Here is a 57,671-nt window from a genome sequence, read left to right as displayed (position 1 = left end):
ACGATCGCATCCCGAATATACCGCTAAGGGTTTCCCCGATACAACCTTAAACGCCACGGCTTCATGACGGAATCGACCCAGCCAAGTGTGTTTTGTGCCATAATCATTGGCATCAGCCGGATCAACTTCTACCATCCACCCATATTTATTCCCAGCTAAACCAAAAACATTACCTCGTCCATCGACAAAGTAATCGTTAATAATAAACGGAAGCGCGGCGGGGTCAAAGGACGTCCCATCGGCGTAAACGGGTTCTGGCACTTGGTCTTGAAAATTTTCCTCTGCACTGAATACCGTTCCCCAAGGCGTGGTTCCGCCAGCACAATTTTGGCATGTACCAATAATGCGATCGCCTAAGCCATCACTATACCCTTGTGCTTGAGTCTTGCGGAAAACCGCGACAGCAGGACCGGTGGCTTTAAGATAGCGATCGTCTGCTAATCCAGAGATTCCGGTAATCCGTCGATCTGCCGCAGAATTCGTCCGCATCCAGGTTCCATCGGCTGTTCGACGCAGTGAAATCACACCTAATCCCTGATCAATCAAGCCAGCTTGGGAAATCTGGCGAATTTTCGCTTTTAGCGGATCAGAATCGGGTAAAGCAAAGGCATTAACCTTACCATCACTCTTCGCCGCCACCGCTTTAACCTCCTCAAATGGTAATGATTCACCGATGACCTGAGAATAGGTTTGCATCCAGGTGCCACCGCTAATATATTCAAAATTAATGGTCAGGTATCCTTCATTTTGACCTGTTTCTATAAACGATAAATAATCATTGTTATAGCCAAAGCGAGAATCCCCCACCGGATCTCCCCAAGCGCCAATCACATCGTAGGTAAAGCCTTCTGGCAGTACCAAGTCATCCACCACTTCATAGCGGCTGTAGGCTTCGATTTGTTTCGTTGATGCTACGCGATCGGTTTCTAACGGTAAGGGACTCTTGACGGGTGTAAAACTCAGATTATCTGTATTTGGGTTAACTTGGGTTAATGAACCAGAACCCTTCTGAGCCGGAGTACTACAAGAACCCAGTGCTACCGTTCCGGCACTAGCTCCCAGAAATAGCAGAAAATGACGACGTTTGAGAGCCATAGCTCACCCTTCCCCCTTTCAGATTTTGGTTTGGTTAGAGGAATATCTTAGATGCGATGCAAGGATATCCTAAAGTGTGCAGGTTAGAAAATGGTAAGGTTAAGGTAATCTTTGGGTTAAGCTGCTTCTAGTAATGATGAATAAGGGTGGGTTTTGTTGTTCAGGTATTGGTGAGGCTGGGTGGGTTTTGTTGTTCAGGTATTGGTGAGGCTGGGTGGGTTTTGTTGTTCAGGTATTGGTGGGGTAGGGCGGGTTTTGTTGTTCAGGTATTGGTGGGGTAGGGCGGGTTTTGTTGTTCCGTTATTGGTAAAAAGCTAGCGTTAGTTCCTAAACCCGCCCCTACAGTTCCTAAACCCGCCCCTACAGTTCCTAAACCCGCCCCTACAGTTCCTAAACCCGCCCCTACAGTTCCTAAACCTGTCCCTAAAATTTTCTGCCTTCTGCCTTCTGCCTTCTGCCTTCTGCCTTCTGCTCTAGGAACGATGACCTGTAACAATATAGGTTACTCGTTGACCGATGTTGGTCGCATGATCAGCCATACGTTCGATATGACGAATCGCCAAGACCAAGAGGACAATTGGCTCAACTACGCCTGGAATATCTCGCTGAAAGGCTAACGTTTGATATAGCTTGTCGTAAGCATTATCGACTTTATCATCTAATACTTTAACCGCTTGTCCAGCCGTCGCATCTAAGTCCGCTAATGAAGCTAAACTCGACGCTAGCATCGCTTGAGCATGGTGGGACATTTCTTCAATTTGGGGCATACACGGATGAGGTGGGTAAGCGAATAATTTGACTGAAATTTCCGTTAAATCTTCAGCATAATCACCAATCCGTTCCAAATCTCGGATTAACTGCATCAATGCACTCACCAGACGTAGATCTTGTGCCACTGGCGATTGAAGTGTGAGCAGAGAGGCACACTCTATTTCTATATGGCGGTAGTAGCGATCAATTCGTTTCTCAACGGAGGTAATTTCCTGGATTGCCTCCAGATTTTGGTAAAATAAAGCTTGATGACCAAGGCGGAATGAATTTTCCACCAATGCACCCATCCGCAGTACATCCTGCTCTAAGCGGTTAAGGGCGCGTTTAAAGTGATTGCGATCGCAATGGCGGTTTGTAGAAGATAGACTCACCTCATTTGCCCGACGAATTCAATTATATCTGTCTACTTCTATTGATAGCAGATTAAGGTTAAATTGTAGTAAACTATTCGGCGGAGATATTAGCTGTTCAGTTATTTCTGCCTTCTTGCACTAGTGGGAAAAGTCTTGAGTGTTGACCCTTGGCTGCGCTCAAGGAAACCTGGTTTTGAGTTAACTTCCTTGTCTTCCTTGCACCTGTGATCCCTAAGCAGGGCGGGTTTAGTCAAGTTATTGGCTTCTTGGCTAACGTTATCGGTAAAACCCGCCCCTACAAATTGGCTCCTCCGCCCCTCCCTGTACTCCCTATCTCCCTCAAGCTAATTGAAACTCCCTTGTCTCCCCTTCTACCATCTCGTACACCTCACCCTGGAAACCAATGCAGACAGGTTGGGACCAGCCGCGATCAAACGAAACGGTTATCTTTTCATCCGTAAACCGCAGTGATAGCCAGTGTCCTCGATAGCGCAATCGCAGGCGTGTATCGGATAGTTCCTGGGGTAGAGACGGATTAAACCACAATACCTGATCGCGAATGTCCAACCCGGTATAACACCGTTGCATCAAATCCACCGTTCCCGCCATCGCCCCTAAGTGGATACCTTCAGGCGTTGTACCTCCCTGAATGTCATCAATATCGCTATGGAGAGCCTCTTTAAAGAATTTCCATGCTTTTTCTCGGTCAGATCGGGATAATACCCAGGAATGCACCATCCGGCTGAGCGTGGAACCGTGGGAGGTTCGCTGCATATAATAGTCGATATTGCGGGGGATAGTTTCAGCATCGAAGGGGTAGCCCATATATTCAAATAGATCCTGCAACGTCTCCGACGAGAACAGATAGAACAACATCAGTACATCCGCCTGCTTGCTGGCTTTGTAGCAGTTCGCATCCTCGTCTTCCGCCTCTAAGATTCGATCAAGGCGCTGGATGTCCCCGTATTTTTCCCGATAACCTTCCCAGTCAAACTCCTTGAGATTCTCATACCCCTCAAACTGGCTAATTATTCCTTCCTCGTGGAACGGCACAAACATCTTACGACTAATCTCTTCCCAGCGAACCAGTTCTTCGTCCCCGATGCCCAGAACCTCGGTCAACTCTTCGCGGCGCTTTTCGTCGAGTAAGCCTAACACGCCACTGGCACAACGTAGTACCCATGCCGCCATCACGTTGGTATAAGCGTTATTATTTAATCCTGGCGTATCGGTATCGGGATAATGGGTGTGGAATTCATCCGGACCCATAACGCTACGGATCTCATAGCGATCGCGCTCTGCATTATAGATCGTAATACTTGCCCAGAAACGAGCCAGTTCCAGCAAGAGTTCTGCGCCGTAATACGAGAGAAATTCTAGGTCATTCGTCGCTTGGTAGTACCGCCAAACGTTATACGCAATTGCCGCATTGACGTGACGCTGAAAATTGGAGTTATCCGGAATCCAACGTCCAGAACGAGGATTCAGGTGCAATTCCTGGCTTTCCTCGCGTCCATCACTACCACTTTGCCAGGGAAACATTGCGCCCTTGTACCCGGCTGTACAGGCTAAATGCCGCGCTTCGGTTAGGCGGCGGTAACGGTACATGAGCAGAGAACGGGTCAATTCCGGTAGGCGCAGATTCAGGAAGGGAAAAATAAATAACTCATCCCAGAGGATATGTCCGCGATAGGCTTCTCCATGCCATCCCCGTGACGGTACGCCTACATCCCGATCAATGGTATTGGGTGAGGTGGATTGCAGCAGATGGAAGATATGTAACCGTAAAATAAACTGGGTGTCCACATCGCCGTTTTCCAGGTTAATATCGGCAATGCTCCAGAGATGACGCCATTTCCGCTGGTGCGATCGCAATAAATCAGCAAAGTTTGACGCTCGGCGCACAGTCTTCCTGGCTTCTAGTCCAGGTTCGCTGATGGCAAAGTCCCTTGATGTATAAATCACGACAATCTTCTCAATCCGCAGTTCCTTCTGTTGCTGACAGGGTACAACTAAGTGCTGGGCAATCCGTCCATTCTCATCCCGACGTTCTCGCTGAGTCGGCACCACCACATCGCCCTCGAAGACTTGGGTTCGCGCCGCTTGAGTCATGCGGATATGAGATTGATTGGTGCAAACACTTAGAAAAATCGCGTCTTCACCCTCATAACCCATCTCTAGGATGTCTAAATGCTTACTATTAAGCTGTCGATAACGCTCAACATTCTGATTGGATACAGTCCCATCGAGTGCCGAACGAATCTCGATTTCTCCTGACCAATTATGGGCAATTAGCCGCCACTCAATCGCCGCTAAATGGGGGTTTTCTTGATGCACAATCCGGCGGCTGGTGAGGGTAAATTCGCGCTCGTTGGCGTCACGGAACCGCACTTGTCGTTCCAGCACGCCACACTGTACGTCTAAGCGATAGGAAAACTCCAATACGTCAACGGCATCAATATCAAACCAGTCACCATCTTTGGGGCGAAAGTTCAGGGGAAGCCAATTGGGAAAATTAACCAGATCTTCGCTTTCCAGGACACGACCCGCTATATTGGTTTCCAGCCGATTATACCCCCCAGCTAAGTAAGTGCCGGGATAATGGGAACCTCCGGCATTCACCTCCTCAAAAGCGCCGCGTGTGGCAATGTAGCCATTTCCCAAGGTACAAAGCGCTTCTCGTAATCCCTGTTGTTCGGGTTTCCAGTTGGGGTAGATTAGTTGCCAATCGTGCGTTTGTCGTTCAGCCACGATGCTAATTCCTTTGGTTGAGTGTCTTCAATAATGCTTGAAAAAACTGCTTCACCTCGTCAGGGTTTTGCAGATAATAATCAGCCTGGGTTGGTTCGTCTGGCATACCCACACGAATGCCAATCCCGCGATCGCGCAATGCTTGGAAGGCGTCTTCATCGGTGGTATCGTCGCCTAAATACATCGGCATCACATCTGGGGTGTTGATGTCAAGTTTATCTAGCAACCAACAGATAGCCCGCCCTTTATCCCAGGGTACGTCTGGCTGTAGTTCAAATATCTTTTTGCCACTGCTTTGGCGTAGCTGTGGATGGCGGTGAACCACCTGATCAACAATGGCTTGAATCGGTTCTATATCTGACTCAGCCACTTCTCGGTAATGAAGGGCGATCGCAAACCGTTTCCGTTCCACCTTTGCCCCAGCAATGGGTTTAAGTTGTTCCCGTAGCTGGTTTTCCGCCTCATCTAATTCCGGGAGGCTAGCTTGGGCTTGCTGTTGCTGCATTTGGATACCACCGCCTGCTACATCAAAACCATGGCTACCTGCATAGTAGAGTTTTTCGATACCTACCATATTCTGCACATCCGCCAAATCCCGCCCACTAATTACCGCCACAATTACCTGATCCGATAACTGTAGGAGTAGCGATCGCATGTCCTGAGACAGGGTGGCGGCTTCAGGACGTTGTACAATCGGCGTCAGCGTCCCATCATAATCGGTAAATAAGGCTAATTGGCGATCGCGCAGCCGAGTTTCAATTGAGTTAATTTGTTCTAGGGCTGAGGGTAGGGATTGAGCGGTTTTCTCTGGCGTTACCGAGATATCGCGTAAATCGCGAACCACGACATCCGCACCATGTTGGCGTAAAGCGTCACCACCGCTATCGCGTACCACACCCACGACTAAACCAAAATGTCCCGCCTTTGCTGCTTTCACACCAGATATCGCATCTTCGACTGCGATCGCATTTTCCGGTTCCACAGCAAGTTCACGGGCGGCTTGTAAAAAGATATCGGGTGCAGGTTTACCGTTGAGGTTCAGTTGTGCAGAATCAACGCCATCAACTTTTGTATCGAACAGATGCATTAACCCCGCCTTATCCAAAATCGCTTTACAGTTGCGACTGGAAGAGACAACCGCCGTTTTCACGCCCTGCTTTCGCCAGTGATGAATCTGCTCTACTGTATCAGAATAGGTTTCCACACCTTCCTTTTGCATGACATCCAGAAAAAGCTGATTTTTGCGATTACCCAGCCCACAGATGGTTTCCTGATCACTGGAATCATCAGGATTTCCTTGGGGTAATTCAATCCCACGGGAGGCTAAGAAGCTTTTTACCCCGTCATAACGCGGCTTCCCATCCACGTACTCGTGGTAATCCGCATCAATATCAAAGGGCGTATAATCATCTCCCTGGCGTTGGGAACGTTGGTGCAGATAATCATCAAACATCTGCTTCCAAGCTTTAGCGTGTAAACGCGCCGTCTGGGTAATGACGCCATCGAGATCTAAAATGACCGCTTTATACTGGTTTTCGCTCATAACTTAGCTGATAGTCGTTCACCACTTGGCGCGATACCTCCGAAATAGTTTCGGATGATTGCACGACCAAAAGATCAAGGAGTAATCCTTATCTGTTGGTTAGTGTACTGGTGATTAAATGGTATCGCCTCAGTCTTTAGAGGAATTTGCGCTGTCGGGACGTATTACCATGAGTTGACACAAAAATCTTGTATCTTGGTTCAGATTTTACCCTAATCGCCAACAGGTCAAAAATCTTACTGGCTTCTCTGTTTAGATCTTTGTTAACCAAGCGTTATATCTTTCTTAAACATTGTGCGATCGCGTCACCCAATGTAGGGCAAAAGGCAGAAGGTTAATAGCCGCCCTGTCCTCACCTGTTGGTATCAGAACCTAATTTCTGAGGATTAAACGGGTTGACAAAAAAACAGTTTCTATGATTCAATAAGCAGTATAATCGGAATAGGTGTGCGCCTATAGACTCTGATTAATTCAATTGTCTGCCTTCCCTGGCAAAAATTCCGAACGGTATCCCTTCATCCGCCAAATAATACTATCCGAATAGCCCACAGCATCTGGATAATCTAAACAGATTCAATCCGAATAACCTTTAACAGTAAGCCACTCATGGAAATTCAGATCGCCCTACCCGATGATGTCGCGCATTCGTTAGAACTTAAATGGGGTAGCTTGGAACGCAGGCTACTAGAAATGATTGTCATTGCCGCCTATCGTGAGGGTTCGATTAGTGTCGGTAAAGTGCGAGAATTACTGGGAATGTCTACCCGCTTGGAGGTTGATACATTCCTCAAAGCCAAAGGTGTCGAGTTACACTATAATGAAGCGGACTTGGAAGCGGATCGGCAAACCCATAAACAATTACGCCAAGAAGTAAATTAGTCATTAGTTATTAGTCATTAGTCATTCGTACTCTCTTGCAGCGCTATCAATCGGAAAACTTGTAGGGGCGGGTTTAGCCAAAATATTGAGGGGAAATCCGATAACTTCTATACAAAACCCGCCCTTTTCCAGAATTTCGGTAGGTTTCTTTACTGTGAGAGAAACCGCTTGCCATTGGTGTTGATTTAAGCTTGTGATTACGCGATTAACGTTGAAATCCCCCTAAATCCCCCTTTGAAAGGGGGACTTTGAGTAATTGATTCATTGAAAGGGAGACTTTGATTGATGTTTTATTGTCCCCTGAAATGACTGAGCTTAATTTCTGGTTCACTCCTGACAAAAGTTAAAATGTCTTATTTCTCCCCGTACAAAGAATACAATTTCTGGTTCTCAAAGCAGGCAATTTCTTGTTCCCCCCTTTCAAAGGGGGGCTAGGGGGGATACTTATTACCGTATTTGGCGACAACTCAACACCACTTCCCCACCTGTACAGGCTTGGAAACCAAGCCCCTACGCGGGACGCTTCTGGATACCGTTGCAAAAACCTACATCCGCCTCACCCGATTCAAAATGTCTCTAACCGTCTCCGCATCGGGGGATTTCACTGGGATTGCTTCCATTCCTGATACCACTTGCGAATTTGTTCGGCTAGCGCCACCATACCCCCAGCAATGCCGACAATCGTGGCAATTACGGCTAGGGTTCCCTCCTTTTGAGTTTGTGCCTCATAGGATACCGACAATCCCGGAATCCCCATCAACTCAGACACAGCGGGTTCAGCAGCCTCCCCCGCGATCGCAACTTGAACGGCTGTTGTCATGTTCGTAGTAAGGGCTTTAGCCCTATTTTAATAACCATTAACTTAACCTACAACCTATTCCATCCTGGTAGGGGCGCAAGGCTTGCGCCCCAATGCCATGACGATAATCTTTTTTAAACGCAGAGTACGCAGAGGTTTCCGCAGAGGTACGCAGAGGGATTGAACGTATTAGAAAGAAGGTTAATAAAGTAAAGGGGAGAAGACAGTAGAAAACAAGAGTATGAATTACCTGTTCCCTAACCAATGACAAATGACAAATGACAAATGACAAATGACAAATGACAAATGACAAATGACAAATGACGAATAACTAATTACAAGGCAATTGAATCTGTAACCAAGCCCCGCCAGTTTCCGGATGATTCTTAGCATTCACTGTACCACCGTGAGCCTGAACAATTTGCTGAACAATTGCCAAACCCAAACCACTCCCACTACTGCGCCCCAATGTGGTTACATTCTCAGACGTAGGTTGCCGATATCGCGAAGCATCTCCTCGATAGAGTCGCTCAAATACACGAGGTAAATCATTCCCTGAAAACCCCGCACCTTCGTCAATAATATCGATTTGCATCAGTGCTTTTTCCGTTGGATCAGCCTGTGTTGAAGTGGTTACCTCAACTCGAATCAATCCTTCCGGGGGACTATGCTTAATACTGTTATCTAATAAATTCAAAAAAACTTGGATCAGTCGAGACTCATCGGCTTTAATCGGTAAAGTATCGGGTCCACGATAGGCAATATGCAAGTCTTTTTGCTCTGCCAAAGGTTCCAATCGTTGCCAAGCCGACTGAATTAAAACGTTTAGGTCGAGGGATTTATACGTAAGACTCTTGTTCGGATCTTGTTCAAGATGGCTGAGTTCTAGCCAATTTTGAATCAGGTCAATTAATCGATTAATTTCTTGCAAGAGTTGCTCAACCCAACGGCTTTCTGGCGGGTTAACTCGTCCTTGTAACGCTTCTGCAACTAAGCGAATCGATGTGAGTGGGGTTCTCAATTCGTGGGCTAAATCAGACACCCACTGATTGCGAGATTCCGATAGTTCAATTAAAGGTTGTCGATTCTCCAGAAACACGCCAACTTGCCCATTGGCAAGGGGCCAACCATACGCCCGCAACGTGAGCGATCGCACTTCGCTCATGGCTGCACCATCCATACAAGCGGGATGAAATACCCATTCCTGGCTCGTCGATTGTTGCTGTTTTCGCGTTTTCTCGATTAACTGATCCAGTTCGTAGGATCGCACCACCTCTAGCAGTAAGCGAATCTGTCCGGGTTCCCAGCGGTCAATTTGCAATAACTGACGCGCCTGCTGATTACACCAAATTAAGTGATTGTCTTCGTCTACTTGTAAATACCCGACAGGCGCAACTTGAAATAGGGATTGAATGGCGTTGAGTTGGTCTTCTAAGACAAGGCGCTGCTGATTCGCTTGGGCAATGGCTCCCCGTAGACGAGACTCTAAGGGAAACGAGTTACTGGTCGAATTGGCTGGTAGCAACTCCAAGGTTTGCTTGAGCTGCTGTTTGGTGCGGTGTTGTAACCATAAGCCAACCCCAATTCCTAGAGCTAGACCCAAGAGAAATGTCAACAGGGTCATAGGTGTGATCAATGAGACTATTGCCGAGCGATGGTTTAGTTATTGTAGCCTTTTGACAGGACGATAGCGGTACTGATTTGGGTAAGATGCGATCGCCGGTGTCGCATCCAAATAAATTAGCCAAACCGATAGCCGAAGCCACGAACGGTAATTAAGTATTCCGGTTGACTGGGGTCTTTTTCTAATTTTTCCCGCAGCCAGCGAATGTGAACATCGACAGTTTTGGTATCTCCCAGAAAATCGGCTCCCCAAACCTGATCAATTAACTGTTCACGAGACCAAACTCGACGGGGATACCCCATAAACAATTCCAACAGTCGGAATTCCTTGGGTGAGAGATTCACCTCCTCGCCACGCACCGTGACACGACATTCTTCGGGGTAGAGGGTAATGTCCCGTAACTGTAACGTCGGCGTTTGCGGTATGGAATTATAGCGGTGACGACGTAGGAGGGCGCGACACCGGGCGATTAATTCCCGCATACTAAAGGGTTTGGTCAGGTAGTCATCAGCACCGACTTCCAACCCCAAAACCCGATCCGTTTCACTCGCTTTGGCGCTGAGAATCAAGATGGGAATGGAATTCCCTTTATACCGGATCAAACGACATAGATCGAGTCCGTTCACCTGAGGCAGCATCAAGTCTAGAATCAACAGGCTAAACTGGCACTCCTCGTCATTGGCATCGCCCTCGGACAGAAGGGTTAAAGCGGTACGACCATCAGCAGCCGTCACCACGTCATAACCTTCCTCTTGTAAGGACAACATCAGCATTTCTCGGATGAGAGTCTCGTCTTCTACAACCAGAATGCGGTTGGATTGTGCCAGTTCTGGAGTAGAAGGGCTTTGCGGTAGATCGACAGAAAGCATAAATGGTAAGGAAATTGGGTATCTGAACGTCTAAGCCAAGATATACACCAAAATCATGGTGTTGCAACGATATAGAAATAGAACTCTACGTCTAGAGTGACACAAGATTCGGCTGGTGTGACTATACCTTGTGAATTTTTGCAGACTGAAAACAATTTGGGTAACTTTATTGCCGATTTCCCCATGGTGACCTACACTAAGGATAGTGTAATACATGTCATACGTAAGTATGACAGAATGAGGGGTCTTACAGAAACAAAGCAGGAGGCTGGTAACCCTAGTCCCCCTGCTTTCACTTTTTTAGAAGGGATAATGCTGCTACATTTGATGACCTGGATCGAGGTTGAGGAGTATTTGAAGCGATCGCCCGGAATTATTCTGCCGATTGGTTCAACTGAACAACATGGACCAACGGGATTAATTGGTACTGATGCGATTTGTGCTGAAGCGATCGCGCGAGGGGTGGGTGAAGCGACGAATGCGATCGTTAGTCCCACAATTAGCGTGGGGATGGCGCTGCATCATACAGGGTTTCCTGGTACGATGAGCCTGAAACCTAGTACCTTAATTCATGTCATCCAAGATTATTTAGTCAGCTTAACTCGGGCTGGATTTACCAGATTTTTCTTTATTAATGGTCACGGTGGTAACGTGGCGACGCTGAAGGCAGCGTTTTCTGAGAGTTACGCTTATCTTTGGGATCTCAACATTCCCAACAGCGATCAAGTCAGATGTCGCCTTGCTAACTGGTTTACCTGTAAATCGGTGTATCAGTTAGCCAAACAATGGTATGGTGACCAGGAAGGATCTCACGCCACACCCAGCGAAGTGGCGTTAACCCAATACCTTTATCCGGAAGCAATCAAAAACGCCCCTTTAGCGGCAAATGTTGCCTCTGGACATCCAATTTACGGGGCGACAGACTTCCGCCGTCGCTATCCTGATGGACGCATGGGGTCTAACCCCGCCTTAGCCAAACCGGAACATGGTCAACAATTCTACGAGATGGCGGTGAAGGAAATAAGTCAAGCCTATCTGGAATTTTTGCATACCGAGTAACCTTCCACACATCAAATCAATTAGAATTACGCCCGGAAACCGTAGGGGCGCATGGCGTGCGCCCGATTCAATGGTAAAATCTATCCCACCATTTTAGGTGTGCCACGCCACTACATTAAACGATTACCCCGCAATTCCTCTCAACGCTGAATCTCATATTACAGCGTGAGCCTCCTTGCGGAAAGAAGGTGACAGTCGGCTAGAGACAGGTTAAACTCGTAATTAAACCATGCCTGTTGGTCAAACCAACAATAGGGTATGGTGTTTCCTCGGTGTATTTGCTACAAGCGAGCAGATTGGGATTGGGGAGAGCGCGATCGCTCGACTCCAGCTCACGATTCAATGAGTGGGAGAGTTATTCCCCAGAGGAAGATTACGGCATGAGCGAGATCGACTTTACTGTCGCGATTTGTACCTATAACGGCGCGAATCGTTTAGCAGAGGTTCTGGATAGGTTGCGATCGCAGCAAGGCACAGAGCCTATTTCCTGGGAGATTATTGTCGTTGATAATAATAGCACGGATGATACGGCTAAGGTCGTTCAGGAGTACCAAGCGAACTGGTCTGAACCTTATCCCATTCATTATTACTTGGAACCTGAACAAGGACTAGCATTTGCTAGACGATGTGCCATCCGAGAAGCCAAGGGTACTTTAATCGGTTTTCTGGATGACGATAATTTACCCGACTCGAATTGGGTAGCACAAGCTTATCATTTTGGGCAATCTCATCCAAAAGCTGGGGCGTATGGAGGACAAATCCATGGCAAATTTGAAGTAGAACCTCCGCCAGGATTTGAGAGAATCGCCCGTTATTTTGCCTTGATTAAAGGAACGAAACCCTATTGTTATAACCAAAAGTATGCCTATACCCGCAAAAAGATGTTTCCTCCAGGAGCCGGAATCGTTATTCGCAAACAGGCTTGGATAGAAACTGTCCCTGAACGTCCCCTGCTCCCTCAAACTAATGAAGATTTAGAAATGCTGTCATACATCTGGCAAGGCGGTTGGGAACTGTGGTTCAATCCGGAAATGGAGATTGACCATTTTATTCCTAAATCCCGTTTTGATAAAGAGTATCTGCGGCGTTTTTTTCAAAATAATGGTCGGCTACGATATCAGGTGCGAATGTTAGCCTATAAACCCTGGCAAAGACCCCTAGTTGTACCGATCTATCTAGGCAATGATATCAGAAAATTTATTCTCCACTTTCTCAAATATCGTTCTGTCCTGAAAACGGATGTTGTTGCTGCTGGAGAAATGGAATTACTGCTCACGATTCTAATTCGGAATTTTTATAAATAAATCATTGGATTTGATTGACTATGAAAAATTTAAATAGAGTTGACTCTAAAGATATAGCATTAACAGGCACAGAACTCCTATGTTTTGTAATTGTCAGGAATGAATTCAAACGTTTGCCTTTTTTCTTAAACTACTATCGCGAAAAAGGAATATCTAAGTTTTTTATCGTCGATAACGACTCAGAAGATAAGACCTTAGACTATTTAATCCAGCAAGAGGATGTCTATACGTGGCATACTCAAGAATCTTTCCAGGACAATAAACTAAATTGGCTAGAATGGTTACTTAAAAATTACGGTCAAAATCACTGGTGCTTAATCGTTGATGCCGATGAAATTCTCTATTATCCCGATTGTGAAACCCGCAGCCTAAGCGATTTTTGTCGCCAAATAGAAAGGCAAGGTAAAAATGCTGTTCAAGGGATTATGTTAGACATGTATTCGCAGCAGCCTGTTCAGGAAGCCTACTATAATCCTGGAGATGACTTTTTAGAGGTCTGTCCCTATTTTGATCGACAGTATTATCATCACCAGGAAGGAACAATCAGGGATTATTATTGGGGAGGATTGCGCCAACGTATCTTTGGCAGCGACGATAAACGAGGCAAGAAGCCCTACTGTTTAACCAAGTTCCCTTTGCTTAAATATAATGATACCATGACATTCTATTCAGAACATGTCACCAAAAACATAAAAGTTTCTTCGACAACGGTGTGTTTGCTACACTTTAAATATTTTTCATTTTTTATCGATTATGTTAAATCAGAAATCCAGAGGAATCAGCATTGGCAAGGAGCAGTTGAATACCAAAAATATGCTCAACTCATTGCCGAAAACAAGCCACTAAACCTGTACGACCCAGAAATTTCTGTGCGGCTGGAAAATAGTCAGCAGTTGATCGATATGGGAATTATAAATCGGGGAGTTATTCTGGAGAAACGGTTAGGATATGTAAGCTTATTGTTAGAATTATTTTATGACACTAAAATACTGGGACGTGCATTCCTTAAAGTTTTGTCCCAAAAAATAGCCTCTCGGAGAGTTATGATGCTCAGAAAAACTTATTGAATTGAGTCAAAGGGTTGCTGAATAAGGGTTTTCCTGTTCCCTGTTCCCTGTTCCCTGTTCCCTGTTCCCTGTTCCCTGTTCCCTGTTCCCTGTTCCCTGTTCCCTGTTCCCTGTTGCCTGTTCCCTGTTGCCTGTTCCCTGTTGCCTGTTGCCTGTTGCCTGTTGCCTGTTCCCTGTTGCCTGTTCCCTGTTGCCTGTTCCCTGTTCCCTGTGACACACCGAGCGTGTTACCGAGCGAGTCGAGGTAAGTCGAGGTGTTCCCTCTTCCCTAAAAATTAGGGTTTCATCACAAATACCGAAGAGTCATCTGTATCTACCCAGATCCAAGTAAAACTGTTTTGTTATTACATAAAAAAATGCAATTAATGCATCCGGGTCTGAAAGACATTCTGCTCATTGAGCAATACATCAAGACTAAACAAATAGGGTTTTTATCCATAGAAACCCCTTTACCCCCTTGGTTCAAAAAAATTAGCCAATCAATTCCAAATTACTCCATAGGACTTCAACTTCGCCGCGAGTACCGCCACATTTCAATGGGCATTAGAGCCTTTCGGCTTAAAGATATCGATACAATTTTTATATTTGAAATCTATAACCAACATTTATTAGGAGTTCTGCCTTTACTGGCTTTAACAGGAAAACAGGTATTGATTAGCTTACATGGTAATCAACAATTTGCCATGACTAGCAAAATCAAATTCTTCGGATTGGTCTACCTAAAAAGGTATCTGCAACTTTTCAATAATTTAAAAGTCGTTTTATTTGAAATCGATGATCATGTTATCCCGGATAAATTTCGCTTACCCGCGTCATCCAAGATAATTATCCCTCATCCAATCCTTAGCGAAGTTACGCCCAACCTGAAACCCAGTGAACGCTTGCCTATAGATGCCAAAATTAAGATAGGGGTGGTGGGAATGATTCGACAGGATAAACCTATCTCAAAACTAATTGCCAGATTACAGGAATATATCAGCTCAAATTCTGATCAATGTGAACTAATTATAGGTACACCCTTTGGTCAAAAACCTGGTTATTTAGATCAACTGGGTGTAGCTCTCTACGATACTACCAAAGAAGAAAACTATATCAGTGTCTTAAAACAGATTGATATTTTGGTCATTCACTATGACAAAGATCGTTATTACTACCGCACCAGTGGTGTAATTAGTGATGCCGGATCATGTGGCTGTTATATTATTGCCTCTGATTATCCAGTTATCAATCATCAAGTGAATTTCCCTGTTCCAATTGGTGCAACATTCTCAACTTTTGACGAAATTGATTCCCTAATTGATCAAGCCATCACTCACATTCGCCAGAAGGGACAGGATAACCACTGGATTTGGCGAGAACAACGTTCCACAGAAGCGATCGCAAAACTCCTCTTCCCCCAAAACACATAACTAAGTAAGTAGGTGTGGACAATTAAAGTTAACGGTGGGGATCGTCATTCGTCATTCGTCATTCGTCCTTTGTAAGGGTTTGAGGCTTGTTAACATAACTTCATAAGGTTGAGTTTATTTCCACCAACCTACTTATACCAAGTTGCATTCAAAGATATAACTTTCCCTCCCCCTACTTCCCCTGCTTCCCCTGCTTCCCCTGCTCCCCCTGCTCCCCCTGCTCCCTCTGCTCCCCCTGCTTTTCCTATCTACTATGTTTGAAGCGCAACTCGGTATTAGGACTCCCTGCAACAGCCCCTAATTAGGTAAAAATCCCCGCTCTAACATCATCCTTAAATTGCTGTAGTCTTGTTTCTAGTTCATGGGTAAGACGCTCAACGATGAACTCATCGCTTAAAATAGGTTTGACTGTTTTGGCAATATCCATAAGTTGTCGGGCTACTCGCTGATTTGGATCACCGCCAATTTGATTAAACACGCTTAATTGCTCCTGTTTTAACCAATCTATCCAGTAATTGATTTCTGGGCGAATACGCAAGCGAGTCGAAGGAGCTTCAGGAAACACAGGATAGAAATCCCAGAGAGGCATAACATACTGAGGTTGGTATTCAATACCTAGAGACAGACACCAATCCTGCCATTTAAAGGAATTAATATTGGCACTGGTTTTGATCGGAATCCAAGGCACTCGTAGGGCATCCGCAATGATAGCACCATGCATGGCTTCAGCGAGTAATACCTCAGTTTGGCTAATTGCTGATAAAATTTTTTCAATTGACCAACGCGGATCAATATAGGCGAATCCCAGTTGTTCGCAGATAGCACTCCAGGCTGAACTTGCTGGGATAGCGTGCTTGAAATGAGGCATAAAAGCAAAGCGCTGGGTTTTAGAATGATTCGCCTGAAATAATCGCCTGACGAGTAAAGCCGCATCGGTAACGGCGACTTGTTTGGCAACACCTAGCGCTTGGGCAGACAGGGGTCCTCTGACGCAGTATATCGTCCAAGAATCATTAATTTTGGGTACAGTTCCATATCCATATCCCACACCCGTTCCGAATACAATGGTTTTCTCTGCCTTGGGTAATTTTCTGTTGAGTAACGTCCCAATTCCTACAAAAAGGGTTCGTTCGTCTTCATCCAGAATGTTGGGTATTAATTGGTTCCAGAGCCAAGGGTTGAGTTCATCGCCAAAATTGGCGTATTCATCGGATTTGTAGTAGTAGAGTTTCATCGTTATGTTTATTCAGCATTCCGCACACCCCAATAGCTAAAAGTCGTCTTCCTCTTCCTCATTGGCATCATTTGCCTCATTTGCTGAATTCTGGCGCAATCCTCCCGGTAAAGCAGCAATAATTGCATCCAGCACCCTGGAAACTGGGATCACCTCAATATCCAGATCCGGTAACACTTGACCCTTGGGAACGATCGCACGTTTAAATCCTAACTTGGCGGCTTCCTTTAACCGCAGTTCCATCTGTGACACCAGCCGCACTTGTCCCCCTAATCCCACTTCGCCAACCATCACGGTGCGGGGATCAACCATGCGATCGCGAAATGACGCCACGACTGCAATGGCAATCCCCAAATCAGCCGCCGGTTCTTCGACGCCCAACCCGCCAGCCGTAGCCACATAAGCATCTAATTTAGACAGGGGAATCCCTACCCGTTTTTCCAATACCGCCAAAATTTGCTGTAATCGACTGTAATCCACACCAGTGGTTGAGCGACGCGGCGCACCATAACTGGCTGGGGAAACCAACGCCTGTAACTCGACTAAAATCGGGCGAGTCCCCTCACAAGCCACCACCGTCGCCGTACCAGGACTCATTTCATCCCGATTGCCCAAAAATAACTCCGACGGATTCAGCACCTCCTGCAACCCCTTATCCACCATTTCAAAAATACCGATTTCGTGAGTTGCGCCAAACCGATTTTTTACCGATCGCAGCAGACGATGGGAGGCAAAGCGATCGCCCTCAAAATACAATACCGTATCCACCAAATGTTCCAGCACCCTTGGTCCTGCGATCGCACCTTCCTTAGTCACATGTCCGACAATGAATAACGTAATATTTGCCCGCTTTGCCACCTGCATCAAGGCTGAGGTACATTCCCGCACTTGCGCCACTGAACCCGGTGCCGAGGTTAACGCCGCAAAGTACAGCGTCTGGATACTGTCAATGACGGCAACTTGGGGTTTTAGGGACTCCAACTCCCGTAACACCTCCTCTAAGTCAGTCTCTGCCAACACATACAGATTTGGCTCTTGCTCCTCCGAGGTTTTACCCCCATTCGCCGTTTTCGACTTTGCCGACTTCCCTCGCTTTTTGGGCGCACCGTTATTCGTCTGCTCACTATTATTATCTGTCTCTTCCTGAATCGGAGCAGCACCAACACCCAGGCGAGAGGCTCGCAGTTTCACCTGTTGTCCCGACTCTTCCGCACAGACGTAAAGAATACGATGCTCCTGTGCCAGTTGATTTGCCACCTGTAACAGCAACGTGGATTTGCCAATCCCCGGATCACCGCCAATCAATATCAAGGAGCCAGGGACGATCCCTCCCCCCAGCACTCGATCCAGTTCACTATACCCGGAAGCAAATCGGATCTGGACATTATTGGAAATTTCTGAGAACTTGAGTGAAGACCTCGGTTGAGCGCGTCCGGAAGTAGGAGAGGGAGTAGAGGCACGGGTATTGGATTGCCAACCCCCACTCCTTAAGGTGGTCGTTGTTGACAGCATATTCTCCTCTAAGGAGTTATACGTGCCGCAGGAGGAGCATCTGCCGAACCACTGGGAGTGTTCCGCCCCACATTGATTACAAACATAGATGGATTTAGTTTTAGGCATCCTGATCTCAAGGTGCTAGGAATTTTCAATAATTAAACCAATCTTAAAAAGTCGTAAGGAAATGTCAAATAAAAGCATTATGGCTTAAAAAAGCTTCGTATAACGTTATATCTTAGAGATAAGCTACTGATAAATTAACATTTCGTTGACTGTAAATTAGGAGTCTTGAATCAATTGGAAACTCATAAGGAAAAAATTCTGGTTGTCGATGATGAAGCGAGTATCCGCCGGATCTTGGAAACTCGCCTGTCGATGATTGGCTACGATGTCGTCACCGCCGCCGACGGGGAAGAAGCCTTAGAAACCTTCCGCACGAGTGAACCCGATTTAGTGGTTTTAGATGTGATGATGCCCAAGCTGGATGGCTACGGCGTCTGTCAAGAGTTGCGAAAGGAATCGGATATCCCCATCATCATGCTAACGGCATTGGGTGATGTTGCCGACAGAATTACCGGGTTAGAGTTGGGCGCGGATGATTATGTGGTCAAGCCCTTCTCTCCCAAAGAGTTAGAAGCCCGGATTCGTTCGGTATTGCGGCGGGTGGACAAGGTGGGTGCTTCCGGGATTCCCAGTTCTGGGGTAATCCATGTCGCCAGTATCAAAATTGATACAAACAAACGACAGGTGTATAAGGGAGACGAGCGGATTCGGCTCACAGGGATGGAATTCAGTCTCCTGGAGTTATTAGTCAGTCGTTCTGGAGAACCCTTCTCTCGGTCAGAAATTTTACAAGAGGTGTGGGGATATACCCCAGAACGCCATGTTGATACCCGCGTTGTCGATGTGCATATTTCCCGACTGCGAGCCAAGCTGGAAGATGATCCCAGCAATCCAGAGTTGATTCTCACCGCACGGGGGACTGGATATTTATTTCAACGGATACTCGAAGATGGGGAGACATAAATTTTGAGTGTTGGGTTTTGAGCGGTGAAGGTTGAGTGTTGTAGCAACCGCTACAACAATTAAAACAGGCTTGCGTTCATCGAAACAATATAACGCTGTGCAAATAATGGCTAAACCTGATCAAAATTCTGTGTTGCGACAATTACCGTTTATTGTTGGGGGATTAGGCGGAACGCTATTATTAATCAATCGCTTGCTCACTCCCCAACTTACGGAATCTCAGGCGCGTTCAGACGCACTGGGGGTTATTCTGAGTGCCATATTGATTTTGACAGGTTTGCTGTGGCAGCAAGTGCAGCCGCGATCGCCAGATGCGGTAGATTTGGTTGGGGAGGAAGGCTTTGAACTGACACCAGAGTTACCGGAGGCGGTAAAAACGGAACTGGCTTGGGCGTCACATTTATTATTAACCAATACCGTGACGCGATCGCTGGTTGTGTTTTATCAGGGAAAAGTGCTACTAAGGCGGGGAGTATTGGGAAAAAACCCAGAGGTGAAACCGGGTGCTATCTTGAAGCGGGTTCTCGATCAACAAAAACCTATTTATCTGGTTGACATGAAACTGTATCCCGGACGAATCGAATTTGACTACTTACCAGAAAATACCCAAGGACTCATCTGTCAACCTCTGGGCAATCAGGGTGCTTTAATTTTAGGCGCGAATGCTCCCCGCAGTTACACTAAACAAGATGAGCGCTGGATTGAGGGGCTAGCTGATAAACTAGGAAATACGTTGAGTCAGTCAGTACAGTCGAACGTCAACGGTTAGCTTAATATCGTTAAGTTTAGATGTCTATCACTTTGCTCTACTGGATATTAATTGCCCTGATGCTCGTGGGTGTGGTGGGTGCTGTCGTCCCTGGTCTTCCCGGTTCTAGCGTAATTGTTGTGGCAATTTTAGTCTGGGGATTTGTCCAAGGGTTAAGTACGATAAGTTTGGCGTTGGGCGTTGCTGTTGGGGTATTACTCCTCAGTGTCGGCATTGATTTTTTAGCCACCTACTGGGGAGCAAAACGGGCAGGGGCGAGCAAGTGGGGGCAAATTGGTGCGATTATTGGCTTAGTCTTGGGGATTTTAGGGCTACTTCCCGCTTTACCTGTGGGAGGTCCTTTGTTAGGGATTTTAATTGGTCCACTGTTGGGAGCGTTTATCGGTGAGTTTTTATCTCGCCGTCAGTTGGAATTAGAGCTACGGTTCAAGGCGGCGTTGAAGGCGAGTGTAGGAATTGTAGTAGGTTCCCTGGTCGGGAATGTCATTCAGGGCGCATTGGCGCTGGCGACGGTTATTGTTTTTGTGGTTACCACCTCCCCCCCCTGACAGGTGTAGGTTTTTTACTTTAGGGTAGGGTCAAGACAAGGAGGACAAGGTTGACAAGAGGACAAGGGAGGAAAACCGTACAAAATATTGTTCGGTCAAGTTAACGTCTAAAAGCTGAAAAGCCTTATTTTTCGTTGAACAACTTAATAGGCAACAGTAAGGGTTTGAGAGGGATTGACAAAACTTAATACAGTACCGTTTTCTTTTGTCCGACTACTTATTCAAAACTGGCAAACTTATCCGTCACCTCAATTAACGCGCTACGAATCCCCGGTTCTGTTATCGAATGTCCAGAATCTGCAACCACAACAAACTCAGATTCTGACCAAACCTGATGCAACTCCCACGCCGATATCATCGGACAAACCACATCATATCGTCCCTGAACAATCACCCCAGGAATATGACGAATCCGATCAATATTTCGCAGTAACTGATCCTCTGATTCAAAAAAGCCTTTGTTGATAAAATAATGACACTCAATTCGGGCAAAAGCCTCGGCAAAATCACTTTCACTAAACTTTTGCATTAAGTTGGGGTCTTGCAACAGTCTACTGGTACTCGCCTCCCAAACTGACCAAGCCCGCGCAGCTACTTGACGAATTTTGGGATCAGGACTGGTTAAACGCTGATAATAGGCTGAAATAAAATCATCCCGTTCCGCCTCTGGAATCGGCTTAATGTAGTGTTCCCAAGCATCAGGAAAAATATAGCTAGCCCCCTCCTGATAAAACCAACGCAGTTCCTTTTGTCGCAGCATAAAGATTCCCCGCAGAATCAATCCTCGACAGCGTTCGGGATGGGTTTGACTGTAGGCGAGGGACAGGGTACTTCCCCAACTTCCGCCAAATACCACCCACTGTTCAATCCCCAAATGTAGGCGCAGTTTCTCAATATCGCTGACTAAATCCCAAGTGGTATTCTCTTGCAGTTCCGCATGAGGTGTACTTTTACCACTCCCGCGTTGGTCAAACACAACAATTCGCCATTGATTCGGGTTAAAATATTGGCGGTAAAAGGGTTGACTACCTCCCCCAGGTCCACCATGTAACACAACGACCGATTTACCTTCCGGATTCCCTGACTCCTCATAGGAAATCCTGTGTAGGTTACTCACCTGTAACATTTCTTGGTTATAAGGTTCGATGGGGGGATAGAGTTCGCGCATAATTTTCGATTACAGTAACAAAGGCGGTGGCACTTTTATCGCCGACGACGAATGGTGGTGCGATCGCCTATAATTCTTTCCTAGTTTTTACTATGCCAAATTCTAGGCAATTGACGACAACGATAGACGCGAAAGCGGGTTATATTTCTATCCAGGACTCTCACTCTGACACCCGAAAGGCTTACTGGCGGCGTATCCCCAAGATTCAGTGGTTGGTGATTCTCACGGTTATGGGACTGGGTTTGTTTGGCTGTAAGTCCTCTAAATCCCCTCAAAATGCCCAGAGTCCCTCACCCCCCGTATCAGAAACCCCCGCTGATTTTTCCTTTCCCCTAATTACCCCGAATGTCTCACCCCTTCCTACAGAAACACCAACAGTCTCACCCCTCCCTACGCCCACGATTTCATCTGTGCCCCCAGAGATAGTTGTCTTACCGACTCCTGAACAAGTCCCTAATACACCCTCTGTCTCCCCGGAGATACCTTCGCCCACTCCAGAGGCTTCTAAAGCTGTCCCCCCCCCGTTACCCAAACCACCAGGCGTTGATAACCGTAAGCCGACGATTACAAATTTACCCGATGGCAATTATTTTTATGGCGAATCAGCGGAGTTTGACCGTCCGGGTAGTCGGTATTTAGTGTTTGTAAAAACTGATAATGTGCTAATTGGACAGGAGTATTTTTGGCAAACTGAGCATAGTCATTGTTTTAAAGGAATAGTCAATGAAAATACAGTCAAAAATGTGAAAATTGCTTATCGCCAACCCTCTCTAGAGCCGGAAGAGGTACAATGGTCATTTGAAGATATGAAGCCGATAAAAATAAGTAATTTCCAGCCGATTAGCTGGGATAAAACTCCTGATTTTGCTAAGACTAATTTACAAGATTGCGTAAAACTTTTTAGTGTTTTTAATGAATAATGAAAAACATAAAGATAGTTGATCGCAGAAAGTTGACGGTATAGTTTTTTGTACTTCAACTTGAAGTGCCGAATGTGGGTAATACAGCATGTCGCGCTGGTCTGTTTACCAATCAAAAGGCTGAATAACGGCTAAAAGCCCTATATAATCAGTATTTCTCCCCCCTATTGCCTATTCCACACCGAGCGTGTTGCCGAGCGAAGTCGAGGCAAGTCGAGGTAAGCCGAGGTGTTGCCTATTGCCTATTGCCCAGCGCGAAGCGCTGTAGCAGTCGCCAGAGTCATCAGGATATCGGATATCAGATAAGTAGTCGGAAAAAAGAAAACGGTACTGTATTAAGTGCAAGTAAATCGCCCTCAAACCCTTACTGTTCCCTGTTCCCTGTTCCCTAATCTCAACCGTTAACTTTAATTGTGTCCACCCACTTATCAGATGAATGCCGTTTAGTGTTTCGATACCCGTGGGCGTGTCCTAACCGTTGTAGCGGTTGCGATACAAGGGGAGCGGGAGATCTAATCTATAAGAGGGTGATCTAAACCAACCTCGACCGATGACCATCATATACACATTTCGTAATATTTTGTTAACATAGTTAAAAATCATCCTTTAGACTGATCATCTTCTACAGCACCTTCTTGCCAAACGTAGATATAGCATGAACTTCTTCAATCTAACAGAGCCAATTATTCGTACCAAACAGCACGCACTCGATTATCAAGACCGTCAAGGATTGTTACGCCTGCATTGGCAACTCGGACGGAAGACACTGCTATCTGCCTTTTATACCCGTATCGACCAGGTATTCCTGTTCTGGGGTATAATTTGCGCCATGATTTTCATCACTGCTCAGTTTTTGCCGATTAGCTGGAAACTCCAAGCTGGACTGTGGTCAGGACTCACCCTAATTGGTACCGCAGCGATGGTGGTACTCACCAACTTTTGGGTAAAAGTTGAACGCCTCAATTGGCTACTTTATTTCTGGGGAGTCCTCATGATTGGTGGTGTCATTCTCACCGATCTCAGCATCTTCCTGGGTTGGGGAAACGTGTTGATTCGCCTTTGTCATCTATGGTTGGGACTGTGTGCTGTGGGTTACATCGGGACAGGAATAGGGATGCGATCGCGTGCCTTTACCCTAGCAGGTATCATTCATTTACTGGGTATTGCGCTTTTAAACTATGTCGGGGGTTGGCAGTTTCTCACCACGGGTATCGTGATGACCGCCTCTCTACTGATGTTTGCCGAAACCCAGTGGGATATGCGTCCTCCCATTGAGTACAAGCTGTTAACGCTAGAACAACGACAGTTCAATCAACAGCAGCATCAATTGCGCCAAGTTTCCTTGTAAACCCAAGACTTCTATTCTTTTAGAGGGATAGCAAATTGTTGTCCTTTATACCTAACGGTCGATAACCTGAAAGGGTTTAGCCGCTACTATGAGAATTGACACTCTCCGGTCTAAAGACGCGGAGATTCTTGGTTCCCCGACTCGCCGTTAGACGACAGGATTGCTCCAACCGCCCAAGAGGGCAAATCTCCCCAAGCGTAAGTTCCGGTGTGCCCCACCGTACTTAATCCTTTTTGCAGAATGTTTAAACTAGCTGCAATATCCCTGTCCTCAACATACCCACAGTTACCACAAACATGGGTTCGCCGCTGTGGTCTATTTGTTGCACATCGAAGGAGAGCGACGTCAGATGTGCGAACGGTGCAGCACAATTGCTGAGCTAAGGTGGTGTGAAGTTTTTGTCGCTTCCTTCACTTTGTTACTACCAACGGGAGACGAAACTCTCCATCAGAGCGGTCGAAGGTAGTAGACACCGAGTAGTCAGCTTATCCAATCAAATTCCTTTATATATAAAAAATACCTAAATAAAAGTTGGTGAAGATAGGTTTAACCACTTCACCAACTTAATTTTTGGAATGAACCCATGAACAATTACCAAACCGATTTTTTACCGATTGTTATCAGAGGTTACCAATCCGCTCTTCTGGGTTCGTGGAAAGGTTCACCACTGAAGGGTTGCACGCCCGTAGATGGATAAGCATCATCACTGGGACCGAAAATCCTCACAACCGCTTCTGATATATATTGGGTCATTTCTGCAAACAGTTTGGAAATATTCATAACCTTGTCCTCCTAATCGAGTAAATTTCAATCAGATTTAAATTAATGTATTGGTATGCAATTCACTTTAGATTATGAGGGATACACCACAAAAAAACAGTATTTTGCAACATTTATTTGATTATGTTTGCAATACTTTTCCCAAGCTTCAGTCAAACGCCCGATTATTCGCTATTTGTATAAATTTTCGTTTACATCCTTAACATTCTGTAATGATTGGTTGCACTCATGCTGGGAAATCCCGACATTCGCGACGAGAGTTCTCCAAACTTAAACGCCTGATCGTATAATGGCACAAGCAGGCTTAACTGCGGCTGCTGCACCGAAGTCTGCCAAATGCTCCACATTGATTCAGGCAAGTCGTTGTGACTTGTTAGGTATACTTATGCAGCCGAAAAATTTGCGCCGACTCCTGCGGGCATTGTCTCGACAGGGGTTGGATGTTCACTACAACCATCCGATCTACTCTGTACGTCTCCACAATTCTGCCAATGCGCCTGTAGCAGAGGTTTTACTGCCAGAAGAGTTTCCTGTGGAAGCGAAAGCGTTTAAACAGTTGGCGAATCTGGCAAACATTCGCCATCCATCGGGGGGTCATGTTTGTCAGGTTTGCGCCACGCCGGATTTTCACCCCGGTGACGCCGGAGTTGCTATCGGTTCAGTCGTAGAAACGGAAGGGATGATTATTCCCGCCGCCGTTGGTTCTGATATCAACTGTGGGATGCGATTACATCTGGCGGATTTATCGATTGATGACTTTTTGGAGAAACGCGATCGCTTGGTTGAATTGATCAAAGGGGATTACTTTTTGGGTACTCGTGATGTCACGATGACAGCCAAAACCAGTCGGGCTTTATTTGAACATGGGATTCCAGGTTGGCTGGATGGGATGCTGGATGCGCCAACGGGTAGTTTCGTCAACTCTCAACTGGATCAGTTAGCGGCTGAATGCGATCGCGTTTACTTGGGCGGTTCCCTGAATGGGTCAATGCGGTGGGCACCAGAGGAACTCGTTCCCGAGGCGGGATGGGTGCGAGATGGGGGATTGGGGACAATTGGTGGTGGCAATCATTTTGTGGAAATTCAGGTGGTTGAGACGGTTGAAGATCGGGCAAGGGCGTTTGCTTGGGGAGTGCGAGAAGGGCAATTGGCATTTATGGTGCATTCTGGTTCCCGGAATGTGGGTAAATTTATTGGGGGACTGTGGCGAACCCGTACTCAAGCGGTTTGGTTACAAGGACATCCTTATCCAGAGTCTCGGCTGTTTTCTCTGTCGGTTCACCGGAACCCTGAGTTGGTGCAGGATTATTTGCAAGCCCAAGCAACCGCCGCTAACTATGGTTTTGTGAATCGGCTTGTGTTAGCGGAACTGTTACGGTTGCGCTTACGGCAGGTTTATGGGGATGTAGAAGCCCCCTTGGTTTATGATTTGCCCCATAATATTACGTTGCCTCAAAAGGAATCCGCTCAAATTCATCGATGGATCACTCGCAAAGGCGCTTGTCCGGCTTATGCCGAACAGCCTGTGATTATTCCGGGTTCAATGGGGACACCCTCTTATCTAGTCGTGGGTCGAGGAAATCCCGCCTTTCTCTGGAGTGCATCTCATGGGGCGGGACGGTTGCGATCGCGCTTTGAACTGAGTCGTCGCGGGGCGGGTTATAGTGAGGAAACCTTAGGGTTAACGGGTGTTGATTGCATTACCCTGCGGGAAGAACGGCGGATTGAAGAAGCACCTGTGGCTTATAAGCCCATTCAACCCGTAATTGAAGCACAAGTTAAGGCAGAGATGGTCAGTGTAGTGGCGCGTTTACGACCGATTTTGACCTTTAAGGCGTAAAGCAGGTAATATCCCAGCTAATCGGATAAGTTGGGGTAAAAAGGGAATAGGGAATAGGGAATAGGGAGGCAATGCGCCAGGAACAATCAACGCTGAACAATACCCATCTGAAACTTATGCCACAGGAAGACCAACAACTCACTCTCACTCCAAGCGATTACAGCCTATTAACCGATCTCTATCAACTGACCATGGCAGCTTGCTATGTGGGTGAAGGGTTAGAGAATCGACGCGCCAGCTTTGAGTTATTCGTGCGACGTTTGCCTAACGGCTTTGGCTATTTAATTGCTATGGGATTGGCACAGGCGTTAGATTATCTGGAAAAGCTTCAATTCTCCGAATCCCATATAGAGGCGTTGCAAGCAACAGGGCTATTTGATCAAGTCCCAGAACGCTTTTGGTCAGTCCTCAAGTCAGGAGGATTTTCTGGCGATGTTTGGGCTGTACCTGAAGGAACTGCCGTATTTGCCAATGAACCTCTGCTGCGCGTCGAAGCCCCTTTGTGGCAAGCCCAACTCGTCGAAACGTATATTCTGAATACGATTAATTACCAAACCCTGATTGCAACTCGATCAGCGCGGATGCGAGATGTTGCGGGAGAGGATGCCAAGCTGTTGGAATTTGGTACTCGCCGTGCATTTAGTCCACAAGGCGCAATCTGGGCAGCACGGGCAGCACTAGCCGCTGGATTTGATTCTACCTCCAATGTGGTCGCCGCGCTGAGGTTGAACCAAAAACCCAGTGGCACAATGGCACATTCGCTGGTGATGGCAATTGCTGCTGTATCTGGGAGTGAGGATGAGGCATTTAATGCATTTCAACGCTATTTTCCCACTGCGCCTCTATTAATTGATACTTATGATACAGTTGCGGCGGCTCAACGTCTGGCAGAACAGGTTAAAGCAAATCAGACTAAGGTTGCAGGTGTGCGCTTAGATTCTGGAGATATTGCTGATCTGTCTAAACAAGTGAACTCGCTGCTACCAGAAGCGAAAATCTTTGCCAGTGGTGATATGGATGAATGGGAAATTGCCAAAATTAAACAGGCTGGCGGTATTATTGACGGCTATGGTGTTGGTACACGACTGGTAACCGGAAAGCCAGTTAATGGGGTGTATAAACTGGTGGAAATGGATGGTATTCCTACCATGAAACAGTCGAGTAGTAAAGAAACTTATCCTGGACGCAAACAAGTTTTCCGTAATTGTGTTGACGGGAAAATTAGCAAAGATCGACTCGCAACGGCATCCGAATCTCCTCAAGCCAACGAACAGCCATTGTTACAACTAATGGTTCAAGCAGGTAAACGGTTAAACCCACCGGAACCATTAGCGGACATCAAAAAACGTACAGCGGCGACTGTGGCAATGATTCCTGATGCAATCCGCCAACTTGATGATCCCCAGCCTCTACAAGTAGATATTTCTGATGAATTAAAACAGCTTACTCAACAGACGGAAAAACGATTAGAGCAAGAAGCCGCTGATGTCTAATTCTTGACATCCTCCCTAGCTGTCTGCTCCCTTCAGCCGAATAGAACGGTGATGATAGTCATCTACAATTAAGACAGAATACCATTAGTCGTGAACCTTAAATCTAGCTATGCATAGTTATACTCTCATAGATGCCCGCGATCACCACAGTGAAGTATTTCATGAACCCCGCTCTACTTCGTGAGGACGGGGATTGGCAGAGGGAACCTGCCAGGAAGTCATGAATAGGGCATGAGTTGGTAAGGGACAATCACTTCCAAGCACTTCTCTAGCTTGGCTTAAATGTAGGAACCCAAGAATCTTTGGGAACTGGGTAATTCCAGGACACACCCTTACCAATGCCTTAAGAGACGTAAACATTTACACGAGTGGATTATATCTATGAATCGTGTTCCAGTAGTTAGTAAAGAAGGAAAACCACTAATGCCTACCAAGCCATCCAGGGCTAGACGGTGGGTGTCCGAAGGTAAGGCGGTGGGGAAGTGGTCCGACTTGGGCGTCTATTACGTCCAGCTCACCACACAACCATCGGCTGAGGAAGTGCAACCAATCGCTGTTGGAGTCGATCCGGGCAAGTCTTACTCCGGTGTCGGTGTCCAGTCGGCTAAATGCACCCTGCTACAACTACACCTTATCCTTCCGTTTGGGCGAGTCAAGAAACGAATGGAAACCCGCGCCATGTTACGACGATCTCGACGGGGACGGCGGATTAACCGAGAAGTTTCGTTTAAGCGGCGTAACCATCGGCAATGCCGGTTCGACAATCGCAAACAATGTAAGCTACCCCCATCCATTAAAGCCTCGCGGCAATTGGAGTTAAGGGTGGTTACGGAGTTAGCGGCTATCTTCCCGGTGGCAGCGATTGGTTATGAGCTCCTTAAAGCCGACATAGACAAAACCCAACGCAAACGCGCCAAGTCGGGCAAGGGCTTCTCCCCGGTGATGGTTGGTCAGAATTGGGCAATATCCCAAATGGAAAAAATCGCCCCCGTCTATGTTCGGCACGGTTGGCAAAAGGATGGGAACGGTACATCTCAACTCCGAACCCAACTAGGGCTAGAGAAGGATAAAACGAACAAGTCCACAGCTAAACCGGAGACCCATGCGGTTGATGGAGTGGCGTTAGCTTGTGGGTATTTCATAAAATATGTCCCATTCATTGGTTCTAACTCCCATGGTTATATCCACAAGGGTGGCGTCAACGTGACCCCCTCCCCATTCAAAATCATCACCCGTCCCGGTGCGGTGAAGCGGGGAAAAGAGTACGGCTTTTTTCGCCGCCAACTGCACTTTGAAGTCCCGGATAAGTCGGGGACAAGGAAACGTAAGGGTGGAACAATCACACCATTTGGAGTAAGGATTGGCGATTTGGTCACAGCAGAGAAAGCTGGGAAGTCTTACATCGGCTATGTTGGTGGGTTTACCGATACCAAAAAGTCTCAGAAGGTTTCTGTTTGTGACTACACCTGGAAGCGAATTGGGCAGTTTGCTCCTAGTAAAGTCGAGTTAATCAGAAGAAATAACGGCTTATGCGTAGCGTAAAAAAATTGGATGCCTCCATTCTTCCGGCATCCCGCTATCCCTCCTCGCCCTACGAGAGTTGAGGACGAGGATTCCCGCGATTTTGTTGAAGTAATCTTGGTTGGTAAGCGTAACGATGATGATGTATATAAACGACTAGAACGCCTCTTGAAATAGTGCGACTTAAACGTTTAGGGAATGCCAGTTTAATAGCTCCCATTATCAGGATGAAGCAATTACACCCAGCCTTTATCTGTATCCCCCCGTATAACCCTATAATGACAATGCTAACGGACTTGACATGACCACTATTGCCTTATTCGGAACCAGTGCTGATCCACCCACAGCCGCCCATCAAACCATTCTCAGATGGTTGTCAAAGCACTACGAGAAAGTCGCTGTCTGGGCATCAGATAATCCGTTTAAGTCTCACCAAACCTCCTTGGAACACCGTAAGCGGATGTTAGAGGTGTTAATTTCTGAACTTGACACACCCTGTAACAATATTGGCGTACATGAAGAGTTGAGTCGTAGCAGAACTCTGGAAACCTTAGCCAAAGCCAAGGAAATTTGGGGGGATGAGATGGACTATACTCTCGTAGTGGGTTCAGATTTAGTGAATCAAATACCCCGTTGGTATCGGATTGAAGAATTACTCAGTCAAGTCCGGTTACTGGTTGTACAGCGTCCCGGTTATGACATAGACGAAGCGGGTGTACAGCGATTAAGGCAGCTTGGCACTCAGGTTGCGATCGCGGATTTGAACGTTCCTGGAGTGTCCTCTACAGCTTATCGTGAAAAAGGAGACTCAGATGTAATCACACCTTCTGTTGAAGACTATATCAATCGAGAAAAATTATATGATTGATCACTCATGATATCATGTCCGCCGAAATAACCATAATATCCTTCTTCCTTGCAACCTTGCTCCTTCCCTTCTGCCCTCTGCCCTCTGCCCTCTGCCTTGTCTCCACCTATAGTGTAAGTATTCCACCGGACATAATATGATGCCGGAACCTGGGTGTTCTTCGCTATACTTTTATGGGAACTGTCACTTTTTTACGTTCAAAACGTCACTGTTTTGGATAATCATGTCAGAACGCGGCATCAAACCAGTACACCAATCTGTGTTAGCTGACTTTAAAGTCAGTGTTGACACGGTTATTTTCTCTGTCGATACTCAACAAAACCGCGTCTTAGTGCTATTAATCATGCGCCAAGATGACCCGTTTTCCGGTCAGTGGAGTTTGCCAGGAACGCTGGTGCGTCAGGGAGAATCCCTAGAAGATGCAGCCCATCGAGTTCTGGTGGAAAAAATTCGGGTCAATAATCTCTATTTAGAACAACTTTACACCTTTGGTGGTCCCCATCGTGATCCTAGGGAATCCCCAAAAAGCTTTGGCGTTCGTTACCTATCGGTTAGCTACTTTGCCTTAGTTCGCTTTGAAGAAGCACAGTTCATTGCTGAGGGAGTGAGTGGTATTGCGTGGTATCCGGTTAAGCAAATACCGTCCCTAGCCTTCGATCATGGCAAAATTATCGAGTATGGATATCAGCGTTTGCGGAATAAGTTGGAGTATAGTCCTGTCGCGTTTGATGTATTACCCGATGTTTTTACGCTCAGTGACCTCTATCAACTCTATACTACTGTTTTAGGCGAAAACTTTTCGGATTATTCTAACTTCCGCACCCGTTTGTTGAAGTTGGGTTTTTTAGCCGATACGGGTCTAAAAGCCTCACGGGGAGCAGGGCGTCCAGCCTCTTTATATCGATTTGATGCTGAGGCGTTTGCGCCGTTGAAGGATAAGCCGTTGGTTTTTCTTTGAAGATATAACAGTTTATCGTAGTTTATAATTATTGTTTATCGAAACGATTATGACGAAATCGACGATTCAGTACACCACCAAACATTTAAAGGAACTGGGTTTATTTATCGAAGTCAGCGGTAGAACGGATAGCGATCGCAGTCGCAAAAAGGCGCTGGAAGAAATTGAACGCCGGATGGATGACCCAGAGGATACCAGCTTAGATGCGAATAGTTTTGCCGATGGGTTAAGCAGTGAAGATTTAATTGTGGTTGGTCCCCCATCAGCCGTTGAATCGCCAGAAGATGAACCAGAAATCATTCAAGCGGTGAAAGCGATCGCGAATTTAGCCAGCTTACGAGTTAGCTTAGAAGAGGTACAGCAGCAGGCGTTGGAGTTACGTCCGGTAATTGAGGCACTCTTTAGCCCTGAACCCCTGACTCCCGAACAAATGCAGCAAGCGACGGATAAAAGTTTCGCCAAAACGTTAATCAAATTTGCTGAAGCTAAAGCCGCACGGGATCAATTTTTACCAGAAGCGCAACAAGCTTGGCAGATTCTAAAACCCGCTTTAGACAATGTTGATACTGATTCTAATCCGGTTCTTTCCTCTGTACAAAACTCCAAAACGGATAAGTCATAATTCATGAGTTAATTGTAGGGTGCGTTAGCGAAGCGTAACGCACCTATTGCTCTAGAAACAAGTTAAACACAAACGGACATAACATCACAAACTCTCAAATACGTTTGGATTAAAATCCCAAAATTTTTTAGGCACCTTGAGCATCAAGAGCATGTTGTTTAAGTTCACTTAAGGAAACATATTCTAGAGCCGATGCATGAGTAGCAGACAAAACCACAGGAGGTGCAGCGCCCGCTTCGAGGGCTTCTTGCCAACGAGAGGCACATAGACACCAGCGATCGCCTGGTTTTAAACCGGGAAAATTAAATCCGGGAACGGGTGTACTCAAGTCATTCCCACGCTGTTTGGTAAATTCCAGAAACTCTTCAGTAACTTGAGCGCAAACAACGTGAGCGCCAAAGTCACCGCCTCCAGTACTGCATTTCCCATCCCGGTAAAATCCGGTCATGGGAGATGTGCAACAGGTTTCTAGTTCTGTACCCAGGACGTTTTTTGAATTAGCCATGACAGCACCTTTTATTGACAAACCGTTCCATCAGTAGGATACATAGAGACGCTTCTATCCAGCAAGACCCGTATTAGTCATGCGTCATTGGTGATTGGTTAGAGAATCCTGGCACCTTGATCGGGGCGGGTTTAGTTACATCAGGGCGGGAAAAAATGTGAGCCGTGAAACCCGCCCCTACAAGACAACCAAACGTACTTTTCTAGATCTTTGTACTAAGACTGTTTTATCCCTCATCTGCCATCTTGATCACCCACTTGGCAGTAAGATAGGGACAGCAGTTTACCCATCCGGGTGGTAAAGCAGTATTTAGTCAATTTGGGAGGGTGTTCGATGAGCAATAAACCTGAAAAAAACGTTATCAATGTAGATCCAGTCACGGTTGTGGCAGTTATATCTGCCCTTTTACTCGTGCCACTATTGATATCGGGGTTTATTTTCCAATAATTCTATGGGTTATCGTCATTGTCAATCTACCTCTGGCTTGCCCCTTGCCAAAATCATCAAGCTGGTGGCAATAGTATTAATGTGCTTGTCGCTGTGGGTTGCACCAGCATCCGCCAAGGTTATCCGCTATTTGGATGGCAATTCGACGGATGTCAATGTTCCCGCAGGTATTGCTTTTGACTTAGGCGGCGGGGGGGCTGATGTGGATGAAGCGATTCAGTGGATGATTAATCAGGCGAGAGGTTGCACCGACTGTTCGGCTCAGGTTGATGTAGTTGTGATTCGCTCATCGGGTTCGGCTGGCTATAATGAACCGATTCTGGCGATGAATGGGGTGGATTCGGTGGAAACCTTGGTGATTCGTAGTCGGGATGATGCTAATTCTCCAGATGTCGCGGATACCATTCGCCAAGCTGAGGTGTTATTTTTTGCAGGTGGCGATCAGTGCGACTATACCCGCAATTTTAAGCATACGGCGACAGCAGAGGCAATTAAATCCGTTGGCGCTAAGGGCGGTGGGATTGGGGGAACCAGTGCTGGGGCGATGATTCAAAGTGATTTTATTTATAACGCCTGTTCGGATGCGGTTGATAGTGAATATGCCTTAGATGATCCCTATGAAGATATTCTGTTTAGTTATGATCTGTTCAACTGGTCGCTAATGAAGGGTACTGTAATAGATACCCATTTTAGCGATCGCGATCGCATGGGTCGTTTGATGACATTCATGGCGCGTCAACTTCGGGATGGAATCGCTGATAGTGTCTTGGGGATAGGGATTGATGAGGGAACCTCGCTGGTGGTGAACCGGAATGGTATCGCTCAGGTTATGGGAGAGGGTGCAGTGTATTTTGTGTCAGCCGATCATATCCCGGAAGATTGTGAACCCCAAACCCCGCTCACGTTTTCTGATTACAAGATTTGGAAACGAGAAAATGGTGAGGAATTTGACCTGAAAAATCTACCCTCCAGGGGTTATCGTAGAGCCAGTGTTCAAGATGGTATTGTACAGAGGGGTTCATACTCGTAAGCAGAATGGCACTAAAGTGCCTACTACGAACCCAGCTTAAGTTAGTAATATTTCTATTAAGAAACCATTGATTTTGGAGATTGGGTGAAGTATTTGGGTAGTGTGGAATGGGCTGATTGGTTACGATCGCATATAAGACATCTGGGTCTAAATCGGCTTCATTTTCCCAGTAAATTGTTCCCCATTCACTATTATTTCGCCCTTGCTGGAATCATTATCCTGGGAAGCCTCCTCCGATTTTGGCAGCTTGACTTAAAACCCCTGTGGCTGGATGAAGTTCTCACGGCTTTCTTTAGCCTAGGACGGGAGTACAATGATTTACCGTTGGATGTCATATTTCCTTTGTCCACTCTCCAGGAATTCTTCACCCTCCAACCCGAAACTAGCTGTAGAGATATTGCCCAAACCCTTGCTCAACAATCGACTCATCCTCCCTTATTCTTTTGTTTAATGCATTCGTGGTTAAGGTTTACAGGAACCGAACAGTTAGCTTGGGCGTTGCGCTCATTTCCAGCTTTAATCGGAGTGGGTGCGATCGCGGCAATCTACGTTCTCAATCGTCTCATCTTTTCGCCAATCGCGGGATTAATCGCCGCCGCGTTAATGGCGGTGTCTCCTTTTGCGGTTTACCTGTCTCAGGAAGCGCGTCACTACACATTGCCCATGCTGCTGATTATTCTGGCACTATTGGCATTAATCCTGATTCAGCAGCGTCTTTACCATCAGCAAATGCCTTCCCCGTGGCTATGGCTAGGTTGGGGTATGGTGAATAGTATCGGTTGTTATGTCCACTACTTTTTTCTTCTGGCTGTCATTGCTCAAGTTTTGACCCTATTTTCCGGGATGATTTGGTATCGTCGGCGCTTACCGAGTGGGAGTTGGAGTGCTGTGGCGCTGGTAATGGCGGGAATGGCAGTTAGTTATCTGCCGTGGTGGGGTATGCTTTTGGCAGATATGGGGCGTTCAGAAACCAGTTGGCTACCGCCACCGGATAGTATTACGCCTTTGGTGCAATTACTGGTGGGTTGGTTCCTGATGATGATTGCTTTACCCGTGGAAAATCAACCCTTGTGGATTGTGATACCCATGGGAGGATTAACTCTAGGGTTGGGTGGGTGGATTATTTGGCGGGGAGGCGTGGGAGTTAAACGACTGCTGCATCAGCCTTCAACTCAGTTAGCCACGTTAACGCTATTCGGGTTTACCTGGGCTGTATTGCTGCAATTTCTGGCAATTATTTACGGATTAGGTAAGGATATCTCCGTTGTTCCCCGTTATAACTTTGTTTATTATCCAGCGATTTGTGCGCTATTGGCAGCGAGTTTAACCGTAAACCATGGCGCGTCTCATGGCGCGTCTGGGCGCAGGGGTGTCGGGATGCAGGGGAGAGGGGTAATCGTGTTAACGTTGGCTATCTCTCTGGTGAGTACGGTTTGTGTTGTGGCTAATTTGGTGTTTCTCAAACCCTATTATCCTCAGCAAGTAGCAGAGAATATGACGATTGAACCCACGGTTCCCCTGATCATGGTGATGGGATATAAGGATCTTCAGGATGTAGGATTAGGATTAAGCTTTGCCTTGGCATTGGAGAACGTATCAGAGGATGGGAGTCAACAGGGCGATCGCGCGATCGCCTTTTTAAGTCGCCAACAGGGATATAATCAGGTTTGGCAGCAGTTATCGGAATTAGCGATACCTTCTGCGTCTCCATTGAATCTATGGATAATCGCTCCTGGCTTGAAGCGTCGAGACTATCCCCAAAATCTTGCGATCGCGAACCAAAAAACCTGTATCCTTGATCCGAGTCACCATTACCGGATTGGTATTCCCTATCAGTTATACCGATGTGGTTAAGATTTGGCGTAAGGTACAGCAGAAAGGATGTTTTCGGCAACAGTTGCAATGAAAGAAAGTATTATTAAGTCTATTCAAGGACTCGCTGCTCTAATTTTGGCGTTGGTTTTGGTTTTAGTTCCCCTATCTGCCCAAGCTGCTAATCCCTCTGCCCGACAGCTTATTAATGACGGTGTATCGGATCTAAGTGCCATGGATTTCTCCGGTCAAAATTTAGCGGAATTGGAGATATCTAACATGAATCTGACGCAAACGAATTTAAGCAATACCGATTTACGCAGTGTGGTGATTAGTGATTCTACGATGACTGATGCTAATCTACAGGGTGCAGATTTTTCATACAGCATTGCTTATAAAGTTAACTTCAAAGGGGCGGATTTGAGTGATGCGGTTCTAGAGGAAGCAATTTTGTTAGGTTCTCGCTTAAATGACGTTAAAATTACGGGTGCTGACTTCAGCAATGCAGTTTTAGATCGCTTACAAGTCCAAAATCTCTGTACTAGAGCTAATGGGGTTAACTCGAAAACGGGAGTAGAGACTCGCGCATCCTTAGGATGTCGATAATTTGTCTACTGTAGGGGCGCACCGACGTGCGCCCTTTACCGACGTGCGCCCTTTACCAACGTGCGCCCAGAAAACCCGCTCACAAACAAAGTTCAGGTGACCATTCCTGATGACCGCGCCCAGGGTAACATTTGAACTGAGATCCTGCCCAAATCATCTGCCATTGTTCGTTAGCTTGAGCAGAGGGATTTTTCTGGAACTCAACGCGATAGCGGATATCTTGCACAGAATCACCCTTTAATCCAGTTTGAGTCAGAATCACAATTGCCTGATCCGGTTTAGGATAAGAAACATCCACGCTGGCTGAATCCGTGTTCGACTCAGTATTGCCAAACGCCGAGAGTGCGATCGCCTTGGGATCACTCCCGGTTAAACTCGTCCTATCTGTCTGTTGGGATAAATCAATAGAACGATAATCTTCCCGGTTAGCTGCTGGCGTCTGAGGCGATGAAAAATTTTGCTGGGGAGTTGAATTACCGGGAGAATCGGGGGATGGCTCAGTCGATGAGGAAATCGTTTCATCAGGTGAAGGATTAGTGTCTGTGATTGTCGCTTTTGGGGGATTACTGGTACAAGCCGTCAGCAGGATTACCATACCAGCGAGACTCACCAAAGAAATTTTGCCCGATTTGACCATCCAATCCATCAGCTTTCTATGTAAGCGGCTAATTCTATTGTAGGTTGGTATGGAGAAGCACCCAGATTTAGGGGCGGGTGGGTAATCCCTATTTCCTGTTCCCTGTTCCCTGTTACACACCGAGCATGTTACCGAGCGAAGCGTTCGGCTGAACTTCGACAGGCTCAGGGGTCCGCGCTCACGCCGAAGTCCGAGGTAAGTCGAGGTAAGCCGAGGTGTTCCCTATTTTCGACCTTTACAGTTTGAGAACCCGTCATCACGCTAAAATGCGATCTGGCAAATGCTATTGTTATTTAACGCCTAGTTCATAGGGAATACCACCTCATGATCAACGAAGTTTTCATGCCCGCCCTTAGCTCCACCATGACCGAAGGTAAAATTGTCTCTTGGGTAAAATCCCCAGGCGACAAAATAGAAAAAGGCGAAACCGTGGTAGTGGTTGAGTCTGACAAGGCGGATATGGATGTGGAGTCGTTCTATGAGGGCTATCTAGCCGTCATTACTGTACCCGCAGGCGAAACTGTGCCTGTCGGAGAGGCAATTGCCCTACTAGCCGAAACTCCTGACGAAATTGAGACGGCTAAACAACAAGCCTCCCAATCCAGTTCTGCCTCAGCCCCAGCCAGTACTTCGTCTGATCAAACGCCAACAGATCAAACGCCAAAACCTGAACCTGAACCTGCTACTGTCTCAGCCGCCCCCCAAGCGCAAGATACACCTAGTCGTCGCAATGGACGCACTGTCGCCTCTCCTAGGGCTAAGAAATTAGCTAAGGAGTTGAAGGTTGAACTCGACACGTTGACGGGTAGTGGTCCTCATGGACGCATTGTGGCAGAAGATGTGGAAGCTGCTGCTGGAAAAACGACCCAACCTGAACCCGCTGCTGCACCGCAACAGGCACCATCTCAGCCTGCGGCTCAACCGACAGCTACACCCACGACACCTATTTCTGTCCCCCTCGGTGAAGTGGTTCCCTTCAACACCCTGCAAAATGCTGTGGTGCGGAATATGGTGGCGAGTCTTCAGGTGCCATCTTTCCGGGTGGGGTACACCATCACTACCAATGAATTGGATAAGCTGTATAAACAAATTAAGCCTAAGGGCGTAACCATGACTGCCCTATTAGCGAAAGCCGTCGCTGTGACATTGAAACAACATCCCACGATCAATGCTTGTTACACGGAAAAGGGGATTCAGTATCACGCTGGCGTCAATGTGGCTGTCGCTGTGGCTATGGCAGATGGGGGACTGATTACACCAACCTTACAAAAAGCCGATGAGGTGGATATTTATTCCTTGTCTCGCACCTGGAAAGGGTTGGTTGAACGCTCCCGACGCAAGCAGTTGCAACCGGAGGAATATAGTTCCGGTACGTTTACGATCTCGAATTTAGGCATGTATGGCGTTGACCGTTTTGATGCGATTTTACCGCCGGGACAAGGGGCAATCCTAGCCATTGGCGCATCACGTCCACAAGTTGTGGCGACAACGGATGGCATGATGGGTGTACGGAATCAGATGCAGGTGAATATGACTTGTGATCACCGGATTGTGTACGGTGCTGATGCAGCAGCATTCCTACAAGATTTGGCGAAGTTGATTGAAACCAATCCGCAATCGTTGACGCTGTAATCTTATTTTGTCCTGTAACACACACGATCAAATAGTGGCGAAGGGCGGGTTTTGTCTTTGAGGTTATCGGTCGATAGCAAAATTAAACGGCTAAACCCGCCCCTACAATTAACAAACGTTCCACTAGAAAATTTCTACTTTTTTAGGGTTTAATTCCAAACAAGTTGTAAATCTAAAATAAAACCCGGTAAAACATCTTCTCCCGATAACTGGGTCGGATTTTCAAGTATTTCTACCGTTTGTCCTTGGCGATAAATTTCAACCCGACGAGTTGGTCGATAGAGTAACCAACCCAGTCTGACTTGATTATTCATGTATTCCTGCATTTTAGCTTGGGTTTCTGGTAACGTATCGCTGGGTGACATTAACTCCAAAACAAAATCCGGAGCAATGGGGGGAAACTTTTCTTTCTGTTCCTCTGTCAGCGCATCCCATCGTTCTTGTTGAATCCAAGCCACATCGGGAGAACGGTTTGCTCCATTGGGAAGGTGAAAACAGGTGGAAGAGTCAAAGACTTCTCCCAGGTTTGTTTGTTCATTCCACAAACAAAATCGAGTGGTTAGCTTGGCATTCCGCTTTCCCGTTTCTCCGCCTGTGGGGGACACGATAATCAGTTCTCCTTTCGCATTGCGTTCAAATTTTACATCGGGATTGACTCGGCAAAGATGATAAAATTGCTCTTGATTCAGGTGAACAATTGGGTCGAGGTTAAGCGTAACGGTTGTCATGTTGGATAAGGATTCAATTCCAAACAATTTGTAAATCTAAAATAAAACCCGGTAAAACATCTTCTCCCGATAACTGGGTCGGATTTTCCAGGATTTCTACCGTTTGCCCTTGGCGATAAATTTCAACGCGACGAGTTGGTCGATAGAGTAACCAACCCAGTCTGACTTGATTATTCATGTATTCCTGCATTTTAGCTTGGGTTTCTGGTAACGTATCGCTGGGTGACATTAACTCCAAAACAAAATCCGGAGCAATGGGGGGGAATTTTTCTTTCTGTTCCTCTGTCAGCGCATCCCATCGTTCTTGTTGAATCCAAGCCACATCGGGAGAACGGTTTGCCCCATTGGGCAGGTGAAAACAGGTGGAAGAGTCGAAAACTTCTCCCAATCCAGTTTGTCGATTCCAAATAACGAAATCAGCGATAATTCCAGCATTTCGTTTTCCCGTTTCTCCGCCTGTGGGGGACACGATGATCAGTTCTCCTTTCGCATTACGTTCAAATTTTACATCGGGATTGATTCGGCAAAGATGATAAAATTGCTCTTGATTCAGGTGAAAAATTGGATTGAGGTTAAGCGTAACGGTTGTCATCAGTAGTTAAGATAGAAAGCAATTAATACAGTTAAAGATTATTTTACGCGATCGCTTAATTTCCCTCGCCATCAACGCTCAGGACTGGTGCAGGTTTTACCATTGCACCTCCATCTGTAGGTAACCCTTGATGAACATTAATGTAAACTTAAGGCTGAAACCTTTACTTAATCAGAGATCCCCCCTAGCCCCCATCTAGAGCGCCGGTCCAGTAATCACGATGGGGGTAAAGCATGAGAAAATAGGTTGACACAACAGTTGTGAGTGGTCGGATGGTGTGAAGTTTTACAAAGTATGTTTCATTTAAGTCGAACTTCAAAAACTGAATACATCCATCACTGTGGTATCCACCTGTAGAATTGGCTGCCATGCAGGAGTGATATCATGTCCGGTGAAGCACCGGAAACAAAGGCCACCGGAAACTTTCAGCATCGGGAGTAGGATTATTTAACAGTTGTGCGATCGCGTCGATTTTATTGTTGTGATGGATATTGATTGGTGGTAGTGTTCCCCGGATTGGGTGTCATAAGACTTGTCGGCGTAAACCTCCGCTCAAAGTGGCGAGCCAAAACGTGAAGGTTGTGAACAACGGCGGCACGTCGCCAGTCAAACAGGTTCTTGCGTAAACCGATATAGCGAGCGCGATTGCCTTGCCAACGTCCCAGATGTGCCAAGGAATGTTCAACTGCCGTGCGCTCTCGATTCTTAGCTCGTCCCAAAGAAGTTAATTGACGCCTTCGTAATTCTTCACGTTGACGTACTAGTTTAGCGCTCAGGTAAGCTCGGTCAATGTGCAACTCCACTAACTTCACCTGCTGCGCTCTCAGATCGGCGCTAATAGCATCACTCACCCAGGCTTCTGGAACATTAGCTGGGGTTAAACCCACAGCTCTGACCAAGCCACTGTCTAAATCGGTTAACACATGGCGCTTATAACCATTAAATTTTACCGCTGAACTCTTGCGACCGTGACGCATGGTTGGGTCTTCAATACTAATACGCCTATCCTTAGCTACCCCACGACGCAGCACAGGTGAACCATCAGAATCTACTTCCACATTTTGTGCTTCTATCTGGCGTGCGATGCCAAGAGTTTGATTGACTGTTTGATTCATATCATCTTGGGGAAGTTGAGCTAACCAAGACTCTACAGATTCCAAGGCTTTAAGGACTTGCTCCAAGGCAATTTGGCGTTGTTGTGGATGATCCCAGTTTATATCCAAGGCGGCTTTGAGACTTGAAGCCTGAAGTATGGATACTCCCGCTTCTGATGCTACCACTGCCAGCTCCCGCCCCTGCTGACAGGCTATCACACCCAATGCCTTGCGTAGAGCGTGACCCAACAGATTGTAGGTATCCTCCACTTTCCCGGCTCCCCATAAGGGAGAAGAATCGAGGGCGGCACGTAAATTACGATGCCCAAATCCCTGAGTTTCTCTTGCCAGTTCCACTGTACGTTCAATCAATCGCCGATCTAAGCGTCGCTTTATTAATGCCCCACGCAAGCGCACTAAGGTACCTTTACCAAAAGGCGCTTTTTCACAATCAAGGCAGTCCATTACTAACTGCCAGCGTTTGTCCATCAGTAAGGATTCGATGGCTTCGTCGTCGGAAGCCCCGGTGTAGGCTTGCAGAATCACTACTAAAGCTAACTGGGCTGGTGGGACAGGTGGATGTCCTTTGGGGCTATCGGTGTAAATTTGGGCTAATTCCCTTTGGAATTGTTCGTCAAATAAACGGTGACGTATTTGGCGTAAAAAGATAAATAGTTTGGCGCGACGGATACGGGAAACAATAACTTGTTCAGAGGCAGACAATTCTATCGGCGGATGCCACAGTGGTGGATGCATTGGTTTTCTTCCTGCTTGACTTAAATGAGAATGAGAAATTCTTTATAAAACTTCATCTAATCAGACCTCTGACAACTGTTGTGTCAACCCATTTTCTCATGCTTTACCCCCATCGTGATTACTGGACCGGCGCTCTAGCTGATGGTTTGGCGATGGGCTGCGATCGCACGACAACTCACGGAGCAACTCAAGTAGGAGTAGATCTCAGACAGGTTCACGGGTTACTTTTTTATATAGTCAGCCCTCCCATGGACGTTACCCCTAGCTTATGGTTAGGGCGATAACCAATAAGTCTACCTTACGTCCACGGGTTACTTTTTTATATAGTCAGCCCTCCCATGGACGTTACCCCCAGCTTATAATTCAGGCTCTGTTTGTGTTTGTGCCTGAGTGTTTGATTGTTGTTGGGACTGTACCGCGTCTACCGCTCTATTCACAACATCTTTTGTCAGGACTAATCGCTGCTTATAGTCGGGGTACTTTTGAATGTCTGGCGATTGAGCTACTATGATTGCAGCCTCCTCTGGTTTATAGCCATCTGAGAGCAGCTTTCGAGCAATCGAGCGATCGCGCTCAGGGAACTCTAAGGAATCACCATTATCATCGCTTATTAAACGAAGATAATTCCGATACGGCTGGGCTAACCGCTGCTTTGGCTTGTGATCTGAGTTCTTTGGCTGTTGCTCCAATTCCAGTTCTTCTAGTGTTGGCGTTTGGTCTGAGGACTGGTCGTTTACCTGCTGCTCAAGCTCATCCGCCTGGAATTTCCTTTCCATCGCCGATTTTGCGTAACGCTTCCCTAGTTGATAGCCAGCTATCCAGATACCATCCTTTTCAAACTTCCAGCCGTGCGGCGTAAACTCTTTCTGGATGTCTGCGTTGGCTAAGACTTCCTCCAACTCCTCGAAAGAGGTAGCCACTTCAACCGCCTGGTCTAAGGTGTTTTGGACTTGAGAAAAAACAGTGGGTTCCGGTGGCTCGGTGCGTGTACCGTCCTGAAAGTCTTCCCATTCCTTTTCCTGGCGGTGGAATTGTCCTGATGTGTCGCGGTGTCTCGCGACTTCCCATGATGAAGCTGTAGGAGTTAGATTGTACTTAGACTCTAGCTTTCTAAGAGATTCCTGAAGTCTGTACTTAGAAAAGTCCGTGTTGGCGCGATCGCCGTTTTCATCAATCAGATTACCGACGATATGAACATGGGGGCGAGGTTTGCCAGATGGGAATTCCTCATCAGTATGGAGTACCGCGATCGCTTGCTGATCGTCCCATCCCATGGAGGTGAGCAGGTCTTCGGTTAGGTCTTCCCAATCCTCTATCGTCAGCTCGTCTGATTCAGCCGGAGATATCGATAGATGAAAGCAGGGCTTGTCTGTGCGATAGTTGAGTTCTGCGGTATCCCGCATCGAAAGTGCGATCGCTTTGTGACATGGTTGTTCGTTAAACGCAACATTATCGTAAACAAGGGACACACCTTGCCGATCAAGTACATAGCGTAAGGTATCGCCAAAAGATTGAGACAGATTAATCTGACCAATCATCGTTTGTTAGCCACCTCCTGACAAGCTTGTACCTGTTCAGATAAATCGTTAACCGTCTTCCTAACCGCTTCACTATGAGGGTTCCGGTTGAATCGCCGGATTAATTTTGAAGCAGCTTTCAAAACTTTCCTGACCCGCTGCTTAATCTCAACCTCGCTTAGAGTGTTTCTAGGAGAAGGAAGTCGGCGATTCAGTCCACAGCGTCGCAGATACTCAGATAAAGATAGAGAGGATTGTTTAGCTTTATGTAGTAGAGCTTCCTTCTCTTCTATAGATAATCTAAACTTAATACATTCAGTCCTACGTTCAGACATAACTCTCTTGTTCAAATCCAAAACCACTATCTTACGTTACACAATCAGCCGCGAGCGCTTCATCTAGAAAAAGGCAGAAAATGTGTGAACAACGAGACAGCTTGATTAGTGAAATATAGGGAGACAAAAATGAAAAATCAATCACTAATGCTCCCTATGAGTTGACTAATAAGGGACTAAAATTGACCAATTTTCAGGAAGAAATCGGGGGAGTTTGGGGTGTGAGCAGAAGTCCGGTCAATAGTAATCACCATTTAGTCAACTCCTGTCTACTATAGGTCAACTTGATTTCCGGTCAACTTTTGTACACCTCTAGTCCTTTTGATAGATAGAGGAATTATCCAAAAGGCTAAGTAATCCAATGGGGGCTTCCGCTACACTGACCGAAAGCCGTTCTGGAGGTAGGGAAAGTCACTCAATAATGACCAAATCGTATAAATGGCTAAAACTAAAAATCAAGGCAGATCCAGATAGTCTTTTAGGGCAAGTCATCTCCCAACTCCAGCAAGACCCCAGAGGAAGCCGGGAAGTGGTGACTGATTTATTGCTGATGCATTTTCTAGCCAAAGTGTCTTCGGCTAATGGGAATGAAGACAAACAGATGTTTGATGTAGCTGTTCAATATGCCGAACGATGTTCAGCCGAAGCGAGAACAGCTATGCGTCTTTTGGGTATCAGTCCCACGATGACAATGATGACAGCCAATTCTTGCCGTCAAGGTAATGGTGGTGGTAGTGATGTGACCTATCTTGAAGAGGAAAAGGAAGAGGAAGGTATCCGCCTGAATCATTCGTCTGAAAAATTATTTGGAGGTTAGTTCAATGCCAAAGAAAACAAAAATTGTGTTAGCCGCCGATCCAGGCTCAAGCGTTTCAAAGTTCATTTACAAGATTGAAGGAGAACCTCCAATCGCTCTAGCTATGTCTCCAGAGGTGGCTATGGGTGTCTCAGTTGAGAGTGTTGAGGCGATGAAAAAATTATCTATAGGAGAGGGTAGTCCAACAACAGATGCTTGGTTGCAAATTCCTAGTGATTCAGCAGAAGCCGTTATCGTTGGGCATCTGGCACGAACCCAATATCAGGGAGATGCTCGGCTGGATCTTCTTAAGTATGAAGTAATCATCCCAAAATTTCTAGCAGCGATTGGTGTAATCGTTCAGCGGCATAATTTAGGCGGAAGACTCTCTGTTTCTTTTTCCTGTTTGCTTCCCTTTGGGGAGTACGCTAACAAGAATGACCTCAAATCTCAGTTATCAGAAGCCTTGTCAAATTTTAATTTTCGGGGTCAGCAGTTGAAAGTCAAGTTAGATGACTTCATCTGCTTTCCCGAAGGAGGTGGGCTGGTAACGTACCAAATGGGGAAGATAAGGGATTTTGAATCCTCCCTAATTCCCGTCGTTATGCTGGGACATCGCAATAGCTCTTTGCTCTTGTTCGACAAGGGGCAGATTAATTTAAAGGGATCGGTAACGACCGAAAACGGCTTTATTAATCTGATGAAGCTAGTCTGCACTTTCACCAGCGGGAAGTCGCCATCCAATGAGCTGGCTGAAGCGATTTATCAAGCAGGAGATTCCCCCCAGTTGGAAAATATAGCTCACCTCATTCGATCTCAAGGAGAGGATAATGCCCGTAAAGAGGGCGAGTCAATCATCAAAGCCATTGATACAGCCAGAGCTGAACATTGGCGATCGCTAAAAAACTGGTTGGACAAGATTTTACCGTCTACTTATTCTCAATGTCTTTTAGTTGGTGGAGTGGCGCAGTATTTCAGGAAAGAGCTAGAGGAATATTTTGATGGTAAGGCGCAATACTCCGACCGGATGATTAGCCAAATCAAGGAAGTTTTTCCTGATTTAGACCAAGGTTTAGTCTCTCGATTCTTGGATGTGTTTGCACTTTATGCAGACATCGACCATGAGTTTGAACCCCCGGTTCCCAAACTTGAGAGAGAGCAAAAGCAGGAGCAAGATAGGCTTATCGAACATTTTGCCGTCCGTAATTAGACCTAATTTTTCGGTTAAGCCGCACAATATTTGGTAAAAATGCTAAGACTTATATCGTCTTCCTTTCTTACTCAGGCTGCATAGGAAGGGTTTAGCGTCTGTGGTGCGATCAAAGTATCGATTCTTTGATTTGGTATTGTTACAAGGGGGTGTACAATGTACACCCCCTTCGGTTTGGGGGAGCGATCGCATTCGTGAACTCCCTGACCGGATCAAGATTCCAACTGGATAACCTCTTCAATTTTCGGGGCGAATCTGCCCTTGGAGTTATGTGTGGGAGTAAGTTGATGTTGGGAATGGTGTTGGTTAAGGTCAGCTTCTCGTTGCTGCAAGACCCGCTCAATCAAGACTTGATTGCGCTTGGTAATCTTCTTCAACGGTGAGACGCCGATGAACCATTTATCTGGTTGAGGGCGATTCGGGTCATTATTGAAGTCTATAATGGCGTCGATCGCCCTATTTACATAAGCCTCGGAAGCCTCGGAACTCCGTTGTTTGGGTTCTCTTTGAGCAGATGAGGGGAAAGCAGGTGCTTCTTCGGGTTGGGGTTTGGAAGTTTTAGCCGCTGGTGCTGGTTGTTCGAGGTGATCGGTGAGTCGATTGAGAGCGGCTGTAAGTTGAGTGATAGGATCAACAGGGACAGTTTCAGTCGTTTCCTCTGACCGGCTTTTTTGGTCGGGTTCTATTTTTGGAGAGGACTGGTGTTCTTGGAGGCGTTGAGAAAATGTCGCCTCAAGGTTCTCCAAGTCAAGGGGTTCGTCGATGTCAATGTTCAATTTTTGAGCCAATCGAAGCGTAATATCTGCTAGCTTGAGCACAATCGAGAGAGTGTCCTTTTGGCTAGGGGTAGCGAGAGCTTCGGAGAATGAGGCGAGACGAGTGCGATCGCGTTGATAAATTCTCACCTGAGAAATCTTATCGTTTTTGGGTACTCTTATAGGTTTAACTTTATCCTGAAATTGGTCTAGGACTTTAACTCCAGGTTCTCTTAGCTTCACGCCCTGGCGTTTGCCATTGTATTGGGCAACCACGTTATCCGCCATTTGATAATCTAAGTAATGCATGGCGGCATCGCTTCGCCCTTTCTGGGGTTTGTGTCCGTTGATGGCTTTGACGAACACAAAGTCTTTAACTTTTGCAGGGCAGTAGTAGAAGGTAGCCAGAGTGTCATACACTGTCCGGAGTCGCTGAGTGTTAACCTGCTTTTCGCCATTGAGTCTTTGGAGAGTCGGCACTAAGTCTTTAAAGTGCATGATCACATGGTCGCGCACCCCATTCTTATAAGATTGAATTTCATTGTCATTCAGGTCACTGGCATCGAAGATTTCCCGGAGTATGGAGTAACCTTCTAGAACCTTCGATGCTTCAATCAGAGTGGGCATTTCGTAGGTTCGTTTTTCTCCCCTGGTCTTGGCTTGTCCTTGAGCCATGATGACCGTAAATTTACTCTTTGGCTCTAGGACAGCATCTCGTAAAGCTTCCACGGGTCGCAATCCTGCCAGCAGGCACAAGGAAGCTCCCAAATCTCGGTAATTGCAGAAATCTCCCTTACGATGAGAGGTTATGGCTAATTCGAGTAGTTCTCGTCCCTTGTCAATAATGGCTTGTGGATTATCGATGTAGGCGACATTACTATGCTTATACTCCAGGGCTTCGCCATGGAGGGCATTGTTTTTATCCTTAATTTCCTGGGGGGTGTCCACCAATAGCAGAGCGATATGTACAGGCTCATGCTTGGTGGGATGTGAAATGCTGTTGGCTTGATTGAGTCGCCCCGATTCGGGTGAGAAGTGAATCTTGATAGCTTTGTGGAGGCGGCTAAAACAGTTTTTGAGGCTGGATTCTCCAACCTGTTGGAGGAACTGTTGAGTCAGGCGAGATCGTAATTGGAGAAGTTGATCTTCATTAGAGCGGGTCAGCCCTTCCATAGAGTGTAACGCCTCATCGATAAGTTGTGCCTCCCATTGGGCGGGTTGTCTGCCTTTGCCCCAAAGGTTTTGGTCTAACCAGTAAAAAGTCATAGATTTGTACCCCTTGCTTACCTGTACTCATTATCTCGTACTTATACTTGTAAGTCAAGGGGTATAGGTATAAGAAAGCGCGAAGGGGTAGAGGATGAAAATGGGGGTGTACATTGTACACCCCTGGGTGTCTTGGGAGATGGTGAGGTTGAGGAAAGATGGAAGAGGCGATCGCGGCTAATTCACCTTTGAGCAACGATCACACCATATATCTTAGGATGTGTTTAATTGCTGTGTTCCACTAATGTCTTAAGTTTCAATAGTTCGCGCTCCACTTCCTTTATTTGGTCTAACAATTGCTGTTCCCGACTGGGGGGAGTGGGTTCAACAGGTTCTTCTAGAGAGAACGTTGCCAATACTGGACGATGGTCGCTGGTGGTTTGATCGTCTGGGCAATAGGCATCTGACGGGTCACCATAGAGGATGACAGAAGAGGGCGCTTGGCAGATACCTTGTGTAGATTTTAGCCCTCTATAAGAACGGAAGTAAAAACCTTTCCATTGGTGAGAGGCTTGAATTAAAGTGGAATTTATAAGTTGTTATTGGTTTCATCCTCAAGCAGGATGGTGTTGAGAAGATTCAATTCACTAGATGCCATAAAATAGCGATCGTCAAAAACTGTTTCTAATTGTGCAAATACCCGCTGCCCTGCCACAGCCACCCAAGGAAATGACCGATACTGTGCTATTACAGGCATCACTAAACCTTGAGGCGTTAAAGAACGTCCTAGTGCATTCTTCCAAATTTCCGGGTCTTCTAATACCTGTTCGCGAATAGTCTCCTCTAACTGTTCAATCCAAAAATGAGGATAGTCCAGTGGTAGGCTGATTACAATATTTTCTGTTTTCAACGCCTGAAGTGTTGAGTATTCAAGTATTCTTTCCTCTCGTTCGCGAATCAGTAACTTATGCAATTCATTCGCCGGACGTTTGAGTTTTGGTGGAAACTTGGTTCCTTTATAAATTTGTGGTAGCAATCCTAAAAGATGACTGCTATTTTCCTGAATATTAGCCCGCCATCCCTCAAAGCTGAATCGTTCCTCGGTTTGGCGATCGCTCCAGTCTTCCATCCAAAACGGACCCATACAAGTTAGGCTCTTTGGAATCACTAGCGCTTCGTTGTCCAGTGATGGTAACAACCGACTTGAAGGACGAGAAACCGTCTTGACTATCGCTTCCAAGGTTTGATAGTCTACATAGGATTTAGCCTTGCTATCCGGTGATAAACCTTTTAATTGGAAATGAGCAAAAATTTTCCTTGTTAGCTGCACTGCCTTGCTGACAATCCCTTTAACCTCTTGATAGTCAGGATCACAAATCAAGACTCTAGCCTCGTGCAAGAAACTTCGGACATCCTCCGACATCAAGCTCAGCAATTCTTCGTCCCCAATCGAGCCAACTGGGACAAAGGCAATTCGCTGTCGCCTGAGTCCAGCATCCCCTTTGATGCGGGTGTGAATTGTCGAACGCAGCATCACGAGCAACGTCAATAAATCGCTTGCCCGACGCAACCAGACTCGGTGACGGTCAATGTCTTCTTCTACTACAAGAAAATCGTTGATGAGCATGACTAACCGCCTAGCTTGATCATCTCCAGAAACTTTTGTTTCCGTTTCCGGATGTGTATACATCCCTCGACCCCGATAAATGAGTTGTGCGACTTCCATCAAAGCGGCTTCAATATTGAAGCGGGGAATCGCCGCAATAATCCAATCGGTTTTGGGGAAAGAGACTCCTCTCGCTCCGGAAGAGGTCATCAAAAAGACTCGGATTTGATCGCGCTGTGGTTCCTGTACCAGTTGCAATCGCTGATGGGGTGGTACACTTTGATCTAAGACCGCTACCTGTTCACTCTCGCATATAGCATCAGCTCCAATTGTCAACTTTTCCCGTAGCTGACGGAGGAATGCTTTATCTTGGGCAAAGAAAATGAGCTGTTCTGCTCCCTGTTTTAAACCTCGCTGGATTTCCTGGTAAGCATTTATTAACAAATCGTCTTCTAGTTGCTCTCGAATTGCTTGTCGGATGCTCTGCTTTGTGCCGTCACTGGTTAGCCTTGGTGTGATGGGTGAAAGGCGAATACTATAATCAATGTTCAATTCGGAAGCTGGGTAGCTATTCGTCATGATATGCAGAATTGGGTGTTTTTTAGAGCCTACTTTTGTGTAAGTACCCGTCATCCGAAACGGTGCTTCACCCTGACTGTGACTAATTAGCACTTTATCAGGAGCGCGATCACCTGAATGGAGAAAGCTATTCAGCACAATTTCATTGCTCAACGAGGCATCGGCAACAATGAGAACAATTTTGAACGGTGATTGAGTTCCCTCAAAGGGTTCAATGAATTGCTGGTGTAGCCAATCGGCTAACTTATGCACAAAGGGCGCTCCTGCACCATCGCCAGCCAGTTCATCAACCATAGCAATGATGGTGGGAATTCGCGCTGCAAACTGCTGACGCTCGTTTTTTCCTGGCTTTGTATCGGCTTTCTTGCTAAACAAATGCGAGAGAGCATCCACGGTGGTTGTTCCATTGAGGCAACGATACCCTTGAATCGCCGCCGTCATTACCATACGATTCACCGACGGGTTGGCTTCGACCAGTCGTCGGGCAGCGCTGGCTAGGGTGCGTAATACGCCAGGACGGTGGGATAATTCTACGCTGTCTTCCCGTTCGGAGCGAGAGCGCTTAAATCGGTTAGAGGCGATTATATGGCAATCAATTTCGTGTTCCTGTTTGGGGGTAAGGAAGAGGGTACTGCAATGGGGATGATTGAGTTTGTCCATTCCATCCACAACCACCGCACTGTCAATTTTAGGCGCTCCTGGTTTCTTGACCTGTTGCTCGTACCATTTAGGAGCTGAGGCGATTAAATTGTAATTACTGGTTAGGGTTAATATACCTGTAGGATCACTGTTTTCTCTGGCTAGTTTGGCAGTAACATCCCGGTTAATCACAACTCGCGGACTGAGGTAAAGAAACATGAAGCCTTGAGACTGTTGCTTGAGAAAGTCCATAACCGCCGTAGTTTTACCAATCCCAGGATTTCCTTCTAAGGCAATGACATTAAGCCTTCCTGTTTTGGCGCAATTTAGACCCGCAACGACCCCAGCAGCGTGTACTTGGCGTAACGGAATTTGTTCATTCTGCTGACTCTGCTGATTGAGGGCAACTGCAAACTGGGATTGAGGATTTCCACCAAAAAACTCCCTTAGTTCTTCTGTTTCCTCAACGGCGGCGATTACATCCTTCCGTGAAATCTCCTGCATTGGGCTATAAAATCCCTCTACGTTTTCCTGAAACAGGAAGTGAAGATGTTCGCCTAAGTCGGGAAGTTGAGTAATTTGCTTCGCTTGCTGCTTGAAAGTAGTGGGTAGCGATCTCAACAGCTTATTGAACACCAGACGAATTTCTTGCTGGAGTTCATCAGGGGCATCATCACTGAGTTTGCGAACATTGCGATACGCCTCACCCAATGATTTCATCAACCTGGCTCTGGGGTCAGCTTCTGGTTCCGTTCCTTTGAAATGAGCGGCAAGGCTTTCAAAGCCATTAGATGTTACCGCGATCGCTCTAGCTCTACAAGCTCCCTTTAACCGTCCACACACACGCAAGAGGTGAATTAGACGTTCGGTATAGGATGATGCCTGACAGAGTTTAAACAAGGGTTTATCCGAACCGCTAAATGCGGATAGGTGACTCGCCAGATTAGAGGAGAGCGAAAACTTCTCGCCGTCTACCTCAGCACAAATCCTGGAAAAGACCCCGCGTGCATCAATATAGCGAGCATAGCGACCAATTTCCTCTCGGTGAGGCATTTCAGTGCTAAAGTCTACCAGTTTGGTGGGTGCGTTATAGGAGAATTCTAGACAAAGGATGAAGTTATCAAATTTCTGGCGTTTCTGTAGTTTTTGGCTATGAGATCTCCCATATTTATGTCTGAGATTCCTTTGAGTCTTCTCATTGCTCGATAACCATAACAGAAAATCTGCTCTACCAGGTTGTCCCTGTTGCAGTAATGCCCTATCTGGTTGTCCTGATAGGTTGAAAGCCGCTTGAAATGCCTGAGCCGTTTGTTCTGTTTCTTCGTCGTATTGTCTCTGCTGTCCTAGAAGCGTCAGTGGACACCAAATTGCTTCCAGCTTAGTTTTACGGACAGGGCTGTTTTTAAGGTACTCCCGCATTGTCGTCCAGCCTAAACCATAGCCCAGTACCAGTAGATGACGCACCATCGTCTTTGCCCATTCTTGGGCATTCGTATCTGTCAGCTTGAGTGTTCTAACCAGTTCGCTGTAAATATTTGCATTCTTGATTGCTTGCCAGGGTTGGAGAACCGAATGATCATTGGGAAGCAATCCTTGATGAATCAGCTTTTGCAGAACCCCACGTTTGACGGCAATTTCAAACACCTGACCCCAAATGGATGCCTGCTCTAGAAACGATAACTGCATTACTTCCTCCGGTGTAGGACTTGAGAAACATGGCTGAGTAAGGCGGGATAGCTGAGTAATACCCGTCCTTTTCGACGAGTGTGCAAAACTTCCACTTCTCCAGCAGCTTCAGTGGTAGTCGGTGATATCCAACTAAATGGGTCTAGTACCGGAATAAGTTGTCCCTTTTGAACCCCTCGTTCGGCTTCGATAAAATGCAATCCTCGCAGAACAGCAATCAAGCAGGGATGAATGCTAGACTGCTGTTCTGGATTAACTAGGTGTTGACGAGCGCGTTCAGTCCAGTCGATATTGCTAACCCGCTGGTCAGATACTAGGAAATAAACACAGAAACCCGACTGCGGGCGCTGCTCTTCTTGAATGGCAAAAAGTGTCGCAAATGTATAGACAGGAATGACATCGCGCACGCGAACTTTTTCAACAGACTGCAAGAAATTCGTATGGTCTCCAGCACGTAAAATTTCAAATGCAGCTTCATTGCGATCGCGCTTACGCAATCTCGTAGCGGGAAATACATCCCGCACCATTGTGTAAATCGTTAAGTCGGGAAATCCTTGAAAGACTTCTTCTAGAAAGTCTTTATGGTTTAAGCGAGAATTATAATCGGCTGCCCGATTAATCCGACGACCGCCATAGGCATGAGACAATAAAATAATATGTTCACACCCTTTAGCTTTTAGATAACCAATCTCCTCCTGCACCAGTCTTTGTTTTTTCAACCGTTCTGGAGAATCAACCACATCTGACTGCATCCGCTCGGCTTTCAGTTCGTAACCTGAAAAGGGTTGACTAACGGCTGTAGCAATGTAACTTTGAGTGACAAAAAGATAGCCCTTTTCGTCGTCTCTCAGAGAGTTTATTTCATCGCAGGGACGGATTGCATAAGAAATTAAACCCATCTTGGGTACTTTTGGAGGAGTTGGTGTACTGATGGCAAGTGGAAACGCACTTAATAAGGCGTTAAAAATGCCAGATTTAATGTATCTTGAATCTGACCTAGTAAGATTTTTCAGGACAACCCCCTGCATTCGGATGGGAGTGTTTTCAGCCAGTATCGCTTCAAGGGCTTGGGCTGCTGCATAAACATAAGAATCACCGCTTCTTTCATCACTTTCTTTGCCTATTTCTTGTAACCGCAGCATCAAGGTTGTAAACTCAACTGGCTCCGAATTATTAGGTTGTTTTAATCGTTGGATAATACGCCATAAGCAGCAGTAAACTAGCACTACGAATGCAGCAACTGCTGCTGCATGATACTGTTTACTTTCCTCAGATTCTTTTGAGTCTGGTCGCCGCTTCAATGTTTGAACATCATATTCAACTTGAATTGCAGCGGGGAGTACCCATCCTTTTGCTGTAAGAGCGTCCTGAGCAGGTTTGTAAGTCCACTGTTCCTCTTTTTCCTTCTGAAAATAAAACGGAACCCAAATAATTTGAAGAACTTTCTGCAATAATAACCGTTGTGCCTGAATTGAATGGGGATTTCCTTTTGTTGCCAAATTGTATTCAGAAAGTTCAGTGTTAACCTTGACTGAGAATAGAAGTCCTGGCGTTTCTGGTTGATCGCAAATCTCAATATGTTTGAACCATTCCACCTGTTCACGGGAACGTTGTTGGGGTCCTACGAGTAAATCTCGAACACCAGCTTCCGCCCCTTCTAATCGCGACCACTGGATGATACTTCGCTTCACACAGATGAATTCTTGGGAAGAATGACGCTGAACTTTGGAAATTATCTTTTTGCTTTTTGTGCGGAGTATGGAAATCAAAGCCCTTGCAATTGATTCCATTGACTTTGCCCGTTCTCGTAAATCCTGTAAAATCTTTTCCACAGCCTCTTTCCCTTGCGATTGGAGTAAGGAAAGAAGTTGATTCACTGAATTTGGTAGAGTCTCTTGAGATAGCGATACTTTGTTATTTCGAGGTACAACAATTGCTAAGAATATCAGCTCAGCTAAACGGCGACGAATTGTTCCAGGTTGTAGTGGTGAGGTCTTCTCATTTGTGAGCAAATCTTCTTTAATTTTTTCAAGTCTGGCTTCAAATGCGGGTTTGCCAAATTCAGGATTTTCTCCGTTGATTCGGAATCGATAGCTAACCTCCCGAACAACGCCATAACTGGTCGCTGTTTGATTCGTATCTTTTTCCTCAAAGATTTGACTTTTCCACTCAGCCCAAACTGGAAGACAGGAATAGAAAGTTGCTTGGCTTAGGTAATCTAGCAAGTCAAATTCAGCAGCAATGCCAAAATGAGCTGTTAAATCAACGTTGTAACCCATTTCTTTGGCAGATTCAAATAGAGTGAGGACTCGACTAACGTATTCTGCTAAGAGTTGGTGTCCTGTTTGATTAACTGTTTGGGCATTTTCTGCAATTGCCTCCATAATCCGGCAGGTGATGGTTAGTCGAATTCGAGCTAATGCTTCATCATCTAAAAAATTCAAAAAACGAGTGATTTGGCTATCCTCTCTTTCCTGTTCCGCTGCTAGACTATCAAGAGCTGATTCAATGTCATCTTCATCCCGATCACTCTGTTCCAAATGCTTACTGACTGCCTTGCACATTTGCTCAAAGTAATCATTGGCATCAACTCGTTCAAGCGCTGAGATTACTTTGGCTACAGTCGTGGAAGAATTCTCAGCTTTAGCCTCTGTTGATTGGAATGCTAGAGGTACAAGTTTAGCTATGTTGACTTGATTGTTAAAAACAGTAGGTACTTGTTTTGCTAATTGCTTGAACTGCTCAACAGGCTGTTCTAACAGCAGTATCGATAATGAAGTTTCTTGAGGTAAAGCGGTATCAATTGCTTGGTCTATAGCAGTGATTAATCGGTCTAGGGCAGTCGGCAATCTCGCTGCGTTGCCTTCAGTCAAGCAGCCACCAATACGAGACCGAGTTCCGTATGCTGGCATTGGCAAGTTCTGAATAAACTTATCGCCTTCAGTTGGATTGAAAGCTTTTTGGAAGTTTTTCTCTGAAAACAGTCTGCGAAGAACTGCTGAAGTACATAGTTTCAGGCGTTTTTTGTCAGCATCGAAAATAAATGCCTGCCTGTATTTGTGGTTTTGCTGGTCACCATTTCCCGTATGGTCGTTTGGGGAAATAGCTTTAGCGAGTAGATCTACGAGCGTAGCGAGGTCAATAGAAGGCTTGGGCGAGCGTACCTGAATATCGGCACCACTTTCCTGAGAATGCATATTGGTTTTGTCCTTTGTATCAGTCTTGTGACTGCTTCACCTGCTCAATCTGAACAGATGGAATCCATCTCTCTAGATAACTCAAAGATACCCAATCTGTCAAGCCAATTAACTTTCACGCTTGTCACTGTTCTCTCAAACTGCTTTTGCCTGTAGGGATAGCGGTAAGTGAGTCACAGGACTTATGCAATTGTCACAAGCGATTACTACGGCAGTTTAAAAACAGAAATGGTTCTTTGAATTCTGCGATTTGAACCTGCCTGAATCGTTGCGCTCTCTCTTTTCTTATACCTATGCTCTTGCTTTCTTGAAGAGAAGTATAAAATGAGTTGAGCCAGAATTGGAGAGTAAAAAGTGCGATCGCCAATCAATAATATTTTTTTGAGAGTCATAGGAAAATCTATACTTAATCATCATGGAACCCTTACACAGTCTAGATTTCAGTATTTGATCATGACTCAGTTCACCCCTTTTGATTGATAAGTCAGGAGAGATTTTGAGTCAGGCATGACAACTAAGCACATCCGGCTTGAAGTAGCTGTTGTGCGGTTAGGTTCAGCTCCTGTATTACAGAGGACTGAATTAGGTCTTCCCCACGAAAAACACCCAACTCCCGATAGATTCCGTCTGTAAGTTCCAAAACAGTAACGGTAGCTTGAGCTGGGTCAATCAACCAGTATTCGGGGATGCCCCGGTCTTGATACTGTTTTCGTTTATCGATGTAGTCCCTCTCTCTATTGCTTAGTCCAGGGCTAACCGCTTCAATGACCACTAGAGGCGGTTGCATTGAGAGCCTGATTGTGTTACGTGGTCGTAACTGTTGGATATGCTCTTCTCGAATAACGGTAAGGTCAGGGTAGCGATTTTTAGGTTCTCCCCTAACTTCAAGCTCTAATCCCCATCGAACTCTTCGATGTCCCATAAGTAGAACTAACTGGAAATGAAGAAAACTGAGGATGGAGATATTCTCACCTGATTCTGGGGGCAATTCAATCAACTCTCCATTTAATAGTTCATAACGTTTGTCTGTCCCATCGTCATAGGACAAGTATTCTTCAAAGCTGGAAAATCTAGGTTTGGCTTGAACCATAGTATGAATTCCTTAAAAACTATATCATCTAGTAGTCCTGTCACTTCCTGCTGGTTTCTCCTCGATTATCGTCTTGATGTACTTCCCTGACTAAAGTTTAGCAGCAGGGCTGTTTCATTCGCTATTTGGGGCAAGTCCCCAAAGCCTGCCATAGAGCCAGGTCTGGGCGTTTGTAATTGAGCAAAAACCCAAAATTCTGAAAAGATTGATGGCGATGGTCAGGAGGATGGATAGGTTCGTGACAGCTTGGAAGTGGCAGATAGGGGATTTATCCTCTTTAAAAATGGCATCCTTTACCCAATGGAGTTGGTTCTCAATTAGCCAATGACCTCTGATTTTGGCGGCAAAAGTTTGAGCATTCGATTGACGACTGCTCAAATAATAGACGGTTTGATCGATAGGTTTATATTTTCGCGTCCCGATGCGTGTAACTTGAATAAAGCGTTGACTGTTGAGCCAAGCCGATTTGATGTTTTCAGGGAGCGAAAAAACAGAAACAGTTCTCTGAATATTACGACCCCGGCTCTTATCGTATTCAATATATTGACTGAGAGGTGGGGTGGTTATCGCCAAGTCATGTAAAGTTTTACGGAGAGTTTTCTGATTGTTTTTGACAGTGATTAAATAATCATTATTGCTGTTGATAAGGTTTTGGACAGTGGCTTTTTGGCAGTGGATAGCATCGAGAGTGACAACCTGATTTTCAGAGTTGAGATTGCGGATAATGTCTTGATCAGCCTGTGTTTCAGGCTTGGTGATTTGTTGGCGGCTGTCCATCGCCAGGACTAATCCATTATGTTGGCAGTCCGCTTGAAACAATGGAGACTTGCGTTTCTTTTATAGAGGGAGTAATATCGCAAAGTAGAGCGTAAAGCTTTGCCATCAATGGTCAGGCAATCACCGGGGGAGTGGGTGAGAGTTAATTGAGCTGCCCATTGATTAAATGCGTTAATAAGTTGCTGCCAGTCTAACCCCATCAGCACTCTTCTAAATGTGGAATAAGAAGGTCGAGATGGATGACGAATGCCACAGGAACGACCCAATTGATAGGAATGATGAAGAAATCGACGAAAACTAGATGGGCTAAAGATTTGGACGTTC

47 protein-coding genes and 3 pseudogenes (1 of these 50 running past the window's edge) are annotated in these 57,671 nt (G+C 46.1%); 24 read left to right on the top strand and 26 right to left on the bottom strand.

Annotation, left to right across the window (positions count from 1 at the left end; genetic code table 11):
• The 5 genes from RIC07_RS30825 to otsB form a co-directional block, all read right to left on the bottom strand.
• Nucleotides 1–1,095 carry the 5' portion of a PhoX family protein gene (locus tag RIC07_RS30825; protein WP_446397842.1) on the bottom strand. 1,116 nt of this gene lie to the left of the window's left edge, so the window shows 1,095 of its 2,211 coding nt (coding positions 1–1,095); the start codon lies at nucleotides 1,093–1,095; the stop codon falls past the left edge of the window.
• A gap of 262 nt (nucleotides 1,096–1,357) precedes the next feature.
• Nucleotides 1,358–1,591: a hypothetical protein gene (locus RIC07_RS30820; RefSeq protein ID WP_446397841.1), complete on the bottom strand. Its 234-nt coding sequence runs from the start codon at nucleotides 1,589–1,591 to the stop codon at nucleotides 1,358–1,360.
• On the bottom strand, nucleotides 1,569–2,237 hold the full coding sequence (gene phoU, locus RIC07_RS30815) for a phosphate signaling complex protein PhoU (protein WP_446397840.1): 669 nt from the start codon (nucleotides 2,235–2,237) through the stop codon (nucleotides 1,569–1,571). Before phoU ends, RIC07_RS30820 begins: the two co-directional genes overlap by 23 nt.
• Nucleotides 2,238–2,558: 321 nt before the next feature.
• Complete coding sequence (locus tag RIC07_RS30810; protein WP_446397839.1) at nucleotides 2,559–4,970, bottom strand: glycoside hydrolase family 65 protein; 2,412 nt, start codon at nucleotides 4,968–4,970, stop codon at nucleotides 2,559–2,561.
• 4 nt (nucleotides 4,971–4,974) lie between these two features.
• On the bottom strand, nucleotides 4,975–6,513 hold the full coding sequence (gene otsB, locus RIC07_RS30805) for a trehalose-phosphatase (protein WP_446397838.1): 1,539 nt from the start codon (nucleotides 6,511–6,513) through the stop codon (nucleotides 4,975–4,977).
• A gap of 606 nt (nucleotides 6,514–7,119) precedes the next feature.
• Between otsB and RIC07_RS30800 the strand changes: the two genes are divergently transcribed.
• The gene (locus RIC07_RS30800; protein ID WP_446343842.1) at nucleotides 7,120–7,392 is read left to right on the top strand and encodes a UPF0175 family protein; all 273 of its coding nucleotides are present in this window, start codon (nucleotides 7,120–7,122) and stop codon (nucleotides 7,390–7,392) included.
• A gap of 601 nt (nucleotides 7,393–7,993) precedes the next feature.
• Here the strand turns inward: RIC07_RS30800 and RIC07_RS30795 are convergent.
• From RIC07_RS30795 to RIC07_RS30785, 3 genes are all read right to left on the bottom strand, one after another.
• Nucleotides 7,994–8,212, bottom strand: coding sequence for a hypothetical protein (locus RIC07_RS30795; RefSeq protein ID WP_446397837.1), 219 nt, complete (start codon nucleotides 8,210–8,212; stop codon nucleotides 7,994–7,996).
• A 310-nt stretch (nucleotides 8,213–8,522) separates the two neighbouring features.
• Nucleotides 8,523–9,815, bottom strand: a complete 1,293-nt coding sequence (locus tag RIC07_RS30790) for an ATP-binding protein (protein WP_446397836.1) — start codon at nucleotides 9,813–9,815, stop codon at nucleotides 8,523–8,525.
• A 116-nt stretch (nucleotides 9,816–9,931) separates the two neighbouring features.
• A complete protein-coding gene (locus tag RIC07_RS30785) occupies nucleotides 9,932–10,684 on the bottom strand; it encodes a response regulator transcription factor (protein WP_006102719.1) in 753 nt (250 codons plus the stop codon).
• Nucleotides 10,685–10,996: 312 nt separating this feature from the next.
• Between RIC07_RS30785 and RIC07_RS30780 the strand changes: the two genes are divergently transcribed.
• The 5 genes from RIC07_RS30780 to RIC07_RS30760 all read left to right on the top strand — a co-directional run bounded on the left by RIC07_RS30780 (nucleotide 10,997) and on the right by RIC07_RS30760 (nucleotide 15,523).
• Nucleotides 10,997–11,743 (top strand): creatininase family protein, encoded by a 747-nt coding sequence (locus RIC07_RS30780; RefSeq protein WP_446397835.1) that lies wholly within the window; start codon nucleotides 10,997–10,999, stop codon nucleotides 11,741–11,743.
• A 380-nt stretch (nucleotides 11,744–12,123) separates the two neighbouring features.
• The gene (gene hpsE / locus RIC07_RS30775) at nucleotides 12,124–13,047 is read left to right on the top strand and encodes a hormogonium polysaccharide biosynthesis glycosyltransferase HpsE (protein WP_446397846.1); all 924 of its coding nucleotides are present in this window, start codon (nucleotides 12,124–12,126) and stop codon (nucleotides 13,045–13,047) included.
• Between the two features lie 20 nt (nucleotides 13,048–13,067).
• Nucleotides 13,068–14,114, top strand: a complete 1,047-nt coding sequence (locus RIC07_RS30770) for a glycosyltransferase family 2 protein (RefSeq protein ID WP_446397834.1) — start codon at nucleotides 13,068–13,070, stop codon at nucleotides 14,112–14,114.
• A 14-nt stretch (nucleotides 14,115–14,128) separates the two neighbouring features.
• Nucleotides 14,129–14,362 (top strand): hypothetical protein, encoded by a 234-nt coding sequence (locus tag RIC07_RS30765; protein WP_446397833.1) that lies wholly within the window; start codon nucleotides 14,129–14,131, stop codon nucleotides 14,360–14,362.
• A 288-nt stretch (nucleotides 14,363–14,650) separates the two neighbouring features.
• Nucleotides 14,651–15,523: a glycosyltransferase family 1 protein gene (locus RIC07_RS30760; protein ID WP_446397832.1), complete on the top strand. Its 873-nt coding sequence runs from the start codon at nucleotides 14,651–14,653 to the stop codon at nucleotides 15,521–15,523.
• A 301-nt stretch (nucleotides 15,524–15,824) separates the two neighbouring features.
• On the opposite strand, the gene RIC07_RS30755 is transcribed toward RIC07_RS30760, so the two are convergent.
• Together RIC07_RS30755 and radA are read right to left on the bottom strand one after the other, a co-directional pair.
• Complete coding sequence (locus RIC07_RS30755) at nucleotides 15,825–16,757, bottom strand: polysaccharide pyruvyl transferase family protein (RefSeq protein WP_446397831.1); 933 nt, start codon at nucleotides 16,755–16,757, stop codon at nucleotides 15,825–15,827.
• Between the two features lie 36 nt (nucleotides 16,758–16,793).
• Nucleotides 16,794–18,377, bottom strand: a complete 1,584-nt coding sequence (radA, locus tag RIC07_RS30750) for a DNA repair protein RadA (RefSeq protein WP_446397830.1) — start codon at nucleotides 18,375–18,377, stop codon at nucleotides 16,794–16,796.
• A 174-nt stretch (nucleotides 18,378–18,551) separates the two neighbouring features.
• On the opposite strand from radA, the gene rpaB reads away from it, so the two are divergent.
• The 3 genes from rpaB to RIC07_RS30735 all read left to right on the top strand — a co-directional run bounded on the left by rpaB (nucleotide 18,552) and on the right by RIC07_RS30735 (nucleotide 20,597).
• Nucleotides 18,552–19,280 carry a response regulator transcription factor RpaB gene (gene rpaB, locus RIC07_RS30745; RefSeq protein WP_446381410.1) on the top strand — a complete coding sequence of 243 codons (729 nt, stop codon included), beginning with the start codon at nucleotides 18,552–18,554 and terminating at the stop codon, nucleotides 19,278–19,280.
• Between the two features lie 106 nt (nucleotides 19,281–19,386).
• Nucleotides 19,387–20,049 (top strand): cofactor assembly of complex C subunit B, encoded by a 663-nt coding sequence (locus RIC07_RS30740; protein ID WP_446397829.1) that lies wholly within the window; start codon nucleotides 19,387–19,389, stop codon nucleotides 20,047–20,049.
• Between the two features lie 26 nt (nucleotides 20,050–20,075).
• Nucleotides 20,076–20,597: a DUF456 domain-containing protein gene (locus RIC07_RS30735; protein ID WP_446381408.1), complete on the top strand. Its 522-nt coding sequence runs from the start codon at nucleotides 20,076–20,078 to the stop codon at nucleotides 20,595–20,597.
• Between the two features lie 217 nt (nucleotides 20,598–20,814).
• Here RIC07_RS30735 and pip read toward each other — a convergent pair whose 3' ends face one another.
• Nucleotides 20,815–21,765 (bottom strand): prolyl aminopeptidase, encoded by a 951-nt coding sequence (pip, locus tag RIC07_RS30730; RefSeq protein ID WP_446397828.1) that lies wholly within the window; start codon nucleotides 21,763–21,765, stop codon nucleotides 20,815–20,817.
• 26 nt (nucleotides 21,766–21,791) lie between these two features.
• Here pip and RIC07_RS30725 point away from each other — a divergent pair, with 26 nt between their 5' ends.
• A complete protein-coding gene (locus RIC07_RS30725; RefSeq protein WP_446397827.1) occupies nucleotides 21,792–22,685 on the top strand; it encodes a hypothetical protein in 894 nt (297 codons plus the stop codon).
• A 655-nt stretch (nucleotides 22,686–23,340) separates the two neighbouring features.
• Entirely contained in the window at nucleotides 23,341–24,033 is a 693-nt protein-coding gene (locus RIC07_RS30720) for a hypothetical protein (RefSeq protein ID WP_446397826.1), read from the top strand.
• 110 nt (nucleotides 24,034–24,143) lie between these two features.
• On the opposite strand, the pseudogene RIC07_RS30715 reads toward RIC07_RS30720, so the two are convergent.
• Nucleotides 24,144–24,338, bottom strand: a pseudogene (locus RIC07_RS30715) (RNA-guided endonuclease InsQ/TnpB family protein); the annotation flags it as partial.
• Between the two features lie 322 nt (nucleotides 24,339–24,660).
• Nucleotides 24,661–24,813: a hypothetical protein gene (locus tag RIC07_RS30710; protein WP_006102658.1), complete on the bottom strand. Its 153-nt coding sequence runs from the start codon at nucleotides 24,811–24,813 to the stop codon at nucleotides 24,661–24,663.
• Nucleotides 24,814–25,198: 385 nt separating this feature from the next.
• Here RIC07_RS30710 and RIC07_RS30705 point away from each other — a divergent pair, with 385 nt between their 5' ends.
• The 7 genes and pseudogenes from RIC07_RS30705 to RIC07_RS30675 all read left to right on the top strand — a co-directional run bounded on the left by RIC07_RS30705 (nucleotide 25,199) and on the right by RIC07_RS30675 (nucleotide 32,115).
• On the top strand, nucleotides 25,199–26,653 hold the full coding sequence (locus RIC07_RS30705; RefSeq protein WP_446397845.1) for an RtcB family protein: 1,455 nt from the start codon (nucleotides 25,199–25,201) through the stop codon (nucleotides 26,651–26,653).
• A gap of 116 nt (nucleotides 26,654–26,769) precedes the next feature.
• A complete protein-coding gene (locus RIC07_RS30700; protein ID WP_446397844.1) occupies nucleotides 26,770–28,146 on the top strand; it encodes a nicotinate phosphoribosyltransferase in 1,377 nt (458 codons plus the stop codon).
• Nucleotides 28,147–28,527: 381 nt separating this feature from the next.
• The gene (locus RIC07_RS30695; protein ID WP_446397825.1) at nucleotides 28,528–29,688 is read left to right on the top strand and encodes an RRXRR domain-containing protein; all 1,161 of its coding nucleotides are present in this window, start codon (nucleotides 28,528–28,530) and stop codon (nucleotides 29,686–29,688) included.
• A gap of 78 nt (nucleotides 29,689–29,766) precedes the next feature.
• A pseudogene (locus RIC07_RS30690) lies at nucleotides 29,767–29,844 on the top strand (type II toxin-antitoxin system RelE/ParE family toxin); the annotation flags it as partial.
• A 124-nt stretch (nucleotides 29,845–29,968) separates the two neighbouring features.
• Nucleotides 29,969–30,535 carry a nicotinate-nucleotide adenylyltransferase gene (locus RIC07_RS30685; RefSeq protein WP_446397824.1) on the top strand — a complete coding sequence of 189 codons (567 nt, stop codon included), beginning with the start codon at nucleotides 29,969–29,971 and terminating at the stop codon, nucleotides 30,533–30,535.
• Nucleotides 30,536–30,758: 223 nt separating this feature from the next.
• Entirely contained in the window at nucleotides 30,759–31,493 is a 735-nt protein-coding gene (locus RIC07_RS30680) for an NUDIX hydrolase (protein WP_446397823.1), read from the top strand.
• Between the two features lie 49 nt (nucleotides 31,494–31,542).
• On the top strand, nucleotides 31,543–32,115 hold the full coding sequence (locus RIC07_RS30675; protein WP_446397822.1) for a hypothetical protein: 573 nt from the start codon (nucleotides 31,543–31,545) through the stop codon (nucleotides 32,113–32,115).
• 127 nt (nucleotides 32,116–32,242) lie between these two features.
• Here the strand turns inward: RIC07_RS30675 and RIC07_RS30670 are convergent, their stop codons facing one another.
• On the bottom strand, nucleotides 32,243–32,620 hold the full coding sequence (locus RIC07_RS30670; RefSeq protein ID WP_446381367.1) for a DUF2237 family protein: 378 nt from the start codon (nucleotides 32,618–32,620) through the stop codon (nucleotides 32,243–32,245).
• Nucleotides 32,621–33,071: 451 nt separating this feature from the next.
• On the opposite strand from RIC07_RS30670, the gene RIC07_RS30665 reads away from it, so the two are divergent.
• From RIC07_RS30665 to RIC07_RS30655, 3 genes are all read left to right on the top strand, one after another.
• Complete coding sequence (locus RIC07_RS30665) at nucleotides 33,072–34,097, top strand: cyanophycinase (protein ID WP_446397821.1); 1,026 nt, start codon at nucleotides 33,072–33,074, stop codon at nucleotides 34,095–34,097.
• Between the two features lie 84 nt (nucleotides 34,098–34,181).
• Complete coding sequence (locus tag RIC07_RS30660; RefSeq protein ID WP_446397820.1) at nucleotides 34,182–35,951, top strand: glycosyltransferase family 39 protein; 1,770 nt, start codon at nucleotides 34,182–34,184, stop codon at nucleotides 35,949–35,951.
• Between the two features lie 48 nt (nucleotides 35,952–35,999).
• A complete protein-coding gene (locus RIC07_RS30655) occupies nucleotides 36,000–36,515 on the top strand; it encodes a pentapeptide repeat-containing protein (protein ID WP_446397819.1) in 516 nt (171 codons plus the stop codon).
• A 79-nt stretch (nucleotides 36,516–36,594) separates the two neighbouring features.
• On the opposite strand, the gene RIC07_RS30650 is transcribed toward RIC07_RS30655, so the two are convergent.
• Nucleotides 36,595–37,161 (bottom strand): hypothetical protein, encoded by a 567-nt coding sequence (locus RIC07_RS30650; protein ID WP_446397818.1) that lies wholly within the window; start codon nucleotides 37,159–37,161, stop codon nucleotides 36,595–36,597.
• A 315-nt stretch (nucleotides 37,162–37,476) separates the two neighbouring features.
• Between RIC07_RS30650 and RIC07_RS30645 the strand changes: the two genes are divergently transcribed.
• Nucleotides 37,477–38,784 (top strand): dihydrolipoamide acetyltransferase family protein, encoded by a 1,308-nt coding sequence (locus RIC07_RS30645; RefSeq protein ID WP_446397817.1) that lies wholly within the window; start codon nucleotides 37,477–37,479, stop codon nucleotides 38,782–38,784.
• Nucleotides 38,785–38,933: 149 nt separating this feature from the next.
• Here RIC07_RS30645 and RIC07_RS30640 read toward each other — a convergent pair whose 3' ends face one another.
• From RIC07_RS30640 to RIC07_RS30620, 5 genes are all read right to left on the bottom strand, one after another.
• The gene (locus tag RIC07_RS30640; protein ID WP_446397816.1) at nucleotides 38,934–39,512 is read right to left on the bottom strand and encodes a Uma2 family endonuclease; all 579 of its coding nucleotides are present in this window, start codon (nucleotides 39,510–39,512) and stop codon (nucleotides 38,934–38,936) included.
• A gap of 13 nt (nucleotides 39,513–39,525) precedes the next feature.
• Nucleotides 39,526–40,104, bottom strand: a complete 579-nt coding sequence (locus RIC07_RS30635) for a Uma2 family endonuclease (protein WP_446397815.1) — start codon at nucleotides 40,102–40,104, stop codon at nucleotides 39,526–39,528.
• Between the two features lie 473 nt (nucleotides 40,105–40,577).
• The gene (locus tag RIC07_RS30630) at nucleotides 40,578–41,954 is read right to left on the bottom strand and encodes a transposase (protein WP_446397814.1); all 1,377 of its coding nucleotides are present in this window, start codon (nucleotides 41,952–41,954) and stop codon (nucleotides 40,578–40,580) included.
• 356 nt (nucleotides 41,955–42,310) lie between these two features.
• The gene (locus tag RIC07_RS30625; protein ID WP_446397813.1) at nucleotides 42,311–43,492 is read right to left on the bottom strand and encodes a relaxase/mobilization nuclease domain-containing protein; all 1,182 of its coding nucleotides are present in this window, start codon (nucleotides 43,490–43,492) and stop codon (nucleotides 42,311–42,313) included.
• Entirely contained in the window at nucleotides 43,489–43,806 is a 318-nt protein-coding gene (locus tag RIC07_RS30620; protein WP_446397812.1) for a plasmid mobilization protein, read from the bottom strand. The genes RIC07_RS30625 and RIC07_RS30620 overlap by 4 nt, the downstream gene beginning before the upstream one ends.
• A 421-nt stretch (nucleotides 43,807–44,227) precedes the next feature.
• On the opposite strand from RIC07_RS30620, the gene RIC07_RS30615 reads away from it, so the two are divergent.
• Together RIC07_RS30615 and RIC07_RS30610 are read left to right on the top strand one after the other, a co-directional pair.
• A complete protein-coding gene (locus RIC07_RS30615; RefSeq protein WP_446397811.1) occupies nucleotides 44,228–44,623 on the top strand; it encodes a hypothetical protein in 396 nt (131 codons plus the stop codon).
• A 4-nt stretch (nucleotides 44,624–44,627) separates the two neighbouring features.
• Nucleotides 44,628–45,812, top strand: a complete 1,185-nt coding sequence (locus RIC07_RS30610) for a hypothetical protein (protein WP_446397810.1) — start codon at nucleotides 44,628–44,630, stop codon at nucleotides 45,810–45,812.
• A gap of 212 nt (nucleotides 45,813–46,024) precedes the next feature.
• Here RIC07_RS30610 and RIC07_RS30605 read toward each other — a convergent pair whose 3' ends face one another.
• The 6 genes and pseudogenes from RIC07_RS30605 to RIC07_RS30580 all read right to left on the bottom strand — a co-directional run.
• The gene (locus tag RIC07_RS30605; RefSeq protein ID WP_446397809.1) at nucleotides 46,025–47,833 is read right to left on the bottom strand and encodes a protelomerase family protein; all 1,809 of its coding nucleotides are present in this window, start codon (nucleotides 47,831–47,833) and stop codon (nucleotides 46,025–46,027) included.
• Nucleotides 47,834–48,362: 529 nt separating this feature from the next.
• Nucleotides 48,363–52,283 carry a helicase-related protein gene (locus tag RIC07_RS30600; RefSeq protein ID WP_446397808.1) on the bottom strand — a complete coding sequence of 1,307 codons (3,921 nt, stop codon included), beginning with the start codon at nucleotides 52,281–52,283 and terminating at the stop codon, nucleotides 48,363–48,365.
• Nucleotides 52,283–55,480: a hypothetical protein gene (locus RIC07_RS30595; protein WP_446397807.1), complete on the bottom strand. Its 3,198-nt coding sequence runs from the start codon at nucleotides 55,478–55,480 to the stop codon at nucleotides 52,283–52,285. The genes RIC07_RS30600 and RIC07_RS30595 overlap by 1 nt, the downstream gene beginning before the upstream one ends.
• Nucleotides 55,481–55,994: 514 nt before the next feature.
• On the bottom strand, nucleotides 55,995–56,570 hold the full coding sequence (locus RIC07_RS30590; protein WP_446397806.1) for a Uma2 family endonuclease: 576 nt from the start codon (nucleotides 56,568–56,570) through the stop codon (nucleotides 55,995–55,997).
• A 114-nt stretch (nucleotides 56,571–56,684) separates the two neighbouring features.
• A complete protein-coding gene (locus RIC07_RS30585) occupies nucleotides 56,685–57,389 on the bottom strand; it encodes an ISAs1 family transposase (RefSeq protein WP_446397805.1) in 705 nt (234 codons plus the stop codon).
• A pseudogene (locus RIC07_RS30580) lies at nucleotides 57,356–57,671 on the bottom strand (hypothetical protein); the annotation flags it as partial. The pseudogene RIC07_RS30580 and the gene RIC07_RS30585, both read right to left, overlap by 34 nt.

The organism is Coleofasciculus sp. E1-EBD-02 (assembly GCF_040218245.1).
GTDB lineage: Bacteria > Cyanobacteriota > Cyanobacteriia > Cyanobacteriales > Coleofasciculaceae > Coleofasciculus.
This window is presented reverse-complemented; position numbering and strand designations above follow the sequence as displayed.

What these genes read in the sequence shown, in the direction of transcription:
- RIC07_RS30790 (WP_446397836.1), bottom strand. Translation starts at nt 9,815, where the DNA reads ATGACCCTGTTGACATTTCTCTTGGGTCTAGCTCTAGGAATTGGGGTT.
- RIC07_RS30615 (WP_446397811.1), top strand. Translation starts at nt 44,228, where the DNA reads ATGACCAAATCGTATAAATGGCTAAAACTAAAAATCAAGGCAGATCCA.
- RIC07_RS30720 (WP_446397826.1), top strand. Translation starts at nt 23,341, where the DNA reads ATGAACTTCTTCAATCTAACAGAGCCAATTATTCGTACCAAACAGCAC.
- RIC07_RS30770 (WP_446397834.1), top strand. Translation starts at nt 13,068, where the DNA reads ATGAAAAATTTAAATAGAGTTGACTCTAAAGATATAGCATTAACAGGC.
- RIC07_RS30670 (WP_446381367.1), bottom strand. Translation starts at nt 32,620, where the DNA reads ATGGCTAATTCAAAAAACGTCCTGGGTACAGAACTAGAAACCTGTTGC.
- RIC07_RS30665 (WP_446397821.1), top strand. Translation starts at nt 33,072, where the DNA reads ATGGGTTATCGTCATTGTCAATCTACCTCTGGCTTGCCCCTTGCCAAA.
- RIC07_RS30740 (WP_446397829.1), top strand. Translation starts at nt 19,387, where the DNA reads ATGGCTAAACCTGATCAAAATTCTGTGTTGCGACAATTACCGTTTATT.
- RIC07_RS30600 (WP_446397808.1), bottom strand. Translation starts at nt 52,283, where the DNA reads ATGCAGTTATCGTTTCTAGAGCAGGCATCCATTTGGGGTCAGGTGTTT.
- RIC07_RS30780 (WP_446397835.1), top strand. Translation starts at nt 10,997, where the DNA reads ATGCTGCTACATTTGATGACCTGGATCGAGGTTGAGGAGTATTTGAAG.
- RIC07_RS30595 (WP_446397807.1), bottom strand. Translation starts at nt 55,480, where the DNA reads ATGCATTCTCAGGAAAGTGGTGCCGATATTCAGGTACGCTCGCCCAAG.
- RIC07_RS30705 (WP_446397845.1), top strand. Translation starts at nt 25,199, where the DNA reads ATGCAGCCGAAAAATTTGCGCCGACTCCTGCGGGCATTGTCTCGACAG.
- hpsE (WP_446397846.1), top strand. Translation starts at nt 12,124, where the DNA reads ATGAGCGAGATCGACTTTACTGTCGCGATTTGTACCTATAACGGCGCG.
- RIC07_RS30610 (WP_446397810.1), top strand. Translation starts at nt 44,628, where the DNA reads ATGCCAAAGAAAACAAAAATTGTGTTAGCCGCCGATCCAGGCTCAAGC.
- RIC07_RS30620 (WP_446397812.1), bottom strand. Translation starts at nt 43,806, where the DNA reads ATGTCTGAACGTAGGACTGAATGTATTAAGTTTAGATTATCTATAGAA.
- RIC07_RS30635 (WP_446397815.1), bottom strand. Translation starts at nt 40,104, where the DNA reads ATGACAACCGTTACGCTTAACCTCAATCCAATTTTTCACCTGAATCAA.
- RIC07_RS30680 (WP_446397823.1), top strand. Translation starts at nt 30,759, where the DNA reads ATGTCAGAACGCGGCATCAAACCAGTACACCAATCTGTGTTAGCTGAC.
- RIC07_RS30685 (WP_446397824.1), top strand. Translation starts at nt 29,969, where the DNA reads ATGACCACTATTGCCTTATTCGGAACCAGTGCTGATCCACCCACAGCC.
- otsB (WP_446397838.1), bottom strand. Translation starts at nt 6,513, where the DNA reads ATGAGCGAAAACCAGTATAAAGCGGTCATTTTAGATCTCGATGGCGTC.
- RIC07_RS30800 (WP_446343842.1), top strand. Translation starts at nt 7,120, where the DNA reads ATGGAAATTCAGATCGCCCTACCCGATGATGTCGCGCATTCGTTAGAA.
- RIC07_RS30630 (WP_446397814.1), bottom strand. Translation starts at nt 41,954, where the DNA reads ATGCATCCACCACTGTGGCATCCGCCGATAGAATTGTCTGCCTCTGAA.
- RIC07_RS30695 (WP_446397825.1), top strand. Translation starts at nt 28,528, where the DNA reads ATGAATCGTGTTCCAGTAGTTAGTAAAGAAGGAAAACCACTAATGCCT.
- pip (WP_446397828.1), bottom strand. Translation starts at nt 21,765, where the DNA reads ATGCGCGAACTCTATCCCCCCATCGAACCTTATAACCAAGAAATGTTA.
- RIC07_RS30795 (WP_446397837.1), bottom strand. Translation starts at nt 8,212, where the DNA reads ATGACAACAGCCGTTCAAGTTGCGATCGCGGGGGAGGCTGCTGAACCC.
- RIC07_RS30785 (WP_006102719.1), bottom strand. Translation starts at nt 10,684, where the DNA reads ATGCTTTCTGTCGATCTACCGCAAAGCCCTTCTACTCCAGAACTGGCA.
- RIC07_RS30625 (WP_446397813.1), bottom strand. Translation starts at nt 43,492, where the DNA reads ATGATTGGTCAGATTAATCTGTCTCAATCTTTTGGCGATACCTTACGC.
- RIC07_RS30675 (WP_446397822.1), top strand. Translation starts at nt 31,543, where the DNA reads ATGACGAAATCGACGATTCAGTACACCACCAAACATTTAAAGGAACTG.
- RIC07_RS30590 (WP_446397806.1), bottom strand. Translation starts at nt 56,570, where the DNA reads ATGGTTCAAGCCAAACCTAGATTTTCCAGCTTTGAAGAATACTTGTCC.
- RIC07_RS30760 (WP_446397832.1), top strand. Translation starts at nt 14,651, where the DNA reads ATGGGCATTAGAGCCTTTCGGCTTAAAGATATCGATACAATTTTTATA.
- RIC07_RS30655 (WP_446397819.1), top strand. Translation starts at nt 36,000, where the DNA reads ATGAAAGAAAGTATTATTAAGTCTATTCAAGGACTCGCTGCTCTAATT.
- RIC07_RS30605 (WP_446397809.1), bottom strand. Translation starts at nt 47,833, where the DNA reads ATGACTTTTTACTGGTTAGACCAAAACCTTTGGGGCAAAGGCAGACAA.
- RIC07_RS30710 (WP_006102658.1), bottom strand. Translation starts at nt 24,813, where the DNA reads ATGAATATTTCCAAACTGTTTGCAGAAATGACCCAATATATATCAGAA.
- RIC07_RS30650 (WP_446397818.1), bottom strand. Translation starts at nt 37,161, where the DNA reads ATGGATTGGATGGTCAAATCGGGCAAAATTTCTTTGGTGAGTCTCGCT.
- RIC07_RS30645 (WP_446397817.1), top strand. Translation starts at nt 37,477, where the DNA reads ATGATCAACGAAGTTTTCATGCCCGCCCTTAGCTCCACCATGACCGAA.
- radA (WP_446397830.1), bottom strand. Translation starts at nt 18,377, where the DNA reads ATGCCTAAAACTAAATCCATCTATGTTTGTAATCAATGTGGGGCGGAA.
- RIC07_RS30755 (WP_446397831.1), bottom strand. Translation starts at nt 16,757, where the DNA reads ATGAAACTCTACTACTACAAATCCGATGAATACGCCAATTTTGGCGAT.
- RIC07_RS30640 (WP_446397816.1), bottom strand. Translation starts at nt 39,512, where the DNA reads ATGACAACCGTTACGCTTAACCTCGACCCAATTGTTCACCTGAATCAA.
- RIC07_RS30700 (WP_446397844.1), top strand. Translation starts at nt 26,770, where the DNA reads ATGCCACAGGAAGACCAACAACTCACTCTCACTCCAAGCGATTACAGC.